At 61.2% G+C, this 57,671-nt stretch carries 52 protein-coding genes and 1 pseudogene (2 of these 53 running past the window's edge); 18 read left to right on the forward strand and 35 right to left on the reverse strand.

Features of this window, described 5'->3' with window-relative positions; translation table 11 throughout:
• Together QZH45_RS26650 and QZH45_RS26655 are read right to left on the reverse strand one after the other, a co-directional pair.
• Positions 1-667: the 5' portion of a chlorinating enzyme gene (locus QZH45_RS26650; protein ID WP_055135440.1), read on the reverse strand. The gene continues 278 nt to the left of window position 1, outside the view; 667 of the gene's 945 nt are visible here — the first part of the coding sequence; it begins with the start codon at positions 665-667; its stop codon lies off the left edge, out of view.
• A 52-nt stretch (positions 668-719) separates the two neighbouring features.
• Positions 720-2,021, reverse strand: a complete 1,302-nt coding sequence (locus QZH45_RS26655; protein ID WP_024780077.1) for an AMP-binding protein — start codon at positions 2,019-2,021, stop codon at positions 720-722.
• A gap of 441 nt (positions 2,022-2,462) precedes the next feature.
• Between QZH45_RS26655 and QZH45_RS26660 the strand changes: the two genes are divergently transcribed.
• The 3 genes from QZH45_RS26660 to QZH45_RS26670 are packed head-to-tail and all read left to right on the forward strand — an operon-like array spanning position 2,463 to position 4,911.
• Entirely contained in the window at positions 2,463-3,647 is a 1,185-nt protein-coding gene (locus tag QZH45_RS26660) for a hypothetical protein (protein ID WP_024780076.1), read from the forward strand.
• Positions 3,648-3,667: 20 nt separating this feature from the next.
• Complete coding sequence (locus QZH45_RS26665; protein WP_024780075.1) at positions 3,668-3,937, forward strand: acyl carrier protein; 270 nt, start codon at positions 3,668-3,670, stop codon at positions 3,935-3,937.
• Between the two features lie 17 nt (positions 3,938-3,954).
• A complete protein-coding gene (locus tag QZH45_RS26670) occupies positions 3,955-4,911 on the forward strand; it encodes a hypothetical protein (RefSeq protein ID WP_055135439.1) in 957 nt (318 codons plus the stop codon).
• 86 nt (positions 4,912-4,997) lie between these two features.
• On the opposite strand, the gene QZH45_RS26675 is transcribed toward QZH45_RS26670, so the two are convergent.
• The 8 genes and pseudogenes from QZH45_RS26675 to QZH45_RS26710 form a co-directional block, all read right to left on the reverse strand.
• Positions 4,998-6,410, reverse strand: a complete 1,413-nt coding sequence (locus QZH45_RS26675; protein ID WP_024780073.1) for an aldehyde dehydrogenase family protein — start codon at positions 6,408-6,410, stop codon at positions 4,998-5,000.
• Between the two features lie 3 nt (positions 6,411-6,413).
• Positions 6,414-7,463, reverse strand: a complete 1,050-nt coding sequence (locus tag QZH45_RS26680) for a homoserine dehydrogenase (RefSeq protein WP_055135438.1) — start codon at positions 7,461-7,463, stop codon at positions 6,414-6,416.
• Between the two features lie 311 nt (positions 7,464-7,774).
• A pseudogene (locus tag QZH45_RS26685) lies at positions 7,775-8,040 on the reverse strand (Lrp/AsnC family transcriptional regulator); the annotation flags it as partial.
• Positions 8,041-8,178: 138 nt separating this feature from the next.
• Positions 8,179-8,616: an Lrp/AsnC family transcriptional regulator gene (locus QZH45_RS26690; RefSeq protein ID WP_053191382.1), complete on the reverse strand. Its 438-nt coding sequence runs from the start codon at positions 8,614-8,616 to the stop codon at positions 8,179-8,181.
• A 9-nt stretch (positions 8,617-8,625) separates the two neighbouring features.
• Positions 8,626-10,005, reverse strand: coding sequence for a threonine synthase (thrC, locus tag QZH45_RS26695; protein WP_055135470.1), 1,380 nt, complete (start codon positions 10,003-10,005; stop codon positions 8,626-8,628).
• 16 nt (positions 10,006-10,021) lie between these two features.
• Positions 10,022-10,912 carry a LysR substrate-binding domain-containing protein gene (locus QZH45_RS26700; protein WP_024780783.1) on the reverse strand — a complete coding sequence of 297 codons (891 nt, stop codon included), beginning with the start codon at positions 10,910-10,912 and terminating at the stop codon, positions 10,022-10,024.
• Between the two features lie 36 nt (positions 10,913-10,948).
• A complete protein-coding gene (locus tag QZH45_RS26705; RefSeq protein ID WP_055135471.1) occupies positions 10,949-12,379 on the reverse strand; it encodes an amino acid permease in 1,431 nt (476 codons plus the stop codon).
• 150 nt (positions 12,380-12,529) lie between these two features.
• Positions 12,530-13,807: a cystathionine gamma-synthase family protein gene (locus tag QZH45_RS26710; RefSeq protein WP_055135472.1), complete on the reverse strand. Its 1,278-nt coding sequence runs from the start codon at positions 13,805-13,807 to the stop codon at positions 12,530-12,532.
• A gap of 291 nt (positions 13,808-14,098) precedes the next feature.
• Between QZH45_RS26710 and QZH45_RS26715 the strand changes: the two genes are divergently transcribed.
• Positions 14,099-15,289 (forward strand): colicin E3/pyocin S6 family cytotoxin, encoded by a 1,191-nt coding sequence (locus QZH45_RS26715; protein ID WP_055135473.1) that lies wholly within the window; start codon positions 14,099-14,101, stop codon positions 15,287-15,289.
• Entirely contained in the window at positions 15,286-15,516 is a 231-nt protein-coding gene (locus QZH45_RS26720; protein WP_055135474.1) for a DUF7683 domain-containing protein, read from the forward strand. Before QZH45_RS26715 ends, QZH45_RS26720 begins: the two co-directional genes overlap by 4 nt.
• A 14-nt stretch (positions 15,517-15,530) precedes the next feature.
• On the opposite strand, the gene QZH45_RS26725 is transcribed toward QZH45_RS26720, so the two are convergent.
• Both QZH45_RS26725 and QZH45_RS26730 read right to left on the reverse strand, forming a co-directional pair.
• The gene (locus tag QZH45_RS26725) at positions 15,531-16,451 is read right to left on the reverse strand and encodes an NADP-dependent oxidoreductase (protein ID WP_055135475.1); all 921 of its coding nucleotides are present in this window, start codon (positions 16,449-16,451) and stop codon (positions 15,531-15,533) included.
• Between the two features lie 13 nt (positions 16,452-16,464).
• On the reverse strand, positions 16,465-16,911 hold the full coding sequence (locus tag QZH45_RS26730) for an ester cyclase (protein WP_055135476.1): 447 nt from the start codon (positions 16,909-16,911) through the stop codon (positions 16,465-16,467).
• 97 nt (positions 16,912-17,008) lie between these two features.
• Between QZH45_RS26730 and QZH45_RS26735 the strand changes: the two genes are divergently transcribed.
• Positions 17,009-17,920: a LysR family transcriptional regulator gene (locus tag QZH45_RS26735; protein WP_055135477.1), complete on the forward strand. Its 912-nt coding sequence runs from the start codon at positions 17,009-17,011 to the stop codon at positions 17,918-17,920.
• A gap of 177 nt (positions 17,921-18,097) precedes the next feature.
• Here QZH45_RS26735 and QZH45_RS26740 read toward each other — a convergent pair whose 3' ends face one another.
• Together QZH45_RS26740 and QZH45_RS26745 are read right to left on the reverse strand one after the other, a co-directional pair.
• Complete coding sequence (locus tag QZH45_RS26740) at positions 18,098-18,541, reverse strand: hypothetical protein (protein WP_237140490.1); 444 nt, start codon at positions 18,539-18,541, stop codon at positions 18,098-18,100.
• Positions 18,504-23,354 (reverse strand): RHS repeat-associated core domain-containing protein, encoded by a 4,851-nt coding sequence (locus tag QZH45_RS26745; RefSeq protein ID WP_069018340.1) that lies wholly within the window; start codon positions 23,352-23,354, stop codon positions 18,504-18,506. The genes QZH45_RS26740 and QZH45_RS26745 overlap by 38 nt, the downstream gene beginning before the upstream one ends.
• Before the next feature lie 422 nt (positions 23,355-23,776).
• On the opposite strand from QZH45_RS26745, the gene QZH45_RS26750 reads away from it, so the two are divergent.
• Genes QZH45_RS26750 through QZH45_RS26775 form a run of 6 tightly spaced genes read left to right on the forward strand, consistent with a single transcriptional unit; the run spans position 23,777 to position 29,513 of the window.
• Positions 23,777-24,400, forward strand: a complete 624-nt coding sequence (locus QZH45_RS26750; protein ID WP_055134917.1) for a CDP-alcohol phosphatidyltransferase family protein — start codon at positions 23,777-23,779, stop codon at positions 24,398-24,400.
• An 11-nt stretch (positions 24,401-24,411) separates the two neighbouring features.
• On the forward strand, positions 24,412-26,169 hold the full coding sequence (locus QZH45_RS26755; RefSeq protein ID WP_024778391.1) for a bifunctional alpha/beta hydrolase/class I SAM-dependent methyltransferase: 1,758 nt from the start codon (positions 24,412-24,414) through the stop codon (positions 26,167-26,169).
• The gene (locus QZH45_RS26760; RefSeq protein ID WP_055134918.1) at positions 26,169-27,506 is read left to right on the forward strand and encodes a phosphatase PAP2/dual specificity phosphatase family protein; all 1,338 of its coding nucleotides are present in this window, start codon (positions 26,169-26,171) and stop codon (positions 27,504-27,506) included. Before QZH45_RS26755 ends, QZH45_RS26760 begins: the two co-directional genes overlap by 1 nt.
• Positions 27,496-27,951 carry a hypothetical protein gene (locus QZH45_RS26765; RefSeq protein WP_055134919.1) on the forward strand — a complete coding sequence of 152 codons (456 nt, stop codon included), beginning with the start codon at positions 27,496-27,498 and terminating at the stop codon, positions 27,949-27,951. The genes QZH45_RS26760 and QZH45_RS26765 overlap by 11 nt, the downstream gene beginning before the upstream one ends.
• 9 nt (positions 27,952-27,960) lie before the next feature.
• Positions 27,961-28,581 carry a lysophospholipid acyltransferase family protein gene (locus QZH45_RS26770; RefSeq protein WP_055134920.1) on the forward strand — a complete coding sequence of 207 codons (621 nt, stop codon included), beginning with the start codon at positions 27,961-27,963 and terminating at the stop codon, positions 28,579-28,581.
• Positions 28,581-29,513, forward strand: coding sequence for a phosphatidate cytidylyltransferase (locus QZH45_RS26775; RefSeq protein WP_024778387.1), 933 nt, complete (start codon positions 28,581-28,583; stop codon positions 29,511-29,513). Before QZH45_RS26770 ends, QZH45_RS26775 begins: the two co-directional genes overlap by 1 nt.
• A 137-nt stretch (positions 29,514-29,650) precedes the next feature.
• On the opposite strand, the gene QZH45_RS26780 is transcribed toward QZH45_RS26775, so the two are convergent.
• From QZH45_RS26780 to QZH45_RS26840, 13 genes are all read right to left on the reverse strand, one after another.
• On the reverse strand, positions 29,651-30,808 hold the full coding sequence (locus QZH45_RS26780) for a glutathionylspermidine synthase family protein (RefSeq protein ID WP_055134921.1): 1,158 nt from the start codon (positions 30,806-30,808) through the stop codon (positions 29,651-29,653).
• Positions 30,809-30,820: 12 nt separating this feature from the next.
• Positions 30,821-31,522 (reverse strand): DUF1190 domain-containing protein, encoded by a 702-nt coding sequence (locus tag QZH45_RS26785; protein WP_024778385.1) that lies wholly within the window; start codon positions 31,520-31,522, stop codon positions 30,821-30,823.
• Between the two features lie 19 nt (positions 31,523-31,541).
• A complete protein-coding gene (locus QZH45_RS26790) occupies positions 31,542-31,970 on the reverse strand; it encodes a DUF350 domain-containing protein (RefSeq protein ID WP_024778384.1) in 429 nt (142 codons plus the stop codon).
• Positions 31,971-31,985: 15 nt separating this feature from the next.
• Positions 31,986-32,645 carry a DUF2491 family protein gene (locus QZH45_RS26795; RefSeq protein WP_024778383.1) on the reverse strand — a complete coding sequence of 220 codons (660 nt, stop codon included), beginning with the start codon at positions 32,643-32,645 and terminating at the stop codon, positions 31,986-31,988.
• Entirely contained in the window at positions 32,632-33,666 is a 1,035-nt protein-coding gene (locus tag QZH45_RS26800) for an ion channel (RefSeq protein ID WP_024778382.1), read from the reverse strand. The genes QZH45_RS26795 and QZH45_RS26800 overlap by 14 nt, the downstream gene beginning before the upstream one ends.
• Positions 33,667-33,992: 326 nt before the next feature.
• Entirely contained in the window at positions 33,993-34,691 is a 699-nt protein-coding gene (locus tag QZH45_RS26805; RefSeq protein ID WP_024778381.1) for a PspA/IM30 family protein, read from the reverse strand.
• A gap of 22 nt (positions 34,692-34,713) precedes the next feature.
• Positions 34,714-35,295, reverse strand: a complete 582-nt coding sequence (locus QZH45_RS26810) for a YjfI family protein (protein WP_024778380.1) — start codon at positions 35,293-35,295, stop codon at positions 34,714-34,716.
• A gap of 358 nt (positions 35,296-35,653) precedes the next feature.
• Positions 35,654-36,487, reverse strand: coding sequence for a YfaP family protein (locus QZH45_RS26815; protein ID WP_055134922.1), 834 nt, complete (start codon positions 36,485-36,487; stop codon positions 35,654-35,656).
• A gap of 3 nt (positions 36,488-36,490) precedes the next feature.
• Positions 36,491-38,110 (reverse strand): DUF2300 domain-containing protein, encoded by a 1,620-nt coding sequence (locus QZH45_RS26820; RefSeq protein ID WP_055134923.1) that lies wholly within the window; start codon positions 38,108-38,110, stop codon positions 36,491-36,493.
• Between the two features lies 1 nt (position 38,111).
• On the reverse strand, positions 38,112-42,680 hold the full coding sequence (locus tag QZH45_RS26825; protein WP_081036464.1) for an alpha-2-macroglobulin family protein: 4,569 nt from the start codon (positions 42,678-42,680) through the stop codon (positions 38,112-38,114).
• Positions 42,677-43,327 (reverse strand): DUF1175 domain-containing protein, encoded by a 651-nt coding sequence (locus QZH45_RS26830; protein ID WP_055134925.1) that lies wholly within the window; start codon positions 43,325-43,327, stop codon positions 42,677-42,679. Before QZH45_RS26830 ends, QZH45_RS26825 begins: the two co-directional genes overlap by 4 nt.
• Positions 43,312-45,021: a DUF2138 domain-containing protein gene (locus tag QZH45_RS26835; RefSeq protein WP_055134926.1), complete on the reverse strand. Its 1,710-nt coding sequence runs from the start codon at positions 45,019-45,021 to the stop codon at positions 43,312-43,314. Before QZH45_RS26835 ends, QZH45_RS26830 begins: the two co-directional genes overlap by 16 nt.
• Positions 45,022-45,054: 33 nt before the next feature.
• On the reverse strand, positions 45,055-45,843 hold the full coding sequence (locus QZH45_RS26840) for a YfaP family protein (RefSeq protein WP_024778374.1): 789 nt from the start codon (positions 45,841-45,843) through the stop codon (positions 45,055-45,057).
• A gap of 270 nt (positions 45,844-46,113) precedes the next feature.
• Here QZH45_RS26840 and QZH45_RS26845 point away from each other — a divergent pair, with 270 nt between their 5' ends.
• The 6 genes from QZH45_RS26845 (at position 46,114) to dxs (ending at position 52,520) form a co-directional block, all read left to right on the forward strand.
• Complete coding sequence (locus QZH45_RS26845) at positions 46,114-47,250, forward strand: Fic family protein (protein WP_053191412.1); 1,137 nt, start codon at positions 46,114-46,116, stop codon at positions 47,248-47,250.
• A 117-nt stretch (positions 47,251-47,367) separates the two neighbouring features.
• On the forward strand, positions 47,368-48,675 hold the full coding sequence (locus QZH45_RS26850) for an AAA family ATPase (protein ID WP_053191414.1): 1,308 nt from the start codon (positions 47,368-47,370) through the stop codon (positions 48,673-48,675).
• On the forward strand, positions 48,672-49,262 hold the full coding sequence (locus QZH45_RS26855) for a retron system putative HNH endonuclease (RefSeq protein ID WP_053191416.1): 591 nt from the start codon (positions 48,672-48,674) through the stop codon (positions 49,260-49,262). Before QZH45_RS26850 ends, QZH45_RS26855 begins: the two co-directional genes overlap by 4 nt.
• Before the next feature lie 119 nt (positions 49,263-49,381).
• Entirely contained in the window at positions 49,382-49,624 is a 243-nt protein-coding gene (locus tag QZH45_RS26860) for an exodeoxyribonuclease VII small subunit (protein WP_003185917.1), read from the forward strand.
• Positions 49,621-50,508, forward strand: coding sequence for a (2E,6E)-farnesyl diphosphate synthase (ispA, locus tag QZH45_RS26865; protein WP_024778371.1), 888 nt, complete (start codon positions 49,621-49,623; stop codon positions 50,506-50,508). The genes QZH45_RS26860 and ispA overlap by 4 nt, the downstream gene beginning before the upstream one ends.
• A 113-nt stretch (positions 50,509-50,621) precedes the next feature.
• Positions 50,622-52,520: a 1-deoxy-D-xylulose-5-phosphate synthase gene (gene dxs, locus QZH45_RS26870; protein ID WP_055134927.1), complete on the forward strand. Its 1,899-nt coding sequence runs from the start codon at positions 50,622-50,624 to the stop codon at positions 52,518-52,520.
• A gap of 160 nt (positions 52,521-52,680) precedes the next feature.
• Here dxs and QZH45_RS26875 read toward each other — a convergent pair whose 3' ends face one another.
• The 8 genes from QZH45_RS26875 to ribBA form a co-directional block, all read right to left on the reverse strand.
• On the reverse strand, positions 52,681-53,100 hold the full coding sequence (locus QZH45_RS26875) for a hypothetical protein (protein ID WP_024778369.1): 420 nt from the start codon (positions 53,098-53,100) through the stop codon (positions 52,681-52,683).
• Complete coding sequence (gene ribA / locus QZH45_RS26880) at positions 53,097-53,714, reverse strand: GTP cyclohydrolase II (RefSeq protein WP_024778368.1); 618 nt, start codon at positions 53,712-53,714, stop codon at positions 53,097-53,099. Before ribA ends, QZH45_RS26875 begins: the two co-directional genes overlap by 4 nt.
• Positions 53,715-53,823: 109 nt before the next feature.
• Entirely contained in the window at positions 53,824-54,582 is a 759-nt protein-coding gene (locus tag QZH45_RS26885) for a substrate-binding periplasmic protein (RefSeq protein WP_024778367.1), read from the reverse strand.
• Positions 54,583-54,593: 11 nt separating this feature from the next.
• Positions 54,594-55,097, reverse strand: a complete 504-nt coding sequence (locus QZH45_RS26890) for a phosphatidylglycerophosphatase A family protein (RefSeq protein WP_024778366.1) — start codon at positions 55,095-55,097, stop codon at positions 54,594-54,596.
• Positions 55,094-56,059 (reverse strand): thiamine-phosphate kinase, encoded by a 966-nt coding sequence (gene thiL, locus QZH45_RS26895; RefSeq protein ID WP_024778365.1) that lies wholly within the window; start codon positions 56,057-56,059, stop codon positions 55,094-55,096. The genes QZH45_RS26890 and thiL overlap by 4 nt, the downstream gene beginning before the upstream one ends.
• Positions 56,060-56,560, reverse strand: a complete 501-nt coding sequence (gene nusB, locus QZH45_RS26900; RefSeq protein WP_024778364.1) for a transcription antitermination factor NusB — start codon at positions 56,558-56,560, stop codon at positions 56,060-56,062.
• Positions 56,557-57,033: a 6,7-dimethyl-8-ribityllumazine synthase gene (gene ribH / locus QZH45_RS26905; RefSeq protein WP_024778363.1), complete on the reverse strand. Its 477-nt coding sequence runs from the start codon at positions 57,031-57,033 to the stop codon at positions 56,557-56,559. Before ribH ends, nusB begins: the two co-directional genes overlap by 4 nt.
• A gap of 224 nt (positions 57,034-57,257) precedes the next feature.
• Positions 57,258-57,671: the 3' end of a bifunctional 3,4-dihydroxy-2-butanone-4-phosphate synthase/GTP cyclohydrolase II gene (gene ribBA, locus QZH45_RS26910; protein ID WP_024778362.1), read on the reverse strand. 678 nt of this gene lie beyond the right edge of the window; the window shows 414 of its 1,092 coding nt (coding positions 679-1,092); its start codon lies off the right edge, out of view; its stop codon occupies positions 57,258-57,260.

A 57,671-nucleotide genomic window follows, 5' to 3' on the forward strand; every position in this document is an offset into this window, starting at 1 on the left:
AGTAGACCGCTTTCGACTCGTCAGGCTTCCAATCCGGATCGACCTGCAGGTCGCGGTAGTCGTAGCCCCACAATCCACGGCGGACGCCATCCTTGACGAGGTCATTGTTTTTCTCGGGGTTGAATATCAGACGCTTTTCTTCGTCGTAATGCATCATGTTGTGGGTGCCGGGGACGATCGCCATGCAGGCCGTGTCTTTCATCGTGTCGGTGAAAGCGGTCCAGGCGGTCAGCGTCCCGCGCCGCCCCGAGTCATCAGGCCAGACGATATGAGGACGCCCCGCCACCCCGGCGAAGGTGTTCGCCTGGTGCCAGTCGGTCCCGGCATCTCCCGGGTACTTCGAGAAGAACTCGGTGCGCCAGCACAGCAAGTCTTTGCCCATGAGGCTGCGCACTTTATGTACGATCCTGGGGTTACAGACATGTTGACCGAGAAAAGGGATATCCAGATGCCGGTCATAGTTGGCGAGATTATTATTGCCTGCGTTGGAGATTGTATTGTCGGAATAAACGGCATTGCTGCGATCGAGTGTCTGCAGACGCACTGTTCGCCATTGCCGCTCCATCTCTTCCGGCTCATAGACCTTGAACGGCTTTACATATCCATTCTTGAAGAAAAAAGCAATTTCCTCATCGCTAAGTCCGAAGTCTTCTTTTAACGCGTCCAAGGTAAATCTCCTTGCCTTCTCAGTGTGGAAGATCAATGTTTTGCGTGACGACTCAGTTGAATACGCAAGTTTCGTATCGGGACGATATGTTCTTGCGCTGCAGCTTCAGGTTCCGGGTCAGCAAACCGTTCTCGGCGGTGAACGGTTCGGTGGACAGGAAATAGTTGCGTATCGGTACACTCGCGCCGGCGTTGTAATCACTGATGGTTTTTTCAATCAGTTGCCGGGAGCCCGAATCGATCTGTTCGACCACCAGCAACATCCCCAGGTGGGGTCGGCTGGCACCCAGCGCTACGGCATACTGCACGCAAGGCAGGCTGTTGAATGATTGTTCGACGGCAGTGGGATGAACCTTCTGGCCACCCGAGGTAATGATCGTGTCGTTCTTGCGACCTTCGATAAAAATATAACCCTCATCGTCGATGCGACCGACATCGCCCGTGGCGATCGCAACCTCGTCTCGATACACCGCTTGCTCGACGTCAACAGGCTGGTCTACATAACCGCAGGTCAACCGTTGACTCGACCTGAGTAGAATTTCCCCGTCACTTTCCAGCGTCACGCTGCCTGGAACCAATGCCCGTCCCACCGAGCCGGGCCGGTTATGCTGGAGAGTGTTGACTGCGATAGGGCCGTACTCCGTCATGCCATAGGCTTCGAGCAGCGGTAGCCCACCAGCGCGATACCCCTCCAGGATGGCCGACGGCAGTGCAGCCATGCCACTCCACATCTGCCGCATGCCAGTACCGAACAACTCGCGCAGCTTCTCGCCGCGTCCATCCGCCAGGCGCCACATCGAGTCATAGAAAAGCGGAGGGGCCAGAAACAGGCTGGGGGACGTTTGCTTCAGGGCCTGCATGACGTTCTGCATGTCACTGAGAACGATGTCGATGCCGGTATCGATGCACCCGTAGATCAACAACTTCTGCTGATAATTGGAGAGGGGCAGGAAGATCAGGAAATTGTCGTCCTGTCGTGAATCGATGGCTGAAAAAAACTGCCGGGCATTCAGCAGGACGGTCGCGTTATTGACACGAATCTTCTTCTGTTTGCCGCTCGTCCCGGACGAAAAAATAATGGGACCTGCAACCGGAGCGAATGCATTCGAACAGGCCGGGTTGCGGAACAGCCTCAAGCCCTGGAGTGTTCCAATGGGTTCCCACGAACCGGTGTCCACCTCATCAAGGAACAAGGCGCTGACCAGCAGAAAGGCAATGTTCTGCTGGCCGATGTCGACCAGGGCGCTCCCGGCGGTTTTCTCGGGAACCTGCAGGGCGATACAGCCGATATCCAACAAGGCGAGATCCAGTAGAAAAGCCGCCTTGCCATTTTCGGCGATCACTGCGACCTGCATGCCCGCCTTCAGTCCAAACTCACCGAGCTGCCGCGAAACAAGCGAAACAGCCTGGTACAAGTCAGAGAACCGGACACGCTCCATTTCAGTACGCCCATGAAACACAACCGTATTTCGCCGGTTCTCTTTCAACTTTGAAATCAGTGTTTGCAGTCCTTCACTTCTCACGCTGCTCGCTCCTGCGTCCGATGGCATCGGTGGTCAGAGCCTACTACCGGCAACCGCCCTCGTGGCGTTGCGTTAGGTTTTTGCAGTGGCCTTTAGTTTTGCTAACGCAAGTTGCGGAGCATGTCGGGGCCTGGGTATTTTCAGGCGTCTTCGTAGCGCCTTGTCAGCCGATCATGAAGGCGAGGACGTGCGATTTTTTTTCGAGGACATCGTTCGACGGTCCATGCTTTCGTCACTCACCGGTCATGCGATTGGCCCCACCGGAGTTCCATCATGTCGTCGCGAAACTTGCTGTTCTACGGTGTCGTTGCGCTGTCCACGGCTTGTGACCAGGCCGTATTGACCGGTGTGATCTGGATGTCGCTGAAACTGTCCGGTTCGAGCGTGCCCCTGGGTGTCGTCCTGTGTCTCTCGGTGGCGGTACCGTTCGCGCTGGACCTGGTGAGTCGAGGGCGAGCGGCCAACATCGGCGCCGCCTGGCTGGTCGCGTTGCGTGTCGCCGCCTTTGTCATTGCGGCACTCTTTGCCTGGTTTGGACTGGCCGCGGCTCTCGGTGTATTCCTGCTGATCGCATTGATGGTGGGAACGGTCGACTTCCTCACAGCCAGCTCCCTGGAAATCGAGAATACCCGCCGGGTCGTCGCCGGCTGGCTACCGGCGGACGATGCCGCGCGCTATATGCAAACCGCCATCCAGGTCGGTGGCTTCACGGGCTCGTTGGCAGGCGGAGCACTGTTGGGCCTGCTCGATGACTCGGTCTTTCTGATCGCCGTGGCACTGACGGGAGCGGCCCTCAGCCCGGTCTTGCTGGCTGGCAGGATGAAACGCAGCGTCGCGATCGAGACTCCAGGTCCTGCACCCACGCAGGCCAGGAAAACCTCTGACGATACCTTCGAAATGCCTTACGGCTGGATGGCCTGCCTTGGGCTGATAGCCCTGCATATCGGCGCATTCAACAGCATGATGCCCGTCGTCTATCAGCAAGTTAACCATTGGAGCCCCACCAGTTTCGGCATTGCTTCCGGCGTCGCGGGCATCGGGGCTTTCCTGGCCGCGCTGATGCCATTGGGCAAACATCGCCTGGTGATGTTCGCGACCTGTCTGATCGTGGTCGACGCGCTGATGGTCCTGGCGCCCCACGTGCTGCTTTCGCTGGTCGGGGCGTTTCTGGTCGGATTCGTCACCAACCACCTGCGAATCGCCGTTCGCAGCCAATTGATGCGCTGCGCGAATAACGATGCCCAGGCGGCGTTGGTCGGCAGTCGCAGTACTTTCTGTGCGTATTCGATGCAGGCCACCGGCCCTTTGTTATTGACCTTTGCAACCTCTGCATCGGTCTTCGGCCCGGGGTCCGGCCCTGGGCTGATGATCGGCACCGGCCTGGTTACCGCCATTGGATTGCTGGGGCTGGCTCAGTTGCGTCGAGCCTCGCAGCCCGTTCCGCTGGCGCGTTCATGATTGATTGACGGAGGCACCCGATGAGTTCCACAGACCTTGAAACCGATCGAAACACCGTACTCGCGCAGATCTATCAATTGATGAAGGAAGTGGCGCCCCAGAGCGTCCAGGTCAACCCTGAGTTGTCTTTTCTCGAAGCAGGTGTTGACTCGATGAAGCTGATGCTCCTGGTGACGCGCCTGGAAGACGCCTTTCAAATCGAGTTCGAAACCGACCATCTGGCCCCCCAGTTCCTGGGCAGCCCGGCGTCCGTCGCCGGGCTTCTCCTGAACCACTACCTGACTGCCTAGGCCAAGGATTGCCCGTCATGGAAGAACAACAGTTCCCCTACGATGTACATCTGTACGACCGGCGTTTCCTCAACTGCTTCCAGCGTCATGCCGTTGTGTTCATGAAGCGCCTGGGCATTGAAGTGGACTGGCTTTTTTATAACGCGCTGCCTGCGGTGGACGACCTCTTCCAGCAAATGGTGGTGGAGAACAAAGCCAAGTACGCGCTGCAAAGTCCCTATTTCGCCGCCGACGACCTGGCACTGCTGGGCATACGTTTTCATGAGCGCAAGGCCGAATGCCTGGATGACCTGCTGCCCGTCATCCATCAGCAGATCCAGGCTTATGGCTGCGCCTTCCTGTCGGGGGATGTGTATTACTTTGCCCACTGCCCCGAATACCGCAGCTCACATGCTCAGCACGTTGTCGTGCTGCGCCAGGCCAATGCCGATGGCACCTGGGACATCGTCGATGACAACCCCGCCAGCGTGCTGTGCGAGTACCGATACCCCCAGGAGGTGCTTGATCAGTTCTTCCAGAATGAGGGCAGTCGGCGAATGTTTTGCCTGGAATGGACGCCGACTCAGCAACACGACGTCGACGCGTCATTCCGACAGCGCCATCAAGCATTCCTGGATAACTTCAAGGCACAACCCTGGTTCTATGGCCACCTGGAACAGTTGCTCGACAATCCCCTGGCCTCCAATACGACCAAGTTCCGCGCGCTGCATGACGTGTTCACGCTCCTGGCCGGCTCCCGCCATTGCTTTGCCCGGTACCTGTCGATGACGGGTGTACCCGAGGCAACCATAGAACGAGTCGAACTGTTTGCCAAAGAAGCCGGCGTGCTCAAAGGCTTGATGGTCATGGCGCAAATTACCGGCAAGGTGCGTCGCCGCGATCTGATCGACCGTTGCGCCGCCCTGGAAGGACTGGAGGCCGACTACCTCGATGATCTTCGTTCGAAACATCGACCCAGGGTGGTTGAGGCCTGACGGGCCCACCTGCGGCGCGGGGGCGATGTCAGCCTGGGCGCAATGCCAGGCGAACAACGCTTGCCGATACTTGTTGCCCGGATCGTTCAACCCAACGTATTCAGGCACACCACTTTCGGCTGGGTCATTTCCTCATAGGCAAACCGCACCCCTTCCCGCCCCAGGCTGCCGTACTTGGAGCCGCCGAACGGCATCGCATCAAAACGAAAATCGGAGGAGTCATTGATCATCACGCCTCCGGCTTCGATTCGGCGTGCGGCGCTCATGGCGGTGGCGAGGTCGCTGGTGAAGATGCCGGCGTGGAGGCTGTAGTCGGGCTCGTTGGCCAGGGCGATGGCTTCGTCGAAAGTGTCGAAGGGCTGCAACACCACCACCGGGGCGAAGACTTCGTTGCGCCAGAGGCGGCTGGCGTGGTCGACATTTTCCAGGACGGTGGCGGCGTAGCAGGCGCCTTGGCGGCGGTGGCCGCAGAGTAAGGTGGCGCCGTCTTGCAGGGCTTCGTTCACTATTTGCTCGGCATTCTGCGCGGCTTGTGGGGTGATCATCGGGCCGATGTCGGTGTCGGCCAGCAAGGGATTGCCCACCACCAGCGCTTGGGCCTGGCTGACGAAACGTTCCCGGAAGGCTGCGTAGACCGGCGCCTGGATCAGCAGGCGTTGGGTGCCGATGCAGTTCTGGCCGGCGGCCCAGAAGGCGCCGGACAGGCAACTTTCGACGGCCGTGTCGAGGTCGCAATCGCCCATGACGATGACCGGTGCGTTGCCGCCCAGGTCCATGGCGAGTTTCTTCAGGCCGGCGGTGCGGGCGATTTGTTCGCCGGTGACGAAGCCGCCGGTGAAGGAAATCATGCGCACCTCGCGGGCGGCGACCAGGGCCTTGCCGAGTTCGGCACGGCCGGTGGCGACGGTGACCACCGACTCAGGCAAACCCGCCGAAACCAGATACGAGACCAATTTGAGGGCCGACAACGGCGTCAGTTCGGACGGTTTGAGAATCACCGCGTTGCCGCCGGCAATGGCCGGGCCGAGTTTGTGGGCCACCAGGTTCAGCGGGTCGTTGTAGGGGGTGATGGCAACGATCAGGCCCAGAGGCTCGCGGGAGAACCAGCCCTGGCGCGATTCGGCGCCGTCATAGGCATCGAACGGCACCACTTCTCCGGCGTTGCGCCGGGCTTCTTCGGCGGACAACTTGAGGGTGTTGACGCAGCGTTTGACTTCCTTTTCGGCCTGCTTGAGGGTCTTGCCGGCCTCGTCGACGATCAGCCGGGCAAACGCCTGGGCGTCGCGCTGGATGTTCGATGCCGCCTGTTCGAGGATGCTGGCGCGGCGATGACGGGGTAGCGCGGCGCAGGCGTGCGCGCCGCTGCGGCCGGTCGCCAGCAACTGCGGAACCTGGGAGGCGCAGACATCCGCGACGCTGCCGACGAGGCTGCCATCAAAGGGGTTGAGGACGTCGATGTGCGCTTGCGTCACGGCCAGGGCCAGTCGAGATACGTTCATGGGTTACTCCTGGTTGCGCGCGGCAGACTGGTGGATGGCGATGATGTCCGAGAGCAGCGCAAACGCTGTTTCCGTGCGCCCGGCCCCAGGCCCGGACACCGTCACGGCGCCGAGCAGTTCGGAGGTGAACGACACGGCGTTGGTGGCGCCGCTCACGCCGGCGAGCGGATGATCGTTGCTCAACAGGCGCGGTTCGACGCTGGCGCTGATCGAGCCGTTGGCGTGTCGGCTGGCGGCGCCGATGAGTTTCCAGCGGGCGCCGTCCTGGCGGGCTTTTTCAATGTCGTCGAGGTCGAGGGAGGAAATCCCTTTGCAGCTGACATCGCTGACCTTCAGCTTGGCGTCGAGCAGTTCGTTCGCCAGGATCACCACTTTGAGGCGCACGTCGTGCCCTTCGACATCCGCGGTCGGATCGGCTTCGGCATAGCCCAATGCTTGCGCCTTGCCAACCGCGTCGGCAAACCCCAGTCCGTTTTCCATGCAGGTGAGGACGAAGTTGGAGGTGCCGTTGAGAATGCCCTCGAAACCCGTCATCGCACTGCCGGCCAGCGACTGCTTGGCGACGCGGATGACCGGCGTGCCGCTCATCACCGAGCCTTCGTATTCAAAGGCGACGTTGTTGCGGCGGGCCAGTGCTTTCAGCTCGGCGCCATGCAGGGCAATCGGTCCCTTGTTGGTGGTGACGACGTGCTTGCCGCCTTCCAGTGCCCAGCGGCAGAACGAAGTAGCGGGCTCGCCGTCCACCGGGTTGGTGAAGGTGGCTTCGGCGATGATGTCCGCGCCGCTCTCCTTGATCACCGCTTCGTTGAGCGCTTCGGCGTTGCCTCCCGGCCATTGCGCGAAGGCGCCCTTGGTGGTGGGCAGCTTGGCCAGCAGCGCAGCGTCCAGGCCTTCACGACCCATGACCGAGCCAAGAAACAGGTCGGTCACGCCGACGATCTTCAGGGTGAAACCCAGTTCGGTTTTCCAGCGGTCGTTACGCTCGGCGATCAATTGCGCCAATGCCCGATTCACACCGCCGAAGCCGACCAGCGCCAGTTTGTATTCAGTCATTTTTGTTGTGTCCCTTGATCCGGGTGATGAGGTTGTTGGATCTAGGTTAGGGGGGTGGGCCGGGCAGTGAAATATGCCAATTTGCTCTATTTCATGGGCGTTTTGACCAGGGGTTTGTCTGGGTCGATCAGGCGCGGAACGCGGAGCGTCCCTGGCGGCATTCCCACGCGGGAGCGTGGGAACGATCAACAGACACATAACCCTGTGGGAGCGAGCCTGCTCGCGATAGCGTCAGGTCAGTCAACATCGAAGTCGGCTGGTCTACCGCTATCGCGAGCAGGCTCGCTCCCACAGGGGTTGTGTGTCGGGCTTCAGATCACTGACGACAGCACGAATGAGGTGACAGTGTTCTCCACCCCCGGCAACGCCGAGATGTTCTTCCAGACCCTGTGCACCCGCTCCGGGCTCGCCGCGCCGCCCCGCAGCATCAGATCGAATTCGCCACTCATCACATCGCACTGAAGCACTTCCGGCATGGCTTGCAGCGCCTGCAACACTTCCGCGCCGTATAACCCTGGATCGCCCCGTCGCGTTCGAGGCGTTCGATGCGCTGGCGCACGGCATTGCGCGACAGGGAGCGTGGGAACGATCAACAGACACATAACCCTGTGGGAGCGAGCCTGCTCGCGATAGCGTCAGGTCAGTCAACATCGAAGTCGGCTGGTCTACCGCTATCGCGAGCAGGCTCGCTCCCACAGGGGTTGTGTGTCGAGCTTCAGATCACTGACGACAGCACGAATGAGGTGACGGTGTTCTCCACCCCCGGCAACGCCGAGATGTCCTTCCAGACCCTGTGCACCCGCTCCGGGCTCGCCGCGCCGACCCGCAGCATCAGGTCGAATTCGCCACTCATCACGTCGCACTGAAGCACTTCCGGCATGGCTTGCAGGGCCTGCAGCACTTCCGCGCCGCGCATGCGGTCGTAGCGGTAGACGAAAATCACCGCATTGATGTTCGACGCAGCCGAAAGTCCCTCCCCCGTTCGCACCGTATAACCCTGGATCGCACCGTCGCGTTCGAGGCGTTCGATGCGTTGGCGCACGGCATTGCGCGACAGGTTGACCTTCGCCGCCAGCTCGGCATGGGCGGCCCGGGCGTTGAGGCGCAGTTCGGCGATGATGCGTTCGTCGAGCGGGTCGAGAATTCGCTTCACGGGGCCTCCTTACAGCGTGCCGAGCAGTTGATGGAGGGTGTCGAGGTCGTCCGGCTGGATCCGACGGATCTGCACCGGGCCGTGTTCCGCGAGCGGGTGATGCAGTGGCGAAACGCTGATCCCCAGCTCGCCAAGCAACGCCGCCGATTTGGCCGGTGAGATTTCCCCCAGGGTCACCATCGGCGCCACCAGGCTTCGCCGGTACAACCTGGCCGCAAGCACGCCGGTGGCGGTGTGGGGGTCGATGGCGTAGCCGGTGTCGCGGTACAGCGAGATGATTTCTTCCAGGGTCTGTTCATCACTGACGGCGTAGGAATCGATGATCATCCGCGCCTGCAGCCAGAACTCATTGGAGATGGTCATCTCGCCGCTGCTTTCGAAGTGTTCCATCAGCGCACTCACAGCCTGGTCGTCATGCCCGTAGAGCTCCCAGAGAAATCGCTCCAGGTTGGAAAAGATCGACAGGTCCATGGCCGGCGACAAGGTCTTGTTGGCGCGCAACCGGGAGTAGTGGTTCTTCAAGAATAATTGGTGCAGCGCATCGTTCTGGTTGGTCGCCACGATCATCTGGGTGATCGGCAAGCCCATCTTCTGCGCAATGTAACCGGCATAGACCTCGGCAAAACTCGCCGCCGGCACACTGAAACCGATGGGCCGCTGGCCGCCGCCCAGTTGCAGTACGGCGTGGAAATAGAACACCAACTGCGCCAGCACCCCCACCCAGTTGCTGGAGTTGAAACTGATCGCTTCGTGCCCGGTGCACGGCCACTGCCGGAACAACCGGCTGACCAGGGTCTGGCACTCGTCGAAGCTGCCATTGACGGCGAACTGGTGGACCCGGGGATGCGCCACCGCCTGGAGGTGCCGGAGTTGGTCCTGGGGTACGCCCGCTTCCGGGTAGACCACGACCACCACGGTTTCCTCGCAATGCTTGAAAGCTTCGATGGCCGCCAGCCCGGTATCGCCATTGGTGGCGCCGATCACCACGGCGCGGCGATCGCGTTTGCGCAGGAAATATTGCACCAGCCGAGCCTGGAGCTGGGCGGCAAAATCCTTCGAGGAGCGGGTCGGGCCATGGAACAGTTCCAGGACCCATTCGTTGCGATCCACCTGATGCAGAGGCGCCAGGGAGCGATGGCTGAATTGGCTGCCAGCCTCCTTGAGCATGCGCTTGAGGTCTGCCTCGGGAATCGTCTCGCCCACGAACGGGCTCATCACTCGATAAGCCAGCTCGTCATAGGACAAGGTCGACCAGTTGGCAATCTCCTGGGGTTCGAACAGCGGCAACTCCAGCGGCACGAACAGCCCGCCGTCCGGGGCCACGCCCGATAACACGACCTTTTCGAAATCGACCTGCACGACCGAGTTTCGGGTACTTACATAGCGCATGGTTGGCTCCGGCCATTCATTTGAAACGATGTGCCTGCTCGACCAGCCAGGTGGCGAACATGACGGCGTCGGGGTGCTGTTCGGTCCCGGAACCGCGTACCAGGTAGAACGACTCGCTGGCTTCGATGCGCTGGGTGAAGGGTTCGACCAGGCGTCCCTCCTCAAGCAGGTCAGCGACCATCGACGACCGGGCCAGGGCGATCCCCTGCCCCAGTTCGGCCATGCGCAAGGTGCAGACCAGCGTGTCGAACTGCATGCCCGTCGACGAATCGACGTGGTCGGCACCGACCATGTTCAGCCAGTACCCCCAGCCTTCTTCGTACCCCAGCACATGCAACAGCGGATGCTTCGCCACGTCCGCCGGTTCCTGCAGCGGCGAACGCGCCATCAGCGCTGGAGAGCAGACGGGGAACAAGGTGTCCCAGGTCAGCCGCTGCGACACCAGGCCCGACCACTGACCATGGCCCCAGCGAATTTCCAGGTCGTCCTCGCCATCCAGTTCCTTGACCCAGATGTTGCTGATGTAGCGGATGTCGACCTGGGGATGGGCCTGGCGGAAGTCCACCAGTTTCGGCGCCAGCCAGTGCACGAAGAACGCCAGGCTGCCGCGGACCTTGATCGGCCGGCGCTTGTGCTGGCCGAAAATCTCGTTGGTCCCCACCGCCAGGCGTGTGATCGCATCCTGCACCACCGGCAGGTAGGACTGACCTTCCTCGGTCAGCCCCAAGCCACGGGGCAGGCGTTTGAACAGCGCCACCCCCAGGTGGCTTTCCAGCTGACGGATCTGCTGGCTCACCGCGCCTTGGGTCAAGCACAGCTCTTCGGCGGCGTGGGTGAAGTTCAGGCAGCGGGCCGACACTTCGAATGCCCGCAGCCAGTTCAACGGGGGTAACGGTTTCTGCTTCATGATCCTGCCTCATTGACGCCCTCCCCCCGGCACCGTCTAGATTGCATCGGACGGCTGTGCCAACGGGTTCACCAGCAAGCGTTGCTCGCGGCTTTTGCGGGTAATGAAGTACACGAAATAGCACCAGACGATGAATGGCAAGCCGAAGTACAACGCCACCCGCTGTTCCGGATCGAAAGCAATCCCGACACACGCCAACCCGCAGGAGGCCAGTGCCCCCAGCGGCACCCACGGATAGCCGCGGACGCGGAACTTGAGGTGGCGCACATCACCGCCATTGGCAACGTAGTGACGACGGAAAGCGATCTGGCTGGCGGCGATGCTCATCCACACCACCACCACGGCCAACCCGGAGATCGACACCAGCGCCAGGTAGATGGTGTCGGCGGCAAAGACACTGCTGAGCAACGAGGCGGCGCCGCCGGCCATGCTGACGATGATCGCGTTGAGAGGCGTGCCCATGCGGGTCAGTGCCGAGAACTGCTTGGGCAGGTGCCCTTGGTCGCTCAGGGTCCAGAGCATCCGTGAGGCGGCGTACAAGCCGGAGTTGGCGGCCGACAGCAAGGCGCTGATGATCACGAAGTTCATGATGTCGGCGGAGTACGGAATGCCGATGTAGGTGAACACGGTGACGAAGGGGCTCTCGACGATGCCGGCCTGTTCGCGAGGCAACAAGGTCGACAGGACGAAGATGGTCCCGACGAAGAAGATCGCCAGGCGCAGCACGGTGGTGCGGATGGCGCGGGGCACATTGCGCTGGGGATCCTTGGTTTCACCGGCGGCGATACCGATCAACTCCGTGCCGGAGAAAGCAAACGAAACCGCCAGCAGCGTCATGGCAATCGGCATGAAACCGGTGGGGAAAAGCCCTTCGCGGGTGAAGTTGCTCAAGCCGATGCTGTGGGCCTGATCGATGTGCAGCAGGCCGAGAATCGCGCCGCCGCCGATCAGCAGGAACGCCACCACGGTCGCGACCTTGACCAGGGACAACCAGAACTCGGTTTCGGCGAACAAGCGCACCGAGACCACGTTGCTCAGGAACACCACGCAGGCGAACAGCGCGCTCCAGATCCACACCGGTGTGTCTGGAAACCAGCGCGCCATCAGGATACCGGCGGCGGTGAATTCAGAACCGATGGCCACGGTCCAGGTCAGCCAGTACAACCAGGCTACGGTATAACCGGTGCCCGGGCCGAGAAAGCGCGTGGCGTAGGTGCTGAATGAACCGGTTTCCGGCATCTGCACCGCCAGTTCACCGAGACACATCATCACCATGTACACCATCAAGGCGCCGATGATGTAAGCGATTACCGCACCCAACGGGCCGGCTTGATTCACGGTGTAGCCGGACGTGAGGAAAAGCCCGGTGCCAATCACGCCACCCAATGCCAGCATGACGATATGGCGTGTTTGCATTTCCTGCTTGAAGCCGACCTGCGTACTGAGTTGTTCTTGTTTTATGGACATGGTTGCTCTCATGAAAGTCGTGAGGACGCGCCCCGACCTCTGCGCGCAGTGACGGCGTAGAAGCAACATGGGTTGTCATCCGGTTTTATTATTTTCCTATTCATGAACACCCCCGTGACCGCCTTGTCGCGAGGGGCTGACGCTGACGGTTCAACGGCTGGTTTCGGTGCACACTTCCAGGGTTGAGGCGTGCGTATTCGTTTGCGTCCGCTGTTCCCGCGAGGCCCGGACAAAGGCGAATGCCTGCTTCAAGTCGTCGAGCAGATCATCGGTGTCCTCGATGCCCACCGAGACCCGCACCAACCCCTCGGAGATGCCCAGGGCGAGCCGCTCCTCCAGGGTGTTTTCGACATGGCTGGTGGTGCGCGCCGGGCCATAGATGGTTTCCACCGCACCCAGGTTGCCCGCGCAGTGGGCGAAGCGCAGACGGGGCAAGAGCGCCGTGACGGTGTCCATGCCTCCGACCAGGACGAAACTGACGATGGCGCCAAAGCCGGCCATTTGCGCACACGCCACGGCGTGGTTCGGATGGCTGGGCAGGCCTGGATAGTTGACCGATTCCACCAGCGGCTCGGTGCACAGGAACTCCGCCAGGGCACGCGCGCTGGCTTGCTGCTGACGCATGCGCAGCACCAGGGTTTTCATGCCACGAATGATCATGAAGGCTGAGAACGGGTCCAGTGCCGCACCGTTGATTTCCCGATAATGCCGCACCTTGGCCATCAGGGACTCGCTGCCACAGACCAGGCCGCCGAGCACATCGCCATGGCCACTGAGGAACTTGGTCGCGCTGTGAATCACCACGTCCACACCCAATGCCAGGGGATTCTGATTGAGCGGCGTGGCGAAGGTGTTGTCCGCCACCACCACGGCGCCGACCCGCTTGGCCGCCGCCACCAGACGCTGGATATCGAGGATTTTCAGAGTCGGGTTGGTCGGGGTTTCCAGGTACACCACCTGGCAGCCCTTGGCGATTTCCCGTTCGATTTCATCGTGATCGAAGGTCTCGCACAAGGTCGCCTCCACCCCCATGCGCGGCAGGAACTCTTCGAAAATCTTGTTGGTGCCGCCGTAGCTGTCCTTGGTGGACACCACCCGGTCGCCTTGGGCCAGGAAGGTGTAGAGCACACTGCTGATCGCCGCCATGCCGGTGCTGAACGCCACGGCGGACTCGGCCATTTCCAGTTCACGGATCTTGGCTTCGAGGGTCTCGACGGTGGGGTTGCTCATGCGGCTGTAGATAAAGCCCGGGGCCTTGCCCAAGGCGACGTCGTACCAGACGTCGATGTCGTCATATCCGTACGCGGCGCTGACCACGATGGGGGTTTGCGTGGCGTTGTAGGGATGCCTGACTTGCTCGCCACCCCAGACCGCCCGGGTTCCCGCTCCTGCGTTATCAAGCCCTGCGCTGTCAGGTTTGTTATTCATTGAGGCTACTCGCACTTAGGGGGTGAACGCTGAGTCATTCACCGGATCTGGCAGCCAATATAGGGAAAAGCAAAGCACCCGAGAAACGATGTTATCGGTGCCAAAGGTCTGCTTTTTTTAATGGCTGGGTGCGAAGTTATTGGCTGCAACGCGCCTTCTTCGTTCACGCGCTCCAGTGTCCTGCGGAGCCTGAGGAAAAAGGCACAACCAATACAGAAAGCGCCTACAGCCCCAGCCTGAGCCCTTGGGTTAGCGTCTCTCCCGCATCGACTGGACGAGACCTGCCCCTCCGTGACACGCCAAAAAGACATCCCCCAAGTCAAGAACCCACCCGGCGGCGACGGGCATTACGTCACCTATCGGGACATGACACCCAGCGAGCTGGCCGAGCGTGAAGCCGGGCAACTGAAGTATGAAGCCATGCTTGCCCGGCAGGCCGCCTACGAAAAGGAACGCTGGGCCACGGTCGATAGAACGCCACTGCCCGTCACCGGCAGTGTGTTCGCCAAGAGCTGCAAGTTACCCGACGGCGTCATTGATTACCGCAACCCCAACGGTTATGTGCCGGCTGATTTGGTCAAGCAGTACGGTGACCTGGTTTGGCTCGGCGGCAGGCATGCCGATGGATCGGGGACTGTGCCCCTCAAGCAGATGGGCGCCGGCGCGGTAACCGCGTCATGGGGCAGACTTGCTCTCGGCGGCACCGCACTTGAAGCAACCGCGGCAACGGTGGGCGGCACCGCCGTCACGGGGCTGTTAACCGGCATGGTTGCCTTGCTCTGGCCTTCCAGCCTGGGTGATAGCGCCCTTTACTCCGAAGAACAGCTACACAACTTGAAGCAGGCCCGCAGCCGCATGCGCCTGCAAATAGAGCAACAGGCCGATGGCAGCCTCAAGGGCTATGGCTTCTATACCGGCCAGAACCGCGATTGGGAAATGGTCGACGTCGTCCACCTGGTCCCTCGCGCCGACCACTACATCGCCGACTTGGGTGACGGCATCGAGCTGATCTGGACGCCAGCCGTCGATCCGTCCGACACCCTGGGTATCCCCGCCCTGGAAGCGGCACCGCAGGCCCCTCCCATCTGGATCTACCCGCCCACGCCGATGGCCGACAGCATCATCGTCGATCCGATTTATCCGCCGGAGTATCGGGATTTCATTCTGGTGTTTCCGGTGGGGGCGGGGGTTCGGCCGGTTTATGTGGTTCTGAGTGTTCCGGGGGATCATAAATACCATAAGCCTCCAGCGCTGCTTCCAGCATTTCCAGATGCCAAAATTGCTCCATCAAAAACGTTTGTACGTGGCGGAGGCGTCAAACGTCGACGATGGAAGGATCGAGCAGGCCGGATCTACGAGTGGGATTCACAGCACGCTGCCGTAGAGCTATACACAAAACAAGGGAAGCATCTTGGTGAATTTAATCCGGTAACTGGCGAACAAACCAAACCTGCCGACCCAACCAGGAAAGTAGAAAAATGAAGCCCATCGTTGAAATTTTTGACAAGACAACCGAAGAGCTATTACAGAGCGTAAAGATTCCGAGCTCATATGTAGACCAGTTAGTAACTCTTATGAAATGGACAGAGCCGGAAGACTTTTGCTTTGTGTATGACCTAACGCCACAGCAGATAGCAACATTAGAGCAATGGACCCATACGACATTAAACGGCGACAACCGAATCATTCAAATTGTCTGCCTTGAATAGCATGCGGTTGGGGATCAGCCACCCGGGCGAATAACCACCTTCCCTCGAGCATGCCCAGTGGCGACCTTTTCCACCGCCGCCTGGGTTTCCGCCAGCGTAAAGGTTGAATCGATGATGATCTGCAATTGCCCCTCGCTGAACTGTCGGATCGCCTCGGGAAGGAAAGGCACGGCGCTGGCAAAGAAGACGAACTCACCCGCGTGACCGTCCCGACCCTCGATATTGAATTCCACCAGGGTAGATATGCGTCCGCCTGGACGCAGCACCTGCCAGGATTCCTCCAGCGTTTCGCCACCCAGGGTGTCGAGCACCAGGTCGATTTCGCGCACGCTGTCCAGGGTCTGGGTTCGGTAGTCGATGACTTCATCGGCGCCCAAGCTTTTCAGCAGTTCGAGGTTCTTCGCCGAGGCCGTTGCGATCACATGGCAGCCGGCGAGATGGGCCAGCTGGACTGCCATGCTGCCGACGCCGCCGGCACCGGCGTGGATCAGCACACGTTGGCCGCGCTGCAACTTGCCAATATCAAAAAGCGCCTGCCTGGCCGTGCCATACGCGGTCGGCAATGCAGCGGCCTGTTCGAAACTCATCGGCGCGGGAATGACGCACAGTTCGGAGGCGGCGATGACCAGATGGGTGGCGAACGCACCGCCATGCTCGGGGGAGGTTCGTCCGACCACTCGATCCCCGGTCTTGAGGACGCTCACCTGCTCGCCGACGGACTCAATCACACCGCTGAAATCGGTCCCTGGGGCATACGGGAATGCCACCGGGAAGATCGGCTGCATGTAACCGGCGAGTATCTTGACGTCCAGCGGATTGACGCTAGCGGCCTCAATACGCACGACCACTTCGTTGGGTTGTGGGTTTCGCAACCTCGCTTCGCCCTCGACGATGACATCCGGGCTACCGAACTCATTAATCAAAGCGCTCTTCATGGGAAAACTCCTTTCAGGCCTGGGCAGGGAACTGGCCGAGTTGAAGGAACAGGGCAAACCAGTCTTCCATGTGCCATGTCGTGGTCAGCTTCGCGTCACGGAACGTGTGGAATTCATGAATGCGGAAACTGACCTGCTTGCCGGTGGCGGCGATGCCGAAGAGTTCGCCTGCATGGGTGCCGGTGATTTCGGCGCGCACGCCCATTTTCCCGGGCTCCTGGACCATGTCGTGGACGACGATCCGCACATCCGGAAACGCCTGGACGAAGCTGCGAATGATGGCCTTGACGCCTTCCGGGCCAGGTACCTGGCCGGGTGCCAACGGGATGTCGTCCCAGTCACAGGTGAGTACTTCATCGACGAGGTCTGGCTGTTGGTCACTGAATGCACGGTAGAAGGTTTCAACGGCCCGGCGCTCGGCGCGCAGTTGTTCAGCAAGGTGGGTGGTTGATAGGGTCATTGGGGTTCTCGCCATTGAAGTGGGGTGGTAGCGAGAGTTTGGGATTGAGGGCTATGATCCGTCTAACAAATAACCGATATGAATGATTATTTGATTTATGGATTTTCATGGGATCGACCTGAACTTGCTGGTGGCCTTCGACGCACTGATGACGGAGCGCAATGTCACCCGCGCGGCGGCTCGGGTGGGTGTCAGTCAGCCGGCGATGAGTGCCGCGTTATCGCGGCTGCGAACGCTGCTTGGTGATGGGTTGTTTGCCCGCAGTGCCGAGGGGCTTTTGCCGACGCCTCGAGCTCGGGACCTGGCGGTGCCGATTGCCCAGGCGCTGCACCAGCTTCAAGTTGCATTGGTCGAGCGGCCCGAGTTCGAGCCTGGCAAGGCTTCGCTGGTGTTCAAACTCGGCCTCTCCGATTACCCGGCCTACGTGCTCCTGCCCGCGCTGTTGCAGGCACTCGCAGAGCAGGCTCCGGGGGTTTCGGTGAATGTGTACGCGTTCAATGACCGAGATCACGCGGTCGACATGTTGGACAGCGGCCTGATCGACGCGGCAGTGGGCGTGCCGCCGACCCAGGCGGCGGCGCGGATATTGAGCCGGACCGTGCTCACCGACGAATTCGTCACCATTGTCGCCCATGACCATCCGGTGGCCCGTCGCGCCATGACCCTGAAGACCTATCTGCAACTTCGCCATGTGCTGGTTTCGCCGGAGGGAGACTTGCACGGTTTGGTGGATCACGCCCTTGCCCAACAGGGCAAGCAGCGCGAACTGGCCCTGACGTTGCCACAGATGTTCGCCGTGCCCTCGCTGATCGCCCGCACCCGGTTGACCGCTACGGTGATGAAACGGGTGGCGATGGGCGCGGCGGGCAGCAACAAGCTGGTGATGTTCCCACCACCGGTGACGTTGCCTCGGATGGCGTTCGACCTGATCTGGCACCGGCGCAGCGAGTCTCATCCGGCACAGCAGTGGTTCAGGGGGTTGGTTGAGGAGGTGGCTGGGCGGGTTTGATTTACATTTGATCCGTTGGTGTCTGGCCCTGAGTTGACTCTCTTCAACAGTGGATGGTGGTAGCCCTGGCTCGGCCTCTTGAACTGAACGGAGACTGCTACCCCCGAAGTCACCCCTTAAGTCGCCCCCGAAGTCACCCCTTAAGTTGAGGGGCTTCTGAAAGCGAAGCACGAGACTTTACTCATCTATATCTTTTATAGACTCTAGCCAACGGAAGAAATAGTCTTTTTGTAGCTGAGGATCGCTCACTATTTGCTGATCTTCATAATCAAATATATTTACGAGACTCGCTCTTGAGGCACGTACACCCAAGACATGATCATATGCCACTATTCCTGATGACATTTGAGAGGACATGCTGGAAGGGCGCACGCTCAACTTAGCTCCTTTACATAAAAATTTTATATTGGAGTGCTCCTTGATAATTTCACCAAGGCATGAATACACATCCAGTCCAGAATACTTTTCTTTCCAGCCGCTTTTAAAGGTTAAAGAAATAGTTGATTTCGCAGCATCCACATCTAGCTGTGCCTCTTCCCTTTTGCCATCCTTGATAATCACGACAACTTGCTTCGTCATTTTTTCATTTCCTTTCTGGATTGGGCAAAGAATACCCAACATACGAACCATCCTTCTTCAACGGAGTGACCCCAAGGATATCTTCCGTCTTTATTCGATCAGGAATTGCGATCTCATGTTCATAGCTATAAGGGATATCCTTACGCGGCAGCTCCTTATTCACATCGCGCCCAGGGATTCTCTTTAAAACATACAAATACCCTTTTTGCGTCCCGTATCTTGTTCCAAAATCGATCCCAACATCGACATCGGTGGAGGTGCTTACAAAATTACTCAGCGGGTTTCTATTATCCAAAACATGAAGCCGTAAGTCAGTGCTTTTTCCCAAACTCACAAATCCTTCTTTAAAAATGACTTCTGGCGTTCTCAAATCTCCACGATAAAGAAACTTAGGTTTTGGTGGGGATAATTCGTCCTCCCCCACCCCAACCTTGGCAGCCGGATCCTGCTCCCCAACCGCCGGCCTGCACCCACCCTTCCCCGGGCAATCCACCAACCCCAACGGATCCACCCACCCCGTCGGGTTCAGGGTGTACCGGTAGCCATTGAGCCCACCCGCCAGTTTGCTCGGATCAGGGGTCAGGTAGCGACCCGTTTCCGGATTGTAGTAGCGGTGCCGGTTGTAGTGCAGGCCGCTTTCCGGGTCGAAGTATTGGCCCTGGAAGCGCAGCGGTTGTTCCAGTTGTTCGCCGCCGCCGTGCTCTATCGCTCGGACTTTGCCGTAGCCGTGGTAGCGCGCCGACCAGACGATCTGGCCGCCGTAGTTGGTCAGTTCCTGGGGCGTGCCCAGGTGGTCGAGGTGGTAGTAGAACGGGCAGGCGTTGAGGCCTTTGCCGTCGAGCAGTGCCAGCGGGCGGAAGGTGCCGGGTTCGTAGAGGTAGCTTCGGTGATGCTGGCGGCTGCTTTCAGCGACGAGTTGGTCGCCCTGCCAGAAGAACTCGGTGGTCAGGCCGGCCACGGTCTTGCTGATGCGTCGGCCGAAGGCGTCGTAGCGGTAGGACGTTTCGCGACCGTCCGCCGTGGTGACGCCGATCAGACGGTGCTGGCTGTCGTAGCGGTATTCGGTGACGAGGGCCTGAGCCTTGCCGCGGCGTTCGCGGATCAGGTTGCCGAAGGCGTCGTAGTCGTAGTGGCGGTCGCCCTCCATCAGCAGGCGATTGCCCTTGAGGTGGGTCGGGCCGGGGCGGTCCTGCATCAGCAGATTGCCGGCCGGGTCGTGGGCGAAGTGTTCCGCGGGATCGGTGTGGGAGTGTTCGATCCGGGTCAGGCGGTCCAGCGGATCGTACTGATACTCGCGCCGCCCTCGACGGCTGTCGGAAAGGGCGGCGAGGTTGCCCTTGGGGCTGTAGGCATAATCGCGCCAGAACAGCGTCTGCTGGTTCTGCAGCACGGTGTGGGCCTTGAGCCGGCCCTGTTCGTCATGTTCGTACTGGCTGAGCAGCAGGCCTTGTTGGCGCTGGTGTTCGCGGCCGCCACGCAACTGGTGTTCGGTGAGGCGTGCGCCGTTCAGGTCGATGGCGGTCAGCGCGCCACCCGGGGCGTGGTGGTAGTCGACCTTGCTGTTGTCCGGCAGGCGCAGGTGATTGAGCCGTCCGCAGGCATCGTAGCCATAGCGCAGGGTGCCCCAGCCCTGGTGCTCGGTGATCAGCCGGTCCTGGGCGTCGTACTCGAAGGCCAGCGGATGGTCGCTGCCGTCATCGATATCAACCAACCGGCCCAGCCCGTCGTAGCGGTACTGGATCGCCTGGCCGTCGGGCAGGGTCTTGATCAGCAGGCGTCCGGCCGTGTCGCGCTGGTAGGCAGTGACAAGCTGGCTGCCGTCGGCACCGAACTCGGTTTTCTCCAGCAGCTGTCCATTGAGGTCATAGGCATAGGCGGTGCGTTGGCCGTCGAAGCCGACTTGCTGTCGGATCAAGCCGCCGGGGGTGTAGTCCAGCTGATATTTTTCCCCGGATTCGTTCTCGATTTCGGTCAGCAGCAGCCGCGCCGAGTCGTAGCGGTAGTGCAGCGTGCTGCCGTCGGGATTGACGCGGCGGCTGACCAGGTGCAGGTCATCGGCGTATTCGTAGCGGGTGAGACGGCCCTGTTCGTCGCGCTCGGCGGTGACCTTGCCGTAGGCGTTGTAGCTCCAGTCGCGGGTGGCGCCGGTGGGCAAGGTGGTCTGCAGCAGCCGGCCCACGGCGTCCCATTGGTAGTGCGTCACCGCGCCGTGTTCGTCCTGGCGGGTCAGCAAGCGCCCCAAGACGTCGTAGGTAAAAAACCGCTGGCTGGCGTCAGGCAGGGTTTCTTCTGTCAGTTGGCCGAGCCGGTTCCAGGTGAAGCGGTGTTCACTGGTGTCCGGGTAGTGGATCGACAGCAACTGCCCGTGGGCGTCGTAGGCATACCGGGTGCGCTGTTGATCCGGGTCGATGGCTTCGATCACCTCGCCCCGGTCATTGCGCTGATAGGTCCATACGGCCTTGCCGCGGGCCCGGGCGTGCAGGAAACCGTTGCGGTATTCGTAGGACGTGGGCGCGTCTTCGGGGGGAATCAGCGCCACCAGACGCCCGACTTCGTCGTAGTGATATTCGGTGACGGCGCCCAACGGGTCCTGTTCGGCGATCAGCCGGCCTTGTTCGTCGTAGGCCTTGAGGTGTTCGCCGCCGTCGGGCTCGACCTTGCGTACCAACCGTGCGCGGTCGTCGTGGACATAGATTTCCTCGCTGCCATCGAGGTGGCGGACCGTGACGCTGCCGTCCTCGCTCCAGCTGTAGCGCGTGTCCATCTGCGCGAACGAGGCCCAGTGCCGCACGCAGCGGGCCGCCTGGCCGACGCCCTGCCATTCCCAGAAGAAACTCGCACCGCCAGCCAGTTGCCGCTGGAGGATGACGTGGGCATCGTCGTAGTCGTAGCGCTCGCTTTCCCCGGCGGCGTTGGTCGCTTCGATCAGCCGTGAGCGCGCGTCGTAGCGATAGGTCGCCAGGGTCTGCTCGGTACGCCAGGCTTCGTCCAGGGTGAGGGCCGGGTGAAAGCTCTGGTAGTCGATAGCCACCAGGTGGCGCTGCTCGTAGCGCAAACGCAGGCAGCGCCCGGCACCGTTGTCCAGGCGGCTGATGTCGCCATGGATGTTGCGCTGGATCGTCAGGCGGTTGTCGTAGCGGTCGCTGAGGGCGGTGAGATAACCATCGCGAAAGTGTAGGAAAGGCGCCTGTTCGCCGGGCTGGGCGACGATCAGTTCGTCCGGCTCGCTGCCCAGGTAGATGGCCGCCCGGGCCAGGCTGTTGTGGATCGCCGAGCGCTGGGCGTTGGGCAGCGGAAAGGTCGTGCGGCGGTTTTCCTGGTCGATCCAGATGACCTGCTCGCCCTCAAACAGCAAGCGGTGCGCCAGGGCATGGCTCCAGCCGCGCCCCAGGCCCACGTCCAGATCCGCCGCGCTGCTGCGGTACAGGCGGGTGAAGACAAACGGCAAGCGGCCATCGAGCGTGCCGTCGTCCAGGGTCAGCAGTTCTTCGCCAGTGACCATCGACACCGGACAGCCGTCGGTGCGGGTCAGGGCCGCGCTGTCGGCGCTGTCGCCGTTGGGGTTTTTCGATTGGGCCGGGGCGTCGTCGTGGGGTTCGTACTTGCTCAGCCGGGTAGCACTTTGGGATTTTTCCCGCGCCACGGCAGCCGGATTACTGACAGACAAGGACGGCCCGTGCTCAGGCGTGATCTGCAACGGGCCAACAGGGGTCGGCTTCAATGGCGCGCCCTGGGCGCTGATCACCACCGGTTTCAACACATCGGCATGCTGGTTGAGCCGGTCAGGGGCGAATTGGCCCAGCCGTTGGCCCGACGCCCGCAACCACTCCCGTGCTCGCGCGGACCGGAGCTGGTCAAGCACCTTGCCACTCATGCGCACGCCCAGGCCGAGGGTGCCGGTCAATCGGATCAGCAGAAAATTGATCAGCACCGAGACCCGTATCTGCCCGACGACTTCGGCCAGGTACTGGGGCGGCAACATCCGCAGCCAACTGGTGAATGCGGCCATGTGCACGAAGAGCAACGGCTCGTCGCTCAGCACCATCAGTCCCTTGGCAATGGCCTCGGATGAGGCCTTGAGCAACTGGTCGAGTTCGGCCTGGGTCAGGTACTCCAGCAGTTTCTCGCTGTTGGCTTGCAAATCCGCCAGCAGTTCGAAGATCTGCTTGACGTCATTCCACAGTGCCTGCAGGGCGTTTTCGAGGCCGCGCCAGTCGGCTTGCTGCAACAGGTTGTAGCGTTCGCGAAACCCGGCGTCGGAAAACTCCGCCCAGAGCGGTTGAAACTGGATTTCCCATTCCTCTTTCAGCCAGCCCTCGAGCTCGCCAATCACCCCCTGATAAGACGCATACAGCGCCTTGACGTGATCCACTGTGACCTCGGGGAAGAAGCTGATGCGATAGCGGCGCCCCCGCCAGCACTTGGGAATTTCCAGGATGCCGCTGGGGCCGATGACGTGATGGACCGGCTCGCCAAAGGTTTCCTTCCCCGGTTCACCGTCGATGACCGGTTCCAGCATCACCGGCGTGTTGCCGATCGGCACGAAACGCGCCGCCTGGAACATGTGCACCAGCGTCAGCGGGCCGCTCGCCGGACACGTCGCCATGGTGGCGATGAAGGGCTCATCCAGGTTTTTCGGCGCCGCCAGGGCTACTTCGTTGCCAACCTTGAAGACCTGCTCGATGTCCAGCGCCGAGCCGGTCCAGAAGCTCTGCGCCCAACTGTCGTAGTCGTTCAGGCAGTTGCGAAAATCCGCCAGCACCGCTGCCGCATCGGGCTGATCGGGGTCCATGGCCGCCACCACCAACAAGCCGATGGCGTTGTTCAGGCGCAGGAGTTTGTCGGGGGCAAACATGCAGGGATCTCGCGGTACAGGGACGGACGCGAGACTTTGCCGGGGCGAGCTGGAGAAATAAGTCAGGGAAGGAGGTATTGGCTGTAGGGCGATTCGCTAAATCCGGTCGCGATGCCATCGCGAGCAAGCTTTGCTCTCACAAGGGATCAGTGCTGGAGTTTGGGATTCGAGAGATCCGCAACTCCATGTGGGAGCGAGCCTGCTCGCGATAGGGTCGGCACAGCCAGCATCAGCGACGACTGACATACCGCCATCGCGAGCAGGCTCGCACACATTTGAATGGTGTTTCCATCCCAGGCTGATTCAGCACGAGATGTAGACCGAAGCTCATTCCCAACAAATACCCACCAGCAAACCCTCAACCTATCGTAATCTCGCAGCTGAATCCTTTACGCCCGCAACCGGCCCGAGATCCCGCCCCGATGCCCTCCATCTATCAACTCAAACCTGCATTCCAGAACCTGCTGCGCCCTACCGTTCAACGGCTCTACGACAAGGGTGTCACAGCCAACCAGGTCACCCTGCTAGCAGGCATTGTTTCCGTGCTGGTGGGTGCGGTGATCGCCTGGTTTGCCAGCCATCCGTGGGTGTTTGTGCTGGTGCCGGTCTGGATGTTCCTGCGCATGGCCTTGAATGCCGTGGACGGCATGCTGGCGCGGGAGTTCGGGCAGCAATCTCATCTGGGTGCCTACCTGAATGAGCTATGCGATATCATCGCCGACGCAGCCCTGATCCTTCCCTTTGCCCTGATTCCCGATGCCAGTCTGTTGCTCGTGTTGTTGGTCACGCTGTTGGCGGTGTTCAGCGAATACGCGGGTGTGCTGGGGGCGATGGTCGGGGCGTCGCGGCGCTATGACGGGCCCATGGGCAAGAGTGACCGCGCCTTTGTATGTGGCGTGCTGGCGACCGGTATTGCCTTGGGTTGGTTCGGAGCGCTGTGGGTCGATGGTGTGATGGCGGTGGTTGCTGCCCTGCTGGTTTATACCTTGGTCAACCGGGTCCGTCATGGCCTGGACCAAGTGAAGGAAAACGCTCCCTCAGCATAAAGGAACTTGCAATGCGCGAAGCTCAAGACCGGACATTCACCACCCATGATGGCGTGGAATTGTTTTATCGGCACTGGCCAGCCGTGGCCGCGGACCCGGGCGAACCCAGCAAGGCTGTGCTGCTGTTTCACAGGGGGCACGAGCACTCCGGGCGCATTGCGCATCTGGTGGATGAGCTGGACCTGCCCGGTTTCGACTTCTTTGCCTGGGACGCCCGCGGCCATGGCCAGTCTCCCGGAGAACGCGGTGACAGTCCGAGTTTCGCCACCAGCGCGCGGGACGTGCAGACCTTCTGCGACCACATCGGCGCGGCGCATCAGATCGACGAGCAAAACATCGCCGTGGTGGCGCAAAGCGTCGGCGCGGTAATTGCGTCCACCTGGGTCCACGATTATGCGCCGCGCATTCGCTCGCTGGTGCTGGCATCGCCGGCGTTCAAGGTAAAGCTGTATGTGCCTTTCGCCCGCCCGGGCCTGGCGTTGATGCGCAAATTTCGCGGCAATTTCTTCGTCAACAGCTACGTCAAGGCCAAGTTCCTCAGTCATGACCCGGAACGGGTGGCGTCCTATGACAGCGATCCGCTGATCACCAAGGCGATTTCGGTGAACGTGCTGCTGGGCCTGTACGAAGCCGCCGACCGTGTGGTCGCCGATGCCCAGGCGATCCAGGTGCCGACGCAGCTGTTGATCTCCGGTTCCGACTTTGTGGTGCATCGCAAACCCCAGGAACAGTTCTTCGAGCGACTGGGCAGCCTGCACAAGGAAAAACACATTCTGCCGGGATTCTTCCACGACACCCTGGGCGAGAAGAACCGCGCGCCGGCCGTCGCCAGTGCACGCCGTTTCATCCTGCAGAATTTCGCCCGCCCGCTGGACCGTCCTTCCTTGCTGGATGCGGACCGCATCGGCGCGACCTGTGCCGAGTCCGAAGCCCTGGCGACACCCCTGCCCCACAATTCACTGCGCGACCTGTACTGGCGCATGACCCGCGCCAGCATGCGCTTCGGCAGCAAGCTGTCGGCCGGGGTGAAGTTGGGTTTCGACACGGGCTTCGATTCCGGCAGCACCCTGGACTACGTCTACCGCAACCGCCCCACCGGCACCTCGCCGATTGGCAAGATGATCGACCAGAACTACCTGAACTCCATCGGCTGGCGCGGCATTCGCCAGCGCAAGCTGAACGTCGAGGAGTTGCTGCGCCTGGCGATGGGCAAGTTGCGCGAAGAGAATCGCGAGGTGCGCATCGTCGACATCGCCGCCGGTCATGGCCGTTACATTCTCGAGGCGCTGCAAGGCGTCAGCCCGTTGCCCGAGTCGATCCTGCTGCGCGACTACAGCGATATCAACGTGCGCGACGGCAGTGCGCTGATCGTCGAAAAAGGCCTGGGTGACATCGCCCGGTTCGTCAAAGGCGACGCCTTCGACCGCCAGGATCTCGCGGCGCTGGAGCCCAAGCCGACTCTCGCCGTAGTGTCTGGCCTGTACGAGTTGTTTGCCGATAACCAGATGGTCGGTGGCTCGCTCGCCGGACTGGCTGAAGCGGTGGAGCCTGGCGGTTACCTGGTCTACACCGGCCAGCCATGGCACCCGCAACTGGAACTGATTGCCCGCGCCCTCACCAGCCACCGTGCCGGCCAGGCCTGGGTGATGCGTCGGCGCAGCCAGGCCGAAATGGATCAATTGGTCGAGGCAGCGGGCTTTCGCAAGATCACCCTGCGGGTCGATGAGTGGGGCATCTTTAGCGTTTCGCTGGCGCAGCGCGTGCAGTGATGAGTGCCGTCATCGCACCGCCCCGCGAGCCCGCCCTGCTGAAACCGGCGGTGTGTTGGCTGCTGTTGCTCGCGCCGCTGTTCTTCGGCACCTACGGTTTCGCCACCTGGGTGACGGCCCAGCGCAGCGACGTCGGCAGCCTGGTGTTCGGCTGGGAAAGCCACATGCCGTTCATGGCCTGGACCATCGTGCCTTATTGGTCGATCGACCTGCTTTACGGCCTGTCGCTGTTGCTGCCCACCAGCCGTGGGGAACTGAAGCGTCACGCCTTACGCCTGCTCACGGCCCAGGCCATTGCGGTCAGTTGCTTCCTGATCTGGCCGCTGCGCTTCACCTTCCCCCGGCCGGAGATGGACGGGGTGTTTGGTTGGCTGTTCGAGGTGCTGGCCGGTTTTGACAAGCCATTCAACCAGGCACCGTCGTTGCACATCGCTTTGCTGGTGATTCTCTGGGTTTGCTATGAGCGGCACTTGCGGGGCGTATGGCGCTGGGTGATGCACGGCTGGTTCACGTTGATTGGCGTGTCGGTGCTGACCACTTATCAGCATCACTTTGTCGATGTACCGACAGGCGCACTGGCCGGTTGGCTGTGTGTCTGGTTGTGGCCGCTGGACCGGCCGAGCCCGCTGCAGAGTGCCCGCCTGACGTCTGATCGCAGCCGTCTGCAATTGGCCCTGCGCTATGGCGTGGGTGCGGCGGCGCTGTTCATCCCGGCGCTCGCCTTTGGCGGCGCATGGCTCTGGCTGATCTGGCCGGCGGTGGCGGTACTGTTTGTGGCGCTCAATTATCTGCTGTTCGATGCCGGCGGCTTCCAGAAGCGGGCCGATGGCCAACTGAGCCCTGCGATACGCTGGTTGCTGGCGCCGTATCTCGCCGCCGCCTGGATCAATTCCCGCTGGTGGACGCGCAACCATCCGCAGCCGGATCACGTGACCGACAACGTCTGGCTGGGTCGCATTCCCACGCCACTGGAGTTGAAAGACAGTGCGTTTACCGGGGTGCTCGACCTCTGTGCCGAAATGTCCATGGACAGCACCGGGATTGCCTATCGCTCGCTGCCAGTGCTCGATCTCACGGCACCGACCCGCGAGCAATGCCTGGAGGCCGCGCGGGCCATTGAACAACTGCGCCAGCGAGGGCCGGTGCTGGTCTGTTGCGCCTTGGGTTATTCGCGCAGCGCCACCGCCGTGATCGCCTGGCTGTTGCACAGTGGCCGGGCGGCCAGTGTCGATGCCGCGATTGTGCAGCTCCAGCGCGTCCGCCCCCATATCGTTTTGCATCAGGCGCACCGTCAGGCGCTGGAGCCACTGCGCAAAGGCCATCGCCATGAGCAGTGATATGCAACTGCACGCCGTGGCGAGCCTGTTGCGTCGAGGCCATTCGCTGGACCAGTTTTCCACCGGTCTGACCCTGCTGGCGGCGCTGCTGGGGTTGGGGCAATGGCTGGTGGGCAGCGTCGACCCCTGGTTGCTGCTGTTCAGCATCACGCTGTTCAGCCTCGGCGTGTTGCAAAAATACTGGGCGTTGCGCGTGGCGTTCGATGCCGATCTGTTCCAGCACGTGGCTGACGGTATCCAGCCATTGGCCGAACGCACCCAGGCACTGGATCAGGCCTTGAGCACGCTAGGCCTTCAGCCGGCCGAACGCGCTGGCCGCCCCTGGAGCGAACGCAGCCACGGCGCCTTGCGGTTGCTGCGCAGGCAGTCGCTGTTATTGGCCGCACAGATTGTCTTGACGCTGGGCTTCATCCTGGCCAGCCCTTGGTTAGCTTTTACAGGATAAGGAATCCTCATGCTCGAACCCGTCGTTGCCAACCTCATCACCTCCGCGGCCCGCATGGTCACGGGCGCCCGCAGCCTGTGGCTCGGCAGCGCGCCGCAGCCGGTGCAGCGGATCTATTTCGCCAACCACAGCAGCCACGGTGATTTCGTGCTGCTCTGGGCCTCGCTGCCGCCGGCGCTGCGCAAGCTCACCCGGCCCGTGGCGGGTTCCGATTATTGGCAAAAGAGCCCGGTGCGTCGCTACATCATCAACCGGGTGTTCAACGGCGTGCTGGTGGATCGGGAGCGCAAGGACCCGTCCTACAACCCTCTGCAACCGATGCTCGAAGCCCTGGACAATGGCGACTCGCTGATCATTTTTCCCGAAGGCACGCGCAACCCCGACGAAGGCTTGTTGCCGTTCAAGAGCGGGATCTATCACTTGATGAAGAGCCACCCCGAGGTCGAGGTGATTCCGGTGTGGATCGCCAACCTCAACCGTGTCATGCCCAAGGGTCGCGTGCTGCCCCTGCCGCTGTTGTGCACCACCAGTTTCGGCGCACCGCTGTGCATCGAAGAGGGTGAAAGCAAAGAGCATTTCCTTGAACGCAGCCGCGCTGCGCTGCTGGCACTGGCCCCGGAGCACGTCTGATGGATCGATATACCCTGATGTTGTTTGGCGGGATTGGCGCGATTCTGGTGCTGGCCTCGCTGATCGGTTTCATTCTCAAGCTGAAGACCAAAGGTACGCCGAACTCGGTCATCGACAACCTCAACGCGCGAATCAACGCCTGGTGGATCATGGTGCTGGTGATCGGCGTCGCGTTCTGGCTCGGCAATGCGGCGGTGATCCTGCTGTTCTATGCGGTGTCGTTCTATGCCCTGCGGGAATTCCTGACCCTCACACCGACCCGACGCAGCGATTATCCGGCGCTGGTGGCCGCGTTCTACCTGGCGCTGCCGCTGCAGTACCTGCTGATCTACTACGACTGGTACGGGCTGTTTTCGATCTTTATCCCGGTGTACGTGTTCTTGCTGCTGCCGATCCTGGCGTCCCTGGGGGGCGACAGCACGCACTTCCTGGAGCGTGCTTCCAAGGTGCAGTGGGGACTGATGATCGCGGTGTTCTGCATCTCCTTCGTCCCGGCACTGCTGACCTTGGACATCGCCGGTTTTGAGGGACGCAACCTGCTGTTGATCGCGTACCTGGTGATCGTGGTGCAATTGTCGGACGTGCTGCAGTACGTGTGCGGCAAGCTGTTCGGCAAACACAAGATTGCGCCGAATCTGTCGCCGTCGAAAACCGTCGAAGGCTTTGCCGGCGGTATTTTCCTGGCTTCGCTAATTGGTGGAGCGCTGTGGTGGATCACGCCGTTCAACCCTTGGCAGTCGTTCCTCATCGCCTTGCTGATCAACCTGCTGGGGTTTGCCGGCGGCATCGTCATGTCGGCGATCAAGCGCGACCGTGGCGTGAAGGATTGGGGGCACATGATCGAAGGCCATGGCGGCATGCTCGACCGGTTGGACTCGGTGTGCTTCGCCGCGCCGATCTTCTTCCATCTGGTGCGGTACTGGTGGACCTGAGGAGTAGGAGCTGTCGAGTGCAACGAGGCTGCGATCTTTCCCCTGACACTTGAGTCTCAAGCGAAAGATCAAAAGATTGCAGCCTTCGGCAGCTCGTACAGTCCAGCCCGGCGGGAGCAAGCTCCCTTGCCACGGTATCAGTCAAGGATCAGATGCGGCAGAAACCGGCTGGAATCCTTGGTGATCAGGCTGTTGTCTTCCCGCACACCAATGCCCGCGGCCTGGTCGCCGATGACCCAGGAGCCGATCAGCGTGTAGCTGTCGTCGAACTTCGGTAACGGGGCAAATTCCTGGAGGATGAACGGCGCGTCGGTGTACGGGCCGTCTTCCTTCACGATCAGGCCATCAGCGGTTTGCAGCTCGATGTTGGCACCTTCCCGGGAAAAGAACGGCTTGCGCACCCAGCCCTTGGGCACCGCTTTGCTCGTGTCGGTATCCAGGTGGGCCGCGAGCAGGTTCGGGTGGCCTTTGTTGAATTCCCACAGCAGCGGCAGGATGCCTTTGTTGGAGATGATCGACTTCCAGGCCGGCTCGAAAAACTGCGTGTCACATTGGGCAATCGCGGCGCCAAACGGCTCGTGGAAGATGAACTCCCAGGCATGCAGCTTGAACAGGTGGGGAATCCAGCGCTCTTGCAGGTCGACAAAACGCCCGTCACTGTTGAGGCCGATGTCTTCGACATCGATGTGCCGCGATTCAATGCCGACTTTTTCCGCGATCAGGCGCAAGTAGTCCGTGGTGCCCTTGTCTTCCACCGAGCCTTTCATCGAGGCGAAATAAAACGGCTCCTTGAGCTGCAACTGGGCAAAGGCCTGGTGCAGCTTGGTATCGATGCTGTTGAACTGGTCGGCATGAGCCGGCAGCAAGCCGCGTTCGATGCATTGCTCCAGCCAGCCCCACTGGAACGCCGCCGCTTCGTAGAGGCTGGTCGGCGTGTCGTAGTTGAGCTCCAACAGCTTGGCGGGGCCGCTGCCGTTGTAGGAGAAGTCCATGCGCCCATACAAGTGCGGGTGGCCTTCAAGCCATGAAGTGCGCACCAGGTCGAAGAACGGCGCGGGAATGCTCAAACGTTCCAGCAACTCTTCGCTCTGGACCACGCGGGCCACGAGGTCCATGCACATTTCATGGATCTCGGTGGTCGGGTCTTCCAGGTCGGCCTCGATCTGCTTGAGGGTGAACTGATAGTACGCGCTTTCGTCCCAATAGGGTTCGTCGTCGATGGTGTGGAACAGAAAGCCGAGTTGCTCGGCGGTTTGTTTCCAATCATGACGTTCTGCGCAATGGATCTTCTTCATGGCCCTCGTTCCTCAGCCGCCAAAGCTGCTCGAACCGCCCCAACCGCTGCGGGCGCTGGACTTGCTGCCGAAGCCACCGCGAGAGGTGGAGGATGCGACGGACATCGGCTTGCTGGTCTTGATCGAGTCGGTATAGCTGCCGTACCGCGCCTGGTTGGACTTGGTGAAGGTCGAGCCTCGGGAAACTCGCTGGCTGAGCGTCGAAGACCCGAAGTTGCCGCGATCATCGCGGTAACGGTAAACCGGCTCGGAGTAATAGCTGTTGCGGTTGCCGCTCAACATATTGCCGATCAGCATGCCGGTCAGCAGGTTGCCGAAGCCCGAACCACCGACGTTCGCTTCCGAAGCCGGCAATTGGGCCCGGGCGGCGTCGACCTGGGATTGTGTGACTTCGCCATCGGCGCTCAGTTCGAAACCACCCAGCTTGGGGATGAACTGGCCGGATGAGTCCTGCTGGCACCAATCGGGGACGAAGTCAGCATCGCAATCGGCCTGACTGACGTAGGTCGGCGCGATGCGACGATGCTCGGCCATGGCGGTCATGTAGGCGTCGGCGCAGATGTCAACCGGAAGCTTTTCATCGACACATTGCTGGACGGACTGGAAGTTGTACTTCTTCTGCAACTTGTAGGTTTTTTCCGTTGGCCCACAGCCGGATATCGCCAGGGCGACCGACGCGGCCAGCGAAAGCTGAACGTACTTGCTTCGTTTCATCGGGTTCTCCGTGGCGCAATCAGTTCGAGGAAGGCGTCATGCACGCGGCGTTCAACATGCCCACGCTGATGGCCACGGCGGCGATGTAGATACCCGCGGCGATTTCACCGTTCTTGATGCGCGCGGAAGCGCCCTTGAGCACCAGGCTGGTGACCAGGAACGCCAACAACTGGACGACAGCGGCGATCACTGCCCAGACGACGAAATCCAGCATGTTGATCGAGTAGGCGATCACGTTGCTGGCCGGAATGGCGAAACCGATGACGGCGCCGCCCAGGGCAATGGCCGCAGCCACGTTGCCCGAGCGGATCAGTTCGAATTCCTTGTGCGGCGTGACGCGGGTGTAGATGAACTGGAACAACGCGAACAGCACGGCGGCGCCGAGGATGTACAAGACAAAGCCGAGCACGGCGGCTTTGTTCAGGGAAATGGAGAGCGCTTCAAGCATGGATTTCTTCCTTATTCAAAGAGTGTTCAGGTCAGTGGTGTACAGCGAAATACCCAGCGAAGTACTCAGGCTGACGGCGCCTTCGGCGTCTTCTTCAACGGAGAACAGCAGGAACTCCCGGCGATCCGTCAGGCCGGTGTCGCGGGCGTACAGCATCGAACGGTGCTCGATGCTGTAGGACTCATCCGGATTGCTCACGCGCTCGCTCAACGCCACCAACTCTGTCTGGCCAGCCTCGGTACCCCATTCGCGGGAGTACTGGACGCCATCGTGGGTGTAGGTCGGCAGGCCGATCAGGCTTTCAGGGCCGGCCAGGCGACGCAACTCCGCTTCACTGTTGATCGTGACGTAGCTGAGGTAGTTGAACAGGATCACCGACTCGACCTGCCCTGCGATATCGCCGCTGGTGTGCACTTGCAGCCAGTAGTCTTCGTCGTTCATGTAGCAGCGCGACAGCCAGTTCGACTGCCCGAGGTCGACGATGCCCAAGCTCCAGATCTGTTGGGAGGCCGGGATGACCACGGTGCTGTTGCCGTCGAGCAACAACTTGAGCGTCGCATCGAACATGACCTGCTTGCCGGAGGCCAGGCCAAGAGGCCCGGTGACAGACGCGCTATGACTGGCGGTGTTCGCGTTCGGGGCTTCAAGCCCCATCAACTGTTTAAACCACCCCATGGGAAATTTCCTTGAGACGCGCGGAGGCGATGTAGAAAAGCTCGCCACCCACGACTCGGGTGGCGCCGGGCGGATTGATCGACGGCTGGCGAGCACCCTGGGCGCGATAGCCAATCAGCGTAGCGTTGTGCTGCTCTTTCAGCCGGGCATAAAGCTCGCCAAACGTCGCTTCAAACGCCTCGGGGAGCTTCATCAGGTACTGAGTGGCGCCCTGGCCGACACAGAGCAATTCGTTGATGACTACCGACGAGCCAGGGTCCTGGGAGGCACGCACCAGCATTTCGATAGCCATGCTGGAGGTGCATTCCAGACTGGGGGCGTAGGCGCTGGCGAGAGCGGCGATTTCGCTGTCATTGAAGTGCGCGACCACATGCCCGATCGGCCCCAGTTGATTGACCGCCAGCACCGTGGCCAGGGTCAGGTCGTCGGAGTGGGTTCGTACCAGCACGCGTTCGGCCCCCGGCACGCCGGCACGCTGCAACAACGCGACGGAGGACAGGCTATCGCCCTTGATGAACGAAGTCTTGCCGGGCATGGGGTTTTCTTCGAGATCGCAGTCGCAGATGACGATCAGGTTGTCATTGGAGGTTTCGTCCTGCAGGAGCAATTCGATGACCCGCTCGCTGGAGGCGCCCTCCCAGCCGATTAGAACCGTGTGGCCGACGTTGCCGGTGAAATCGCCTTTGCCCTTCATGCCTTTTCTCCATACATCGATGACGCTGCTGGTGGTTTTGCCGATGACCGTCGTCAACAGGGCAATGCCCCCGAGCATGATCCAGGTCGCCACGAAAATTCGCCCGGCGGATGTCTGTGGCAACAAATCGCCATAGCCGACGGTGAGCGTGGTGGTGAGATAGAAGTAGATAAATGTGGCGGCGGCGATGAGGTGTTGCTCGCCCAGCAGCACCAGGCCGATCCAGGCCGTGGCCAGGTGCACGCCCACCGCAATGGCCAGGCCCGCCCAGCCGAACCGATGAAAGAAGGACGCAGCGAACGTGCGCAACAAAAGAAAAATCGACATTTCGTCCCTGACTCCGTGGGGCTTTGTTCCTGGCGAGGTCATCGCACTGACGTCTGACGGCTCGAGCATAGTGGCCGGACAGCATTAAACCTGCTGCGCAGCTTGGATAAAAGTACCTTCACGACAATTAAATCCGTCGGGTGCCGGACACTACTGTGGCAAGGGAACTGCGTAGGAGCTGTGTAGGAGCTGTCGAGTGCAACGAGGCTGCGATCTTTCCACCCACACTTGAATCTCAAGCGAAAGATCAAAAGATCGCAGGCTTCGCCAGCTCCTACAAAGTCCAGCGAGCATACCTCGCTACAGGTTTGCTGTGCGCGAACCGATTACTCAGCCGATTTTTTCTTCAGGCGTTCCAGGATCGCATTGGCGCTGCCTTCGTTTGGCGTGATGCCAGCATCGCGCAGTTTGCGCTCCAGGTCGGAGCCGGTCGAAGCCTCGGCCAGTTCGTCCTGGGCTTGCAGTTCAGCGGCCCGTTGCTGTTGCTTGGCCTGCAGGCGATTGAGCGTGCCGACGGCGGTTTCCAGCTTGCCATTGGCGCCGCCGCTGGCGATCGAGGCACTTACCTGGGCCTTCTGCACGCTTTCGCGGGCCTTGGCCATATCCACCTGCTGACGCAGGCTCTTGATGCGGGCTTCGGACTTGGAGATGTCTTTGCGCATGTTGTCCGCGTAACCGCCAAATTCGGTCGCGTGCTTTTGCTCGGCGTCCAGTTCGTTGGTCAGGGTCGAAATGGCTTCGGCCACTTCCAGCGCCAAGTCTTCGCGGTTGGCCTGGATCGCGGCCAGGGCCTTGGCTTCCAGGTCCTTGATCTTGGCGTTGTATTCGCCGACGCGATCAGTCGCCAACTTGTGCTTGGCCATGATGGTAACCAGTTCACGCTTGGCGTTGGCGAGCGCGCTGTCGGCATCGCGGATTTCCTGGTCGAGGATGCGCAGGGCTTGTTGGTCGACGATCGACTCGCCGACTTCGTTGGCACCGCCACGCAGTGCGGTGAACAACTTGCTCCAGATGGACTGAGTCATTGGATGGTTCCTATTCGGCGAATTAAATGAAAAAGCGTTCGAAGGCTTCGCTGGCGCGCTGGACGTTGTCGACGAGGGTTTTGACCTCGGTCACGACGTTGGTCAGGCTGGAGTCGGAGCTCAACGCACCGAACATGTTGTAGACAACCTGTCCGTTGGGCATGGTCTCGATGCCGATGGACGACAGAGGGAACATTTCCCGGCTGCGCAGCACGGCGTCATTGAATGCCGCGACGTCGTTGATCGACTCGACGTCCACCAGGACGGTGTCGACGATAATCTGGTCACCGACCACCGCGATGTAAATCGGCAAGCCACCGAAGTCGTTCATTTCCAGCTTGATGCTGGATTCGGAGCCTTGCACGAGGGAAAGGGTGATGTCGCTCGCGACCACTTCGTCCAGGGCCTGAAGGGCGCTGTAGAGACGATCAATGTTCCAGTTGTTACCTGCGCTCATGTATTCCTCCAACATGAATGAGCCAGCCAGAATCGGTTGGCGTAGCTGTTTCTCCATTTGCTTGAGCAGGCTTCGGTTTTCGGGAAGCACCCAAGTCTCGTGTTTCACATACCCGGCGGCACTCAGGCCCGCGCGCATCTGCTTCATGTAGAAGCTCGACGGCTTTTTCGCGGAGGGTTTGGCGCGCTCTCCCGTGCGGCTCGCTGAATCGGTCACAGACCCGTCAGGCGGATCTGATGGAGAGCTGGTTGACATGGTACTGACCCCACTGTGAATAACTCACGCGTGAGAAACACTACAGGTAAGCTCTGAACCTCACAATAGCTCACGCGTGAGATTTTTATCTGTCATAAATGCCGACGCTCTTGTGGGAGCTGAGCTTGCTCGCGATGGTGATGGGCCAGCTTGCATCGATGTTGGATGCAAGACCGTCATCGCGAGCAAGCTCGGCTCCCACAGAATATCTCCACAGGCTGCGGCATTAGTTGTGGCTACCGATGGCGGCTTACGGATAGCTGAAACTTTTTACCAACGTCAGCTCGCCCACCGCCCGCATCGGCACGACGAAGGTTTCCATCTTCTCGTTCGGGGTGCCTTCTTCGGTGATCACGGTGACCTGTGCGGTGGTCAAGGCTTGTTGCGCTTGTTCTCCACCGCCCTCACCGTCCTCGCTGTCTTCCTGATAGCGATAACCGCCGCCGTAGTAGTTCACATACACCAGGTATTGGCCTTTGATCGGCGCGGGCATGGCGAAGATTTCCGGGCCGTAGCCTGTGGTGACGTCGACGTCGAGGGCGCCGCCGTTGGGGGCGACGCGGTCGCCGTACCAGATGTGGGCGCCGTCCGGGGTGATGACGTGCAGGTCCAGGTCGGTGCCGTCGCTGTCCCAGGTCAGCAGTACCCGCAGCTTGGCCGGGGTGGCGCCGCCGCTGGTGTTGAGGAACTGGGTGCGATGACGATGCTGGCCATCAGGGCTGCGCACTTCGACGCTATTGCTGCCGTTGGGGAACGAGAACGGCCGGTCGAAGCGACCTTCCTCATCGAGCTTCAGCGGCAGGGCCACACCGTTGACGATGAGTTTCCCCGGCTCGTTGCTGTCCTTGGGCATGACCTTGATCTGACCAGTGATGCGTGCAGTGTTGGCCTGGCCCTGGGGCGTATTGACCGACGAGGCCGGGTAATTGACGGTCTGGCTGAAGTTCTCACCTTCGCCGCCCGGCGCCCCGCTGCGCCACCCACCAATCGGAGTGTCGAGTTTGATCCCATCGGCAGCAACGGCCAGGGGCAACGCGGTCATGGCGCAGAGCAACAGCAAGACCTGTGGATAACGGAGTGTCATGGTCTATTCCAGCAAGAGGTGACGGGCGAGCCCTTCGATATAGTCTTCGTCCTGGCCGTTGGGGTGAGCTTCAAAGGCCAGGTGCAAATATTCGTGAGTCAGGTCGAGGCGGTCCTGCAGCGACAGCACGCCACGGACATAGATGCGCTGGCGTTCACGGTCGACGTAAGGCCGGCCGAACGCGACGCGGCACACCGCGAATGAGCTGATTTCGTCGTAGCCCACTTCGCTTTCCAGTCTGGACCGCCAGCCTCGACGCTGCTTGAGCAGCCAGTCCTGGGCGGCCGGCAGTGCTTCGCAGGATGCCACCGGATTGTCCCAGCGGCTGAGACTGGCACGCGGGTAGGCATGCAACAGAATGGCGTCGTAGCGTTGGCCGGCGTTGGCTTGTTCCACAGCTTGCAGCCAGGACAATTTGTCCGGGCCGGATTGATCGGAGTGGTAGGTGACATCGGTGCCGGCCAGGACCAGGTCGCTCGTCCAGGCCGCAATGGCGCGGGTTTGCGGTGCCGCCGGGCGTGGAGCAACACGCTGGCGATGGCTGCTGTCGTCGATACTCAGACAATCGCCGTTACGTTGGGCGTTTTGCAGCAGGTAGGTGCGGATCGCCACTGCGAGGGCCTTGGCTGCTTCGGCGGGCTCGGCCTTGGCCTCGCGTTGCAAAACCCGGGCGACGTACTCTTCCCGATCCAGGCGCGCCACCAGTTTGCCGGGCGTCAGGAACAGCTCGCCATCACTGTGGATATCCAGCTGGTTGCCATTGGTGAACTCGGCGCGGTAGTCACCCCGCAATTGACCCGGCGAGGCTGGCTGGCTGCCCGACATGACCCGCTGCAATGGATAACGGGCAAACAACCTCACTTCCACGCAGCGCCCGGTTTCGGCCGGCCAGTGTGCCGGCAGCGCAGTGGCCAGGCCATCACCAAATGCCCTCAGGATCTGTTGGCTGGTGCCGCGGCCACCGGCCCATACGGGCGTGCCATCGGCCAGCCAACCGGCGAAACCGCCCTGGCGCGATGAAGGTCCCTGGTCGCCCAGCCAACTCCAGGTCTTGACCCGCAAGCGACTGCCCAGTTGCCCGACGAGACGACCATCCGCCGCATTGAGTACCACGTCCAGCAGCACCCGACGGGCCTGGTCCTGGGCCGGCAGTGTCGCCAATGCCTTGAGCAATTGCGCGACGGGAACCTGTTTTTGAGGTTGCAGGGCTGGTAGGTCCAGCAGCCAAGCCGGGGCCTGACGGGCCTGCCAGTAGTCACGCCAACTGGCGGCCGAAAGCCCAAGCCGCTGCGGTTCGAAATACAAGCCGCAGGACTTCACCAGTGCCTGATCGCGACCGATGCTTTTCCCCGCGCTGCAGCAATAAACCTCTTCTTTCGACTCCCCGCGGCACTCATAGGCCGGCTCGTGGGCATCGGTATCCACCAGCCACGCGTAGACAAACAGCTTCCACAGACTGCCGAGCGGGGCCTGCAGGGAATCGGGCAATGGCTGGCGATCGAGCACCTGGGTCTGGCTCACCCGCAGCAACTGGCCGTCGAAGGCCAGGCGCAACGGTTCGGCCTGCGCTGTCGCCAGCGCAGGCATCAAGCACAACAGCCACCCAACCCAGCGCTTGCGCATGTCAGTTGACCGTGACCTGACCGAGCGCCGGTTTCTTTTCCCAAGCCTGATTCTGTGGCGCGTAGACCTGAGTGAAGCGCACCGGTGGCAGGTTGAACTGCCCCTTCTGGGAGAAGCGCACCAGATGCCGCAGGCGCAGTTCGCCACTGAGGGCATCCACCGGCACCGCATAAACCATCTGGCCCGGCTCGAAGCGCGCCTTTTCCAGCGATGTCGGTTCGCTGTCGGCTTTGCCCTGCAACTGGATGCCCCAGGTGGTGCGCTCCACGTCGGCGCCTGGCGGCAGCGGCACTTCGAGCATGCCGTAGCGCAGCGGTGTATTGGCCTTGCTGTTGATGATCACTTCATCCAGGTAGAGGCTGTCGCTGGACAACGGTTTGTTGCCTACGGCCTCAAGGGTAAAGGTAAAGGCATCGCCACCCGGTACCAGGCGCGACAGCCGACGGGTGATGGACACCGCCATCGGCGCCACCGGCGGTTGCTGGCTCTGGAAGCTCAGCGCCGCTTGCAACGGACGCTGCTGCACTCCGCTGAGGGTCAGCGTGGTCGGCAACTGCGCGCCCTGCCACTGCCAGTAGGTTTCCCCTGTGGCGCCTTGGCGGGCTTTCCAACCTTCGCCCGGGGCCAGTGCCACGGCCGGCGATGTCTGCTCGATGCTGCGCTGCAGCCAGGTCAAGGCCAGGGCCCGTTCCAGGGTGGACTGTTGTGGCAACAACCGCTCCAGCAGCGCGGCGGCTCGGGCCTGATCGAAGGTTTGCAACGACAGCACCAGAGCCTCGACAAACGGCTCGGCGCTGACGTCCAGTTGCTGCTGGGCGGCGGCCAGTTGACGATTGAAGGCATCTGGCAAAGGCACTTTCGCCTGCTTGGCGAGGGCTGCGGTCAGTACGCGAGCACTGGCCAATCCCAGGGCCGAGTCCGGCGCGTTCATGACCAGGCTGTCGTCACCGTTGTCCATCACGCTCCCGGCGCCGCCCGCACCGGCCTTCGCCAGATCGTCCATCAGGCCGCTGAGCAAGGTGTTAACCGGCAGTTGCATCTGCTTGGCGAACGACAGGATCAGCGCCCGCTGCAACAGCGGCGTATCACCGGCCTGTTTGGCATAGACCTCCAGCACCCGCTGCCAGTGTTCCGGCGGCAGGCTGATGTCCAGCGCCTTGCTGGCGTGCCAATCCGCGTAGTAGGCGTAAGCGGTCAGGAAGGCATCCGGCTCGCCGTCCTGGCCCCACCAGGTGAAGCTCGCCGATGGTCCGGCCATCTGCACCAGGCGCAAGCGGCTGTTCTGCATGATCAGGCGCAAGCGGTCGCGGGTCTGCGAGTCCGACGCCAGGGTCGGGTACGCGATGCTCAACGGCAGCAGGCGACTGGCGGTCTGCTCGACGCCACCGTAGGGGTAACTCAACAGGTCGTCCAGGGCGCTACGGAACAGCGCTTGCGGGCTGTCGTCCAGGCGCAGGCGGACATCGCTGGCGTCGGCCGGCAAGGCCAGCGGAGTGTCGCCGGCGGCCACGTCGAGGCGTTGGCTCTGGGTAACCTGCCAGCCATTGCCACTGGCGTTCAGGTGAACAGCCAGGGCGTCCTGGGTTTCACCGTTCAACTGCAACTGGACGCTCAGGTCACCGCTGCTCAACTCCATGGCAGGCAGCGCCACATAGTTGATGCCCTTTTTCAGGTCCGCCACCACACGTTGCTCGGCACCGGCATAACGGATCAGCAGTTCCGCCTTCAGCGGTTTATCCGACTGACTGAAAGCGAACAGGCCCAGTTGCGGTTTGTCGCCGGTGCGGAACCGGGTCGGACCGCTCCACTTCAGGTACAGCGGTTTCTCCGAAGCGATGAATTGCTTTTTCTGGCCAACCTGGCCGTCGTCGGAGATGGCCTTGGCGGTGATGCGCCAGCGGGTCAGCGAATCCGGCATCTTGAAGGTGAAGCGGGCCTTGCCGTTGGCATCGGTAACCAGTTCCGGCTGCCAGGCAGCTGTGTCCACGTCTTCACGACGGGGCCGTTCCAGCACCTTGACACCGCGCTCGCTGCGGTTGGCCTTGCCCGGCGCGCCAGGGCTGCCCGGCAACGCCACGTCGTAACTGATGAACGACAGGCTGGCGCTGGTGCGCACATTGTTGCGGCGCGGATGATAGAAGAACTGATCGATGGTCGGCGCCACTTCCGGTTGCAGGGCGTAAACCATTTCGTCCACGACACTGACGGTCAGATGCGCCGGAGTCGCCTTGCCGGCGAACTGGGTGCTCAGGTCCACGGTCACCGTATCGCCAGGCCGGTAGGTGGCCTTGTCGGTGACGACCGCGACGTCGATCTGCGGCGTAATCACCTTGATGCCGGCGTTCTGGAAGCTGTATTGGCCGCCCTTGGTGTACAGGACGGAGAAGGTCAGGTTCGGCGCAAAGTTGTCTTTCACCGGAATGCGGGCGCGGTATTGGGTCGGGCTGAGGCTTTCCATTTTCAGCCAGTCGCCACCCTTGGACAGCAACGCCGTGGCCTCCACCTTGTCCCGTTCGAGGGACAGCAGCGCATCGCTGACCGGTTCCGGGAAGGTAATCAGTGCCAGTGCTTCGTCACCGGCCTTGTATTCCGGCTTGTCGAGGACGATCTCGACGGTGCCCGGCACGGCCTTGACGCCTTCGCCGGTCACCGCATGAGCCGCAGCGCCGATGACCCGGCCATGGTCGTCCTTGAGGGTCAGGTTGTAGGTACCGGGACGGTCAAAGGCCACGGTGAAGTCCTTGTCCTTGGCCGTCAGCTTGCCCTCGCCAGTGCTCTGGTCTTCCAGGCGCACCCAGGCGTAGCCGGCCGGCGTCACGGCCTTGCTCTGTTCGCTGCCGCCTTCGTTGACGTAGCTGAACGCGACCTTCTCGCCGGCCGCACTGAAACGCTGGCGAGCACTCAGGCGGAAATTCGCGGCACCGCGGTCGATGAGGATTTCCTTGGTGGTCTTGACCCGATACGCCGCACCATCGCTGGCAAACACGGTGAGCGTGTAGCGGCTCGGCTTGTCGGCGGCCGGCAGTTCGAGCGTCGCGACGCCCTGGCCGTCGGTGGTCACTTCACTGCTGGTCAACTCCACCGGGAATTGCCCCAGGTATTGCAGTTCGTTGTCCACCATCGACAGCTGCTGGGCCCGCAGGCTCAGGCTCACCGTGGCATCGACCACCGGCTTGCCGTCCGGGTACAGCAACACGAGGTTGCCCTTGACCGGCTCGCCGGTGCGGTATTCCTGCTTGGCCAGGTTCAAGGCGATCTCGAAATGCGGCTTGATATATTCAGCCACGCGGAAGGCGCTGCTATAAAGCTGGTCCTTGTAGCTGAAGCGCAGTTCATAGCCACCGGCCACAGCGTTTTCCGGCAGTTGGAAACGGCCTTGGGTACCGGCCTTGGAGTCCAGTTTCAGGGCCAGGGTCTGCAGCACGGTGCCCGTGGCATCCAGCACGCTGACGTTGACGTCGGCCGCCGTCGGTTGCACCGAGTCGCGGGCATTCTTGAACTCACGGCCGACGATCTTCAGCGAGACCCAATCCCCCGGGCGATACAGCGGCCGGTCGGTGAAAGCGTAGAGCTTGGTGTCGTAGATTTCGCTGTCGTAGTAGAAGTTCTCGGAGACGAATACCCCACCCTCCTCATCCTCGCCAATGACAAACGAACGTTCCGGGCTGACGTGCTTGAGGCGCAGCAGGCCACTTTCATCGGTAGCGCCGCTGTTCATCACGCCCAGGCCGTCGGTCCACAGCACATTGACCTTGGGCACCGAGCTGCCTTCATGCTTGCGAGCGGCCCAGACCAGCAGTTCGTCACCGGAAATCTTGCTCACCGCCACGGTGTTCGAGACGAAGACCATGGTGGTCGCCCGGTACTTGCCGACCAGTGCTTCCACCAGGTACAGGCCAGGCTTGAGCTGGCCCAGCGGGATGTAGACGTTGCCCTGCGCGACGCTGACGAACTCGCTGGACGAACCGGCCAGGTTGACGCCGGCAGGCGGCTGGATCGGCTTGGCCTGCCACAGCGGATAACGGAACTGGCTGACCAGCGGCAGGCCCGGGATCAGGGCGAACTGGGCCGGTGCCTCGTAGGGCGTCGGTGCGACCAGGGCATCACCGATCTTCAGCTCCGGCACTTCCTCGGTGACCTGTTGGCGGGACTCGTAGGAGAACGCCCGCTGCATGACCCGACGGGACTTGCGGTACCAGTTGTCCCACAGGTACGCGAGGGTGTTCGAAAGCCCTTCACCCTTGAACTGGCCGTCGCTGACGACGCGGTGCAGGTTCTTCTGGCGCTTGAGGAAGTCCAGTGGCTTTTCAATCCGATAGACGCGGATATCGGCGCCACCGTAAGGCTCCATGCGGAACCGGCGGTAGTCACGGCCCGGCGCCTCGAGGCGGACCATGGCCTGTTCATCGCTGGCGAAACTGCTGTCGGCCAGCAGGAAGAAGCTTTCACCGGACACCGGCGTGTAGCCACTTGGCTCCACCGTGTCTTCGGCGTGAACGAAGGAGGCCAGCAACAAGGCAAACAGCAGGGACAGTTTCGAGCACAAGCGCAGCATGCGGGCACCGGTCATTGGGAGAGAAAGTTGAGTCGATAGACGCCGATGAAGTTGGGGTTGGCTGCGTCGGGTATCCATCGGGTGTCCTTCCAGTTCATGAGTTGTTGCAGGCTTGCGGAGCGCATGCCGTTGTCGGTAGGGGTTGTGGTGCCGGTGTGATAGGCGATGTAGCGGCCCATCCAGATCATCAGGTGCTGGTCGTCGCCCTGATCGAAGAACATCAGGTCGCCGGGACGGGCCTGGGCCACGTCACGCCCCACCAGGCGACTGTTGAACTGGATCAACTTGATGGCATTGACGTAAGGCCCGACCTTGCCGCCGCCCTGCTGCCACTGTTGGGCCAGGCGCCGCTGGGCGTCGCTCAGCTCAAGCTCCGGCGGCAGGTAGCGATTGGACAGGCCGTTGCTGCGCAGCCATTTTTCGTTGTGGACCTTCAGCGCTTCGTTGGCGGCAAAACGCACCAGTCCCGCACAGTCCTGCTGATACCAGCGTGGGCTCGGGCCCCGGCTCAACTGTTCCTCGGCGATGCGCACGAACCAGGCACGGAAGACCTGGGACTGCTGCACATCCAGCGCAGGCGCTTCCATGGCAAACGCCTGCCCCGCCAGGAACAGTGCTATCAGCCCGAGCGTGCGGATCAGTCCGGTCACAGTGCTTTCCATTCCAGCGGCAACCACTGCCAGTGACCGTCCGGCTCGCTGCCTGCCGGCAGGGTCAACGCGTATTTGCCATAACCACCGAGGGTCCGCAGTTTTGGAATGAGGTAGGTCTGCGCAGCGTTGTAGAACACCGGCTCCATGTCCTGGGGCAAGCTGTCCAGGGTTTCACGCTGCATCAGCTGCGCCATGGAGTCCGGGCCGAAGTAGAACGGCATCAGCAGGTCCTTGGGCACCACGTCGGCCATCGGCGGGAAGTGCTTGTCCAGGGTGCCGATGGCCTTGTCCACCAGTTTATCGTCGAGGGAGAACAGCAGGGTCGAACCGTGGCGCGCCAGGCTGACCTGCATGAACGCCTTGCCAGTGATGGCATCGGGTTGCAGGGAGTCCTTGGCCAGGTACGGGCCGAAGTTGGAGCTCACCTGGCGCTGCCAGTGATGCATCGAGCCTTCCTGCTTCTCGACGACCGGGAACGCATGCTCGGCCACGTTGCTTTCATAGGCGCCCACCATCGACCCGAACAGGTGGCCCAGCTCGGCGTCGATCTTGCCGTCTTCTTCGTTCAGACTGGCCACCAGCAGCGGCGTGTACAACCGCGAATCGGCGTACCAGCACAGCCCCGCCGCGCCGGCCATATGGTCGACCATGGCCTGGGCGGCTTTCTCCTCGGCACCGAGTTTTACCAGCAGCGGCTTCTGTTGCTCAGCCGCCAATGGCAAGGCCACGCAGGCACTGGCGCCCATGGGCATGGCTTGCCAGATCGGCTTGAAGTCGAAATCCGGCTGGTTCTCCAGTTCGTCCATGGCCAGGAAGCTGTGCCAACCTTTGTCGTCCATGTCGAAACGCAACCCGGCGAAGTTCGGGATGAAGCGCTGGTAGCCCATGGCGAGCACGCTGGCGTTGACCGAAATGCGTTGCTTGACCTCAGGCGCCTTGGGCGGCAAGCCGAAGGCTTCGGTGAAGAGTTTGTCGCCATTGAGCAGTGCCGCCAGTGCGGTGGTGGAAACGGCGCCATGTTCGTCGAACGCGCCGTTGGCCGGGTCATAGAGCTTGCTCGGGTCGGACAGCACCACCAGTTTGTCGCCGTGGGAGGCGAACACCAGGGATTTGCTGGCGTTGTAGCTGAGCTGGTAGAGCGCTACTTCATCGCCGCCGACCTTCAGGTCGCTGAGCTTGCTCAACTGCGTATCGTCCAGGGCGACTTTTGCCAGCGGCTCCAGCAGCTTGGCCAGCCCGCCGCGATCCATCACCAACAGGAAATCCTTGAGCCGGCCATCAGCACCGCGCCACAGCGCCACATCGGCCGGCTGGTCGAACAGTTCTTCGATCAGGCTGTCCTGCAGCTTCAGGTCATGCTCGTAGATGATCCGGCGCAGGCTGCCAATCAGCCCCAGGCGGTCGGCATGGGCCTGGTAATAGAAAACGAAATCCTCGGTGAGCGTGGCCTTGAGGAACGGCACCGCCAACAGGTCCTTGGGCAGCTGGCTCAGGGAATGGGCTTCGAGTAGCCCGTCGGGACGACTCAGACCGAGCTTTTCCAGCGCCAGCGCCGTGGGCGGTGCCTTGGGCTTGTGCATGAACCAGCCCAACCCGGCGGCGACACCGGCCACCAGGCACAGCCCGATCAGCAACGCCGGCCAGCGGCGCGCAGGTTTAGCGACAGGTGTCGGCACGGTCGGGGAAGCAGTGTTGTCGCTCATATTCACAAGGGCCTGTTCATCCGTGGAGCGGAATTAGTAGTTGAAAGTCTTGACCAGCAAAAGATCGCCGATGGCGCGCAGGGGCACGACAAAGGTCTCGCGTTTCTCATTGACGGTATTTTCGTTGAGCACCAGATTGATCTGCGAGGTGATCACCTCGTTCTGGTTGCTGGTTTCGTCGAAGTTATAGCCGCCGTCGCCGTAGTTGCCCCAATAGTTCACGTAGACCAGGTAGGTGCCGTGCATCGGCGCCGTCATGGTGAACATTTCAGGACCGGGGCCATCGACGCCATCCGGGTCGAGGCCCCCGCCGTTGCTCAGCGCCGGCTGGCCGAAGAAGGCGTGCTGGCCGTCGGGGGTGATGATGTGCAGGTCCAGCTCGGCCTTGGGGTCGTCCCAGCCCAGCACCACGCGAATCTGCGCCGGGGTCCGCAGGTTGTTGGCCTCGTAGAACTGCACACGCTTGAGGGACTTGCCCTCGGAGCTGCGGATCTCGACGCTGTTGGAGCCGGCACCGAACGCATACGGCCGGGCGAAACGGCCTTCGTCGTCGGTGTAGAGATTCAGTGGATTGCCATTGACCGCCAGGCTGTGGGGCGGACGGGCGGTGCCCATGGCCTTGAGCCGGCCCTCGATCATCGTGCGATTGCGTTGCACACCTCGGTCGATGGGCGGCGTGGGGTAGGCCACTTGTGGGTTTTCAGTGCGATCGAGCAAGCCGCTGTAACGCCAGCCGCCCACCGGCTCCGACATCTCGGCCGCAGGCTCCGCCCACACCAGCGGTGCGACCGTCAGCGCGATCAGCAATGAAAGAAAACGCATGTATGCCTCCTGCCATGCACAACGCAACCCGGCGCCCTTCCTCGGCGCATTGATTATCTTTCTTCAGGTTTCGTCAGGGGCCCGCCATACGGGGGCTGTAGATGGCGCGAAGGTTAGCGATTCGGCGCGTTATCCACAATCGGGGAACGCGTGATTCTGTGTGGGAAATCACGTCTTGAGGAGAGCGTGAGCCGATTAGTGAATTTATTCGGCTCACAAAATGAGCCGAATAGCATTATTATTCGGCTCATCCCAGGAATGGAGAGACTCATGGAACCCTATTGGATCTGGCAACAGCCCGACTGGCCCAACTTTCACTGGCAGTCTGAAGCGTTAACGCCTCTGCTACGGGAATGCGTACAAACCCAAGGTCAATTGCTCGGAATGACCGGCGCTGTCACTAAGGCGCTCAACGCCCAGAACGAACTTAACGCGTTGTTGCAGAACATCGTGACCTCTTCGGCCATTGAAGGGGAGCAATTGAATGTGGGCTCGGTGCGGTCGTCCCTGGCCCGACGCCTGGGCCTGGAGCGGGCCGGCGATAACCCCGTCAGCCCACGCAGCGAGGGTCTGGCAAACCTTCTGCTGGATGCGACCCGGCATTTCAGCCAGCCCCTGACGGTCGAGCGGCTACTTGAATGGCATGAGTGGCTGTTCCCTGAGCAGGTTGAGGAACTTTTCCACCAGCACATCCGCGTAGGTTCGCTGCGGGGGGACGAGCCGATGCAAGTGGTCTCGGGCAGGTTGGACCGCCCTACTGTTCATTTCGAGGCACCGCCTCGCCAAGGTCTCGAACGGCAATTGCAAACGTTCCTCGACTGGTTTGAGGCCAGCCGCCATCAACCCGGACTCGATCCTTTGTTGCGGGCCGGTATCGCCCACTTCTGGTTTGTCACTCTGCATCCGTTCGACGACGGCAACGGCCGCCTGACCCGCACTCTCACCGATCTCGCACTGGCTCAGGGCGAAGCCCAGGCAATCCGTTTCTACGCCATGTCCGTGAGCATTCTGGAAGACCGCGCAGGCTATTACCGAGCCCTCGAAAGCACTCAGAAAGCTACGTTGGATATCACCGATTGGCTTAGCTGGTTTCTGCAGACCCTGTCACGCAGCTTGCACAAAGCCATGGTGCAGATCGAAAGCGTGCTAGGTAAGGCACGGTTCTGGCAGGTCCATCGCGCCTCAGGACTCACGCCAGAACAGATCAAAGTGCTGAACCGGTTGTTTGATAGCAGCGGGGAAGGTTGTGAGCACAAGATCAGAGCAGCTCAATATCAGACGCAGGCCAACGTTTCCAAAGCAACGGCCACACGGCATCTGGCAGATCTGGTGAAAAAAGGCTGCCTGGAGCGACTACCGGGTGGTGGGCGCAGTACGCGATACCGGCTAAATACCTGCCCCAAATAGCCAAGAAACCGCGCTCGATATTTCAAGTACGGATTTCGGCTGGAGCTCAATACAATCTCATGATCAACTACCGGCCAGAAAACCGTCGGCAAGGGCGGTGAAGCCAGAGGTAAGCCTGTGAAGCTGCGCAAACTGAAACTCAAGGATTTCCGTCGATTTGAAAGTCTCGACATTGATTTTCATCCAGACCTCACGGTTATTGCCGCACGTAACGGTCAAGGCAAAACCTCCATTCTGGAAGCCATCGCCACGGCGCTTGGGCCGTTCGTAGGAGCCTTTGACCTTGGCAGTTCCAAACATATCGAGCGCAGCGATGCCCGATACGTCCGGCTCGGGGACGGCTTCGAAAATGAACAACGCTTCCCAGTCATTATTGATGCATCCCTTGATAGCCCTGCCATTGAGTGGCAACGGGCATTACACGGCCCTAAAAGTCGAACCTCGGTAAAAGACGCCGCGCCATTGGCAAAATGGGGCAAAGAACTCCAGGAGTCGTTGCGAACGAGAGCCGAGACCGCCCTGCCGCTGGTCAGTTACTACCCAGCCGGAAGACTTTGGATGAACCATAAAAACAGCTCGCGCAAAGCAGTCATCAGCGCAAGCCGTACCATGGGATATGAGGACTGCCTGTCCTCTGCTTCCAATTTTGTGCAAATGCAACAATGGATGAGTAAAGCAACACTTGCCGTCGTTCAACAGCAAGATCTACCGGGTTATGAGAGGTCAGATCTAAAACCTAGAATCGTGGGTATCCAGAGCGCCGTTAATCTAGTCCTGCAAGACGAGGGCTGGAGTAATTTTCATTACAGTCTCAGCTTTGAAGAACTGGCGATGTCTCACCCAGATCATGGGCTTTTGCCAATTAGCCTCTTGAGTGATGGCGTTCGGGCCATGATTTCACTGGCCGCTGACATGGCATTTCGCTGCGCTCGATTAAATGGCCAATTCCAGGATCAGGCGTCGCTCATGACTGAAGGCATCGTACTGATAGATGAGATCGACCTACATTTGCACCCAGCTTGGCAGCAACGTGTTCTGGCTGCTCTGCGTTTAGCATTTCCGAAGATTCAATTCATTGTCAGTACTCACAGCCCCCAAGTGCTGACTACCGTAAATCGTGAGCAGATCCGTATCATCCATAAAGACGAACAAGCAGGCTGGATATCCGAACAACCTGCGACCAGCCCGCTTGCTCAGGAGTCCGGCGACGCACTGGCGAGCGTCATGGATGTGAATACGCGCCCTCCCATGGCGATTCTCCAAACCGCCCGAGCCTATGAACAATTGTTCAGGGAAGGCGCCAGCGAAGGTTCAGAGGCCAAAAAGCTCAAAAAAGAACTGGACGCTGCTGGCTATGAAATCTCAGATGCTGACACAGCCCTCTGGGCCTTTCTGGCAGAGCAAGTCAGGAAAAAGACCAAATGATTGAACTGGTACACAACCCAGTAACCCCCAAAGCACTTCATGACTTTCTCATCACCCATCCACAAGCCGGGCCAGCCGATTTCAATAATCGAGCGTTCGGTCCAGTGAAGAGTCAAGTCAAAGCAAGCCTCCATGCAGATCAAGGAGGCCTCTGCGCCTATTGCGAAGTCCCTTTGGCGCCTACAGAAGGCCAAATTGATCACATCAAGCCTAAGGCGGGCCCGAATGCTCACCCGCATTTGACCTTCGCCTATACCAACTATGCACACGGCTGCATTCGACGCGACGGGTGCGGTCAGAAAAAGAAAGATGGGGTGCTACCCATTGAGCCGTCTGTCGGCTGCAATGAGATGTTTTCATTAACATCTGATGGAGCATTGGAGCCGATGCCTTTACTCACGAAGAACGAAAAACATCGAGTACGTCAGACCAGAGACATGTTGGGGCTACAGAGCCCCACGCTCGTGAATGAGCGCGAGAAATGGATCAAGGTTCTTGTAGCCGTGATGAAGGAGGATGCGTCTGCCGCTGATGAGTTCATGAGAACAATTCCGTTCCGCCATATTTTGCTTCGCCTGTTCCGTTGACCTCAGGTTAATCGCCCCCGGTTTCACTTGCTCCACTCCCTTTACCGGGCTTCAATTTGCCCCAAAACCCCATGTCTGCTAGTGTCGCGCCGGTTTAACAGTCAACCGGAATAGCCGCCATGGCCCGCAAAAAAGCTGCATTGGACTTCGAACAATCCCTGGCCGACCTGCAAACGCTGGTCGAACGGCTGGAGAACGGCGAATTGTCGCTGGAAGACTCGCTGACTGCCTTCGAACAAGGTATCGGCCTGACTCGCGACTGCCAGGCGGCACTGGCCCAGGCCGAGCAGAAGGTGCAGTTGTTGCTCGAGCGCGATGGCGAACTGACCGAAGAGCCTTTCGACGCGGAACAGCCTGAATGATCGGCGCCTATCAGGCCAGCAGCCAGGCTCGGGTCAATGCTGCGTTGAGCACTTTGTTTACCGCACCGAGCCCCGAGCTGGCGCGCCTGTACGACGCCATGCGCTACAGCGTCATGAACGGCGGCAAGCGTGTACGGCCGCTGCTGGCCTATGCCGCGTGCGAAGCCTTGGGCGGCGTGGCCGAACAGGCCAACGGCGCAGCGTGCGCGGTGGAGTTGATCCACGCTTATTCCCTGGTGCACGACGACCTGCCGGCCATGGACGACGACGACCTGCGTCGCGGCCAGCCAACCACCCACAAGCAATTCGACGAAGCCTGCGCGATTCTGGCCGGTGACGGGCTGCAGAGCCTGGCCTTCAGCGCCCTGCTCGACCCGGCCCTTAGCGATTGCCCGGCGCAGATCCGCCTGGACATGGTCAGCGCCCTGGCGCTGGCGGCGGGGCCTGCCGGGATGGTTGGCGGCCAGGCCATCGACCTGGGTTCGGTCGGCCTGAAGCTGGATCAGGGGGCGCTGGAATACATGCACCGGCACAAGACCGGCGCCTTGATCGAAGCCAGCGTCAAGCTCGGCGCCCTCGCCAGCGGCCGGGCCACGCCAGAACAGTTGCAAGCCCTGCAGATCTACGCCCGGGCCATCGGCCTGGCGTTTCAGGTGCAGGACGATATCCTCGACGTCGAAAGCGATACCCAGACCCTGGGCAAGCGCCAGGGTGCCGACATCGCCCGCGACAAGCCGACCTACCCGGCCCTGCTGGGGCTCGACGCCGCCAAGGCCTACGCCCTGGAGTTGCGCGACCAGGCCCTGGAAGCGTTGCGACCGTTTGACGCGGCGGCGGAGCCGTTGCGCGAGCTGGCGCGCTATATCGTCGAACGACGCAGCTGATACGGGGTCAACCCTTCAGACTGCGTATCGGCCAAGTTCCGGCCAACGCGTGGGCAGCTTGCGATGCATAAGGTAAACTGCCGCCTCTTTCTATACCTATAACGATTCGCCTGATGCCCACGACGTTTCAAGAGATTCCCCGCAAACGCCCGATCACGCCCCTGCTGGACCGCGCCAACACGCCGGACGGCTTGCGTCGGCTGGGTGAAGCCGAGCTGGAAACCCTGGCCGATGAGTTGCGCCTGGAACTGCTTTATACGGTCGGCCAGACCGGTGGGCACTTCGGTGCCGGGCTGGGCGTCATCGAGCTGACCATCGCGCTGCATTACGTATTCGACACCCCGGATGACCGGCTGGTGTGGGACGTCGGCCACCAGGCCTACCCGCACAAGATCCTCACCGGCCGCCGCGAGCGCATGAGCACCCTGCGCCAGAAGGACGGCATCGCAGCATTCCCGCGACGCTCCGAGAGCGAGTACGACACCTTTGGCGTCGGCCACTCCAGCACCTCCATCAGTGCTGCCCTGGGCATGGCCATTGCGGCCCGCTTGCAGAACAGCGACCGCAAGGCGATTGCCGTGATCGGCGACGGCGCGCTGACGGCGGGCATGGCTTTCGAGGCCCTGAACCACGCCCCGGAAGTCAACGCCAACATGCTGGTGATTCTCAACGACAACGACATGTCGATCTCGCGCAATGTCGGCGGCTTGTCCAACTACCTGGCGAAGATTCTTTCCAGCCGCACCTACGCCAGCATGCGCGAAGGCAGCAAAAAGGTCCTGTCGCGCCTGCCCGGGGCCTGGGAAATCGCCCGCCGCACCGAGGAATACGCCAAGGGCATGCTGGTACCTGGCACGCTGTTCGAAGAACTGGGCTGGAATTACATCGGCCCGATCGACGGTCATGACCTGCCGACGCTGATCGCCACGCTGCGCAACATGCGCGACCTCAAGGGCCCACAGTTCCTGCACGTGGTGACCAAGAAAGGCAAGGGCTTCGCCCCAGCGGAAGTCGACCCCATCGGTTACCACGCCATCACCAAGCTCGAACCGCTGGATGCCCCGGCGTCCGCTCCGAAAAAGGCTGGCGGCCCCAAGTATTCCGCTGTGTTCGGCCAATGGCTGTGCGACATGGCGGCCACGGACCCGCGCCTGGTGGGGATTACCCCGGCAATGAAGGAAGGCTCGGACCTGGTGGCCTTCAGCGAACGCTACCCGCAGCGCTATTTCGATGTAGCGATTGCCGAGCAGCACGCCGTGACTTTCGCCGCCGGCATGGCGTGCGAAGGGGCAAAACCGGTGGTGGCGATCTACTCGACCTTCCTGCAGCGCGGTTACGACCAGTTGGTGCATGACGTCGCAGTGCAGAATCTCGATGTGCTGTTTGCTATCGACCGCGCCGGCCTGGTGGGCGAAGACGGCCCGACTCACGCCGGCAGCTTCGATCTTTCGTTCCTGCGTTGCATTCCCGGCATGTTGGTGATGACCCCGAGCGACGAGAACGAGCTGCGCAAGATGCTCACCACCGGCCACTTGTTCAATGGCCCAGCGGCGGTGCGTTATCCCCGTGGCAGCGGACCGAACGCAGCCATCGAGGCCGCCCTCGAGCCAATTGAAATCGGCAAGGGCGTGATCCGTCGCCAGGGCAAGCAAACCGCCCTGCTGGTGTTCGGCGTGCAACTGGCCGAGGCCCTGAAAGTTGCCCAGACCCTGGATGCTACCGTGGTGGACATGCGCTTCGTCAAACCACTGGACGAGGCCCTGGTCCGCGAAATGGCCGACAGTCATGTGCTGCTGGTGACCATCGAAGAAAACGCCATCATGGGCGGTGCCGGTGCGGCGGTCAGTGAGTTCCTGGCCCGGGAAAACATCCTCAAGCCCGTGCTGCACCTGGGCCTGCCGGACCTCTACGTCGAGCACGCCAAGCCTGCGCAGATGCTGGCCGAGTGCGGGCTGGACGAGGCAGGGATCGAAGCATCCGTGCGTCAGCGGCTGCAGCTGCTGGGCCTTTAACCCTCCGCCCCTGCGGGAGCGAGCTTGCTCGTGATGCGATGTTTCAGTCAAAGGCTGTTTGGACTGTTACACCGCCATCGCGAGCAGGCTCGCTCCCACAAGGAACACCATCATTCAATTGTGGGAGCGAGCCTGCTCGCGATAGGGACGCCGCGGTGTATCAGCCGAGCTGACGCGGAAGGCGATACAGGTAGAACAGTACCGCGGAGGACAAGGCCAGCAGCATCAGCGGCACGGCTTCCAGACCCACGAACACCGCCAGGGCACCGATCCAGGCCGGCAACCCGGCAGCCAGGAAGGCAGCACGCCGACAGGCGGCCAACGTGATCCAGGCCTGAGGCTCTTCGGGGGTATCAAGAGCCTTCTGGGTGGCGATCAAGGCGTGCTTGTACGCGCCGAAGAATCGCAGGCTGACGAACATCGAGGCCACGCCGGCGATGAACAGTGGCATCGCCAGTACCGGCAGAATCGCTTCACCCTGACCGAAAACAAGATTGATCACCAACAGCGGCAGCAACGCCAATGCCAGGTATTTCCACCAACTGATGGATAGTCGCCGTCGGACCTGACTCCGCGTCACGCCCGGTCGACCTCGCCCTGGTGCTCGTTGCCCATCATGTGGTCGAGCTTGCTGGCCTTGGTCGCTAGGTAGAGCTTGTTGTGAGGATTATGGCCGGTGTGCAGTGGCACACGCTCCGCCACCAAGATACCCATCTCGGTCAACGCCTTGACCTTGCGCGGGTTGTTGGTCATCAAGCGCAGGGCCTTGACGCCCAGATGTTCGAGCATGGGCAGGCAGATGCTGTAGTCACGCAGATCGGCGGCAAACCCGAGGCGCTCGTTGGCTTCCACGGTATCGGCACCGCCATCCTGCAATTCATAGGCACGGATCTTGTTCAACAGGCCAATGCCACGCCCTTCCTGGCGCAAATACAGCAACACGCCTCGACCTTCGCGGGCGATGGCCTGCAGCGCGGCTTCGAGTTGCGAACCGCAGTCGCAGCGCTGGCTGAACAGGGCATCGCCCGTCAGACACTCAGAGTGCAAGCGGCCCAATACCGGAGCACCGTCGGCAATATCACCCAGGCTCAGCACAACGTGCTCGCGGCCGGTAGCCTCATCCAGAAAACCATGCATGGTGAATTGCGCAAAGGGCGTTGGCAGCTTGGAAGCGGCAACAAAAACGACAGGCACCGGTGTGCTCCTGATCTAGTACTGGAGATTCTCAGAGAAGCGCATTGTAACAGCAGGTCCCGGCAGACGCTTAGGCTGAATTGTCGACTATTACTATCGACAAGATTGATTAAGGCTTCGGTGGCTTACCGTGCTCGTCGAAAGGATAAGGTTGTTTCCAACGCTCGAAAATCGGTTTCAACCGACCACTTTTCACCAACACCTCCATACGCCGGTCGAACAGCGCACGCAGCGCCCGTCCGTTTTCGGTGTTGGCGAAGCCCAGGTACAGCGGCAGGTTGATCAACGGCGAGAGCTTGTACTGCTGGGGATCGTCGGCCTTGGCGAGCACACCCTGGATCTCCATCAAGGCGTCGATATAGAAATCGGCCCGGTCATGGACCAGCATCGGCAAGATCCCTACCGCACGATGGATTTCATTGAAGCGCTTGATGTTGGGCAGATAGCTGTTGTACTCGTAGCCGCGCATCCACACCAGCCGATAATTGCCGATCGTCGCCAGCGTGGGTGTCGGTTTGGAGGCCAGTCCAAGGGCATAGATGTGATCAACGTCGTAGTGCCAGTTGGGATAGAGCAGCCCTTCAGTTTCATCGCGATAGGCACCGACCTGTGCGTCGACCTCACCACGCTGTACCAAGCCGATCGAGCGGGTGTAGGGCACGCTGCGGGTTTCCAGCTTCACGCCCGCGGGCTCGAACACCTCACGCAGGATGTCCCAGGCCATACCCCGGCCGTCGGCTTCAGAGTAGTCAGCCCACTCCTCGCTGGCGGCGCGGATCTTGCCGGGCAACGCCATCGGCTCCGCCGCCAGAGCGCCGAGACTCGTGCCCAGACACAACAAGAGCAACAGTGCTCGGCTTACGCGCATGCCTGAATCCCTCAGGTAAGACACCACACCAGTCCTTGCATTGCCAGCCAGGCAAACACTCCGGCCAGGATATCATCGAGCATGATGCCTACGCCTCCGTGGACATGCCGGTCGATCCAGCGGATCGGCCATGGCTTGAGAATATCGAAGAAGCGGAACGCCAGGAAACCCGCCAACAACCAGTACCAACCTTGCGGCACCAGCCACAGGGTAATCCACATCCCGACCATTTCGTCCCAGACGATACCTTCATGATCGTGCACGCGCAGGTCGTCCGCCACCTTGCCACACAACCAGAAGCCGAACAGCATGGTGATGCCGAGCATCAGCCAGTAACCCCAGTCCGGCAACATCTGCCACAACGGTATGAAGGGTAGCGCAACCAGCGAACCCCAAGTACCTGGCGCCTTGGGCAAAGTGCCCGAACCGAAGCCAAATGCCAGGAAATGCCAGGGATTACGCCAAACCGAGGGGGGGACGAATTCGACTGGAACCTGGTTGGGATGATCTGTCACGGTGTCTCCCGAAAATGTTGATAACCCCGGATCTGCGGGGTGATGTCGGCGCCATAGGCATCCACCAGCATGACGCCCTGCCCTGCCATGACACTGCCGACCACGTGGACTGGCCAGCCTTCGGCCTGCAACGCCGACAATCGGACCGGCGGCAAGCTGAACAGCAGCACATAATCGTCACCTCCGCTCAACGCGGCCTGCTCCGCGTCCGTTTGGCCGAGCAAGGCCAGTAAAGCGTTGGACAGCGGCAGACGGTCACGTTCAACCCGGATTGCCACTCCGGACGCCAATGCGATATGCCCGCAGTCGGCCAGCAGGCCATCGGAGATATCCATGGCTGCACTGGCCCGGCCGCGCAGCGCCAGCCCCAGGTCGATCTGCGGACGCGGTGACCAATAATGCGCCAACAGCGGCTCGGCGACGGCGGGTTCAGCGTGACACTGGCCAAGCACGAGCGGCAATGCACCGGCGGCATTGCCCAGTTCACCACCAACGCAAAGCAGATCGCCGGGCTGTGCGCCGCTTCGGGTCAAGGCCTGGCCGGACGGCACGCGGCCGAACACGGTCATGGTCAGGCTCAGTGGTCCGCGAGTGGTATCACCACCCACCAGCGCGACACCGCAGGCCTGGGCCATCCGGTCCAAACCACAGGCATAGGCCTGCAGCCAATCGGCGGTCACCGTCGGCAAGGTCAGGGCAAGGGTAAAGGCAAAGGGTCTGGCGCCCATGGCGGCGAGGTCGCTAACCGCCACGGCCAGCGAGCGCTGGCCGAGCAGGAACGGATCGCAGGGATCCGAAAAATGCACACCGGCCACAAGCGTGTCCGTGGACACCGCCAACTGCTCCCCGGGAGGAACCGTCAGCAAGGCACAATCGTCGCCGATCCCCAGCGCAACGCCGTCGCCGCCCTGCGCACAAGGCGCGGCGGCGAAATAGCTGCGGATCAGCTCAAACTCACCCATTCAGCGCTTGAACGCCTTCACTTCAGCTTCCCGCAGGCGTGGAGCAAGCTTGTCGAGCACACCGTTGACGAACTTGTGCCCGTCGGTGGAACCGAAGACTTTCGCCAGCTCGATCCCTTCGTTGATCACCACGCGGTACGGTACATCGACACGCTGCATCAGCTCCCAGGTGGACAGGCGCAACACCGCCAGCTCGACCGGGTCCAGCTCTTCGATGGTCAGGTCCAGGCAAGGTGCCAGGGCCTTGTCGATTTCGGTCTTGTGCGCCGGAACCCCGTGGAGGATCTCGCGGAAATACGCGCCATCGACATCGCTGAAATCGTTATCGACCCGAAACTGCGCTTCGATCTCGTTCAGCGACTGCTTGGCCATGTGCCATTGATACAGCGCCTGAGTCGCAAGCTGACGGGCTTCGCGACGCTTGACGCTTTTCGAAGGCTTGCCGGCATCGGCAGGCTTGGGATCGCGAGGGTTGAAACGATCGCTTTCGTCGCTAATCACTTGGCCTCCAACTGCGCCAGCAGACTGACCATTTCCAGGGCGGACAGGGCGGCTTCGGCGCCTTTGTTACCGGCCTTGGTGCCGGAACGTTCGATGGCTTGCTCGATGGAATCAACGGTCAGTACGCCGAAAGCGACAGGCACGCCAAACTCCATGGACACCTGGGCCAGGCCCTTGGTGCACTCGCCAGCCACGTATTCGAAATGCGGAGTACCGCCACGAATGACCGCACCCAGGGCGATGATCGCTGCATATTCGCCCTTTTGAGCGACTTTCTGCGCAACCAGCGGGATTTCGAAGGCGCCAGGGGCACGGATGATAGTGATGTCGCTTTCGCTCACGCCATGGCGGACCAGGGCATCGACCGCACCGCCAACCAGGCTCTCGACCACGAAGCTGTTGAAACGGCCCACTACCAAAGCGTAGCGGCCTGTGGGGGCGATGAAGGTACCTTCGATGGTCTTCAGGGTCATTCGTCAATTCTCTTAAAGAGCCGGAACGCGCTCGATGCGCGCTCCTCGGTGATATTTAGCCACGAATACAGGGCCAGCCGTTCATTTCAGGAAACTACACCCCTTGTGGGAGCGAGCCTGCTCGCGATGACGTCAGCTCAGAGACATTAATGTCGCCTGATGCACCGCTTTCGCGAGCTGGCTCGCTCCCACAGGGGGAAGACCTCCCTAAATGAACGAGGTCATTATTCAGAGGGCACGTATTCTACAACTTCCAGATCGAAACCGGATATCGCATTAAATTTCATCGGTGCACTCATCAGGCGCATTTTGCGTACACCCAGGTCCCGCAGGATCTGCGAGCCGGCACCGACCGTGCTGTAAGTGGTGGTCTTCTTCACCGGCAATTGCTCGCCGGTTTCGCGGATATGCGCCAGCAGCACATCGCCATCGAGGGGGTGCCCGAGCAGCAGCACCACGCCGCTGCCGGCCTCCGCCACCGCGGCCATCGCGGCCCGCAGGCTCCAGCGGCCAGGCTGCTTGACCATCAACAGGTCCCGCAGTGGGTCCATGTTGTGCACGCGGACCAGGGTCGGCTCTTCGGCGCAGACGGTGCCCAGGGTCAGGGCCATGTGCACGTCGCCTTCCACCGAATCGCG

The sequence above is a fragment of the Pseudomonas corrugata genome (assembly GCF_050920615.1).
Lineage (GTDB): Bacteria > Pseudomonadota > Gammaproteobacteria > Pseudomonadales > Pseudomonadaceae > Aquipseudomonas > Aquipseudomonas corrugata.

Bases quoted from the DNA above. Each gene is read 5' to 3' on its own strand.
- QZH45_RS26825 (WP_081036464.1), bottom strand. From the start codon at position 42,680: ATGACCGGTGCCCGCATGCTGCGCTTGTGCTCGAAACTGTCCCTGCTG.
- QZH45_RS26800 (WP_024778382.1), bottom strand. From the start codon at position 33,666: ATGTCGATTTTTCTTTTGTTGCGCACGTTCGCTGCGTCCTTCTTTCAT.
- QZH45_RS26735 (WP_055135477.1), top strand. From the start codon at position 17,009: ATGGATTTTCATGGGATCGACCTGAACTTGCTGGTGGCCTTCGACGCA.
- QZH45_RS26805 (WP_024778381.1), bottom strand. From the start codon at position 34,691: ATGACTCAGTCCATCTGGAGCAAGTTGTTCACCGCACTGCGTGGCGGT.
- ribH (WP_024778363.1), bottom strand. From the start codon at position 57,033: ATGACCCTGAAGACCATCGAAGGTACCTTCATCGCCCCCACAGGCCGC.
- QZH45_RS26860 (WP_003185917.1), top strand. From the start codon at position 49,382: ATGGCCCGCAAAAAAGCTGCATTGGACTTCGAACAATCCCTGGCCGAC.
- QZH45_RS26750 (WP_055134917.1), top strand. From the start codon at position 23,777: ATGCCCTCCATCTATCAACTCAAACCTGCATTCCAGAACCTGCTGCGC.
- QZH45_RS26790 (WP_024778384.1), bottom strand. From the start codon at position 31,970: ATGCTTGAAGCGCTCTCCATTTCCCTGAACAAAGCCGCCGTGCTCGGC.
- QZH45_RS26780 (WP_055134921.1), bottom strand. From the start codon at position 30,808: ATGAAGAAGATCCATTGCGCAGAACGTCATGATTGGAAACAAACCGCC.
- QZH45_RS26810 (WP_024778380.1), bottom strand. From the start codon at position 35,295: ATGAAGCAGATGCGCGCGGGCCTGAGTGCCGCCGGGTATGTGAAACAC.
- QZH45_RS26680 (WP_055135438.1), bottom strand. From the start codon at position 7,463: ATGACTGAATACAAACTGGCGCTGGTCGGCTTCGGCGGTGTGAATCGG.
- thrC (WP_055135470.1), bottom strand. From the start codon at position 10,005: ATGCGCTATGTAAGTACCCGAAACTCGGTCGTGCAGGTCGATTTCGAA.
- QZH45_RS26745 (WP_069018340.1), bottom strand. From the start codon at position 23,354: ATGTTTGCCCCCGACAAACTCCTGCGCCTGAACAACGCCATCGGCTTG.
- QZH45_RS26885 (WP_024778367.1), bottom strand. From the start codon at position 54,582: ATGCGCGTAAGCCGAGCACTGTTGCTCTTGTTGTGTCTGGGCACGAGT.
- QZH45_RS26770 (WP_055134920.1), top strand. From the start codon at position 27,961: ATGCTCGAACCCGTCGTTGCCAACCTCATCACCTCCGCGGCCCGCATG.
- QZH45_RS26830 (WP_055134925.1), bottom strand. From the start codon at position 43,327: ATGGAAAGCACTGTGACCGGACTGATCCGCACGCTCGGGCTGATAGCA.
- QZH45_RS26655 (WP_024780077.1), bottom strand. From the start codon at position 2,021: ATGCAGGTCGCAGTGATCGCCGAAAATGGCAAGGCGGCTTTTCTACTG.
- QZH45_RS26740 (WP_237140490.1), bottom strand. From the start codon at position 18,541: ATGTTGGGTATTCTTTGCCCAATCCAGAAAGGAAATGAAAAAATGACG.
- QZH45_RS26670 (WP_055135439.1), top strand. From the start codon at position 3,955: ATGGAAGAACAACAGTTCCCCTACGATGTACATCTGTACGACCGGCGT.
- QZH45_RS26785 (WP_024778385.1), bottom strand. From the start codon at position 31,522: ATGAAACGAAGCAAGTACGTTCAGCTTTCGCTGGCCGCGTCGGTCGCC.
- QZH45_RS26710 (WP_055135472.1), bottom strand. From the start codon at position 13,807: ATGAATAACAAACCTGACAGCGCAGGGCTTGATAACGCAGGAGCGGGA.
- QZH45_RS26705 (WP_055135471.1), bottom strand. From the start codon at position 12,379: ATGTCCATAAAACAAGAACAACTCAGTACGCAGGTCGGCTTCAAGCAG.
- QZH45_RS26820 (WP_055134923.1), bottom strand. From the start codon at position 38,110: ATGCGCAAGCGCTGGGTTGGGTGGCTGTTGTGCTTGATGCCTGCGCTG.
- QZH45_RS26855 (WP_053191416.1), top strand. From the start codon at position 48,672: ATGATTGAACTGGTACACAACCCAGTAACCCCCAAAGCACTTCATGAC.
- QZH45_RS26725 (WP_055135475.1), bottom strand. From the start codon at position 16,451: ATGAAGAGCGCTTTGATTAATGAGTTCGGTAGCCCGGATGTCATCGTC.
- QZH45_RS26730 (WP_055135476.1), bottom strand. From the start codon at position 16,911: ATGACCCTATCAACCACCCACCTTGCTGAACAACTGCGCGCCGAGCGC.
- QZH45_RS26765 (WP_055134919.1), top strand. From the start codon at position 27,496: ATGAGCAGTGATATGCAACTGCACGCCGTGGCGAGCCTGTTGCGTCGA.
- QZH45_RS26665 (WP_024780075.1), top strand. From the start codon at position 3,668: ATGAGTTCCACAGACCTTGAAACCGATCGAAACACCGTACTCGCGCAG.
- QZH45_RS26700 (WP_024780783.1), bottom strand. From the start codon at position 10,912: ATGAAGCAGAAACCGTTACCCCCGTTGAACTGGCTGCGGGCATTCGAA.
- QZH45_RS26660 (WP_024780076.1), top strand. From the start codon at position 2,463: ATGTCGTCGCGAAACTTGCTGTTCTACGGTGTCGTTGCGCTGTCCACG.
- QZH45_RS26720 (WP_055135474.1), top strand. From the start codon at position 15,286: ATGAAGCCCATCGTTGAAATTTTTGACAAGACAACCGAAGAGCTATTA.
- dxs (WP_055134927.1), top strand. From the start codon at position 50,622: ATGCCCACGACGTTTCAAGAGATTCCCCGCAAACGCCCGATCACGCCC.
- QZH45_RS26840 (WP_024778374.1), bottom strand. From the start codon at position 45,843: ATGCGTTTTCTTTCATTGCTGATCGCGCTGACGGTCGCACCGCTGGTG.
- QZH45_RS26795 (WP_024778383.1), bottom strand. From the start codon at position 32,645: ATGGGGTGGTTTAAACAGTTGATGGGGCTTGAAGCCCCGAACGCGAAC.
- QZH45_RS26815 (WP_055134922.1), bottom strand. From the start codon at position 36,487: ATGACACTCCGTTATCCACAGGTCTTGCTGTTGCTCTGCGCCATGACC.
- QZH45_RS26760 (WP_055134918.1), top strand. From the start codon at position 26,169: ATGAGTGCCGTCATCGCACCGCCCCGCGAGCCCGCCCTGCTGAAACCG.
- QZH45_RS26675 (WP_024780073.1), bottom strand. From the start codon at position 6,410: ATGAACGTATCTCGACTGGCCCTGGCCGTGACGCAAGCGCACATCGAC.
- ispA (WP_024778371.1), top strand. From the start codon at position 49,621: ATGATCGGCGCCTATCAGGCCAGCAGCCAGGCTCGGGTCAATGCTGCG.
- QZH45_RS26755 (WP_024778391.1), top strand. From the start codon at position 24,412: ATGCGCGAAGCTCAAGACCGGACATTCACCACCCATGATGGCGTGGAA.
- QZH45_RS26775 (WP_024778387.1), top strand. From the start codon at position 28,581: ATGGATCGATATACCCTGATGTTGTTTGGCGGGATTGGCGCGATTCTG.
- thiL (WP_024778365.1), bottom strand. From the start codon at position 56,059: ATGGGTGAGTTTGAGCTGATCCGCAGCTATTTCGCCGCCGCGCCTTGT.
- QZH45_RS26835 (WP_055134926.1), bottom strand. From the start codon at position 45,021: ATGAGCGACAACACTGCTTCCCCGACCGTGCCGACACCTGTCGCTAAA.
- QZH45_RS26845 (WP_053191412.1), top strand. From the start codon at position 46,114: ATGGAACCCTATTGGATCTGGCAACAGCCCGACTGGCCCAACTTTCAC.